Below are 45,011 nucleotides of genomic sequence, written 5' to 3' on the forward strand. Positions count from 1 at the left end.
TTGGTCAAGTTGTTCGTAACGATGGCCCTGAGTCTCACTTTAGTAAGCGTGGTACACCAACCATGGGTGGTGTGATGATCCTTGCTGCGATCATTATTACAGTCTTGCTTTGGGCTGACTTATCAAACCCTTACGTTTGGGCAGTGCTTGTAGTGCTTGGTGGATATGGCGCGGTTGGCTTTGTTGATGATTATCGTAAAGTTGTTCGCAAGAACACTGATGGTTTGATTGCTCGCTGGAAGTACTTCTGGCAATCGGCGATTGCTTTAGTTGTCGCATTTGCTCTGTATGCTCACGGACACGACACCGCAGCAACTCAATTGGTTGTCCCTTTCTTTAAAGATGTGATGCCACAATTAGGTTTATTGTACATCGTACTAACATACTTTGTTATTGTGGGTACCAGTAACGCGGTGAACCTAACCGACGGCCTAGATGGCTTAGCTATTATGCCAACGGTGATGGTTGCGGCGGGTTTTGCGGTGATTGCTTGGGCGACTGGTAACGTTAACTTCGCAGCATATCTACACATTCCATACATTCCATACACCTCTGAACTGGTTGTGGTATGTACTGCTATCGTCGGTGCTGGACTTGGTTTCCTATGGTTCAACACTTACCCAGCACAAGTATTCATGGGCGATGTTGGTTCGCTAGCGCTTGGTGGTGCACTAGGTGTGATCGCTGTGTTAGTTCGTCAAGAGTTGGTACTGGTTATCATGGGCGGTGTGTTTGTAATGGAGACCTTGTCAGTTATTCTGCAAGTGGGCTCTTACAAATTGCGCGGTCAACGTATTTTCCGCATGGCACCCATTCACCACCACTATGAACTGAAAGGTTGGCCAGAACCGCGTGTCATCGTGCGTTTTTGGATCATCTCAATGGTATTAGTACTGGTTGGCCTAGCGACACTGAAAGTTCGTTAATCCTATGCGAGCCTCTGTAATAGAGGCTCTTTAAAACTATTAAGAGCATCTTGTTTAAATGGAACGTTGGCAAAATATTCAAAATGTAGTGGTTGTGGGGCTCGGTATTACCGGGCTCTCTGTCGTTAAACATCTCGTAAAATATCAACCTCATACGCATGTGAAGGTAATCGATACGCGAGAACTACCGCCAGGCAGAGAGTCTTTGCCTGAATCGGTAGAACTGCATTCTGGAAGCTGGAATTGCCAATGGTTGGCTGAGGCTGATTTAGTGGTTGCTAACCCGGGTATCGCACTCGCGACCCCTGAAATTCAAGATGTTATCCAAGCGGGTACTCCAGTTGTTGGCGATATTGAACTGTTTGGCTGGGCGGTAGACAAACCCGTCGTAGCGATTACAGGCTCAAATGGCAAGAGTACGGTGACTGACCTTACTGGTGTGCTTGCTAAAGCGGCTGGCCTTAACGTTGGTGTCGGAGGCAATATCGGTATTCCTGCCTTAGATCTTTTAGAGCTTGATGCCGATCTATATGTCCTTGAGCTTTCAAGCTTTCAGCTAGAGACAACGTCCAGTTTAAACCTTGCAGCGGCAGCCTTTTTGAACTTGTCAGAAGATCATATGGATCGCTATCAAGGCATGGCTGATTACCGTGAAGCTAAACTAAGAATCTTTAATAATGCTCAGTGTGCGATCGTAAACCGCGACGACAAAGAGACGTATCCAGATCAAAGCATGTCATCAGTAACATTCGGACTCGACAACCAAGAGTTTGGTGTATCAACGATTGATGGTAGTGAGTGGCTGGTCGATAACGCTAAACCTGTCCTTGCTACTCAAGATTTAACATTGGTTGGACGTCATAATGTGGCGAATGCTTTAGTCTCGTTAGCACTGCTTAAGCAAGTTGGTATCGATTACAGCAAAAGCCTTGAAGCTTTGAAAGCCTACAATGGTTTGACTCATCGTTGCCAAGTGGTGGCAGACAAACGCGAAATCAAATGGGTTAACGACTCAAAAGCGACCAACGTAGCCAGTACATTAGCGGCTCTGTCAGGTTTAGAGTATCAAGGTACCTTGTATCTCTTGGTTGGTGGTGTTGGTAAAGGTGCTGACTTTAGCGAGCTTAAACCCGTGTTGGCGCAATTAGACCGTGTTCAGTTGTGTTGTTTCGGAGAAGATGCAGATCAGTTTATGCCGTTGCATCCATCAGCACAAAAGTTTGAGACCATGCAGCAGATAATCGAATCTATCTCACCACATCTGGTGGCTGGAGATATGGTGATGTTGTCTCCTGCGTGCGCAAGCTTCGATCAATTTAATAACTTCATGGCGAGAGGTGATGCGTTCACTGAACTTGCTCATGAGTACGCCTAACGTGTTGAAGGACTAACATTCAGTGCAAAGAGTGAAAGAGATTAACCAATCCATTTGGCAATGGCTAAACCGTGCCACACCAGAGGCGCTTTACGATCGTCAATTGGTATGGATTGCTCTTGGACTGATGCTGACGGGCTTGGTGATGGTAACGTCGGCTTCGTTCCCAATCAGTGCTCGTTTGACCGATCAGCCGTTTCACTTCATGTTCCGCCACGCCATTTTCCTTGTGTTAGCATTGGGCGTATCCAGTGTAATATTACAAATTCCGATGAAACGTTGGTTTCAATACAGTATGTATCTACTAGGCCTGTCCTTCTTCTTGCTGATCGTGGTATTAGCGGTCGGTAAGTCGGTTAACGGTGCATCGCGTTGGATCCCTCTCGGCCTGTTTAACTTACAACCTGCTGAAGTCGCCAAGCTATCACTGTTTATCTTTATGGCGGGCTACTTGGTTCGTAAACAAGATGAAGTGAGAAAAACCTTCTTCGGTGGTTTTGGTAAGCCGATCATGGTGTTTGGTGCCTTTGCGGTGTTGCTGCTTGGCCAGCCTGATTTAGGTACCGTTGTCGTAATGCTGGTTACCTTGTTTGGCATGCTATTTATCGCAGGTGCTAAGCTGTCACAGTTTATTGCACTAATGGTGGCAGGTATTGCTGCCGTTGTTGGCTTGATTGTTATTGAGCCTTATCGTGTTCGACGTGTTACGTCATTCTGGGAGCCTTGGAGTGACCCGTTTGGTAGTGGTTATCAGCTAACTCAATCATTGATGGCGTTCGGTCGTGGTGATTGGATGGGACAAGGGCTTGGTAATTCAATTCAAAAACTCGAGTACCTACCTGAAGCACACACCGATTTTGTTTTTGCTGTACTGGCAGAAGAGTTGGGTTTTGTTGGCGTAACCTTGGTGTTGATGTTGATCTTTAGTTTGGTTTTTAAAGCTATTTTTATTGGCAAAAAAGCCTTCGAAAACGACCAAGTGTTCAGCGGTTATCTGGCGTTTGGCATTGGTATTTGGTTTGCTTTTCAGACGCTTGTTAATGTAGGTGCCGCTTCAGGTATTGTTCCGACCAAGGGGCTAACCTTACCGCTGATCAGTTACGGTGGCTCAAGCCTTATCGTGATGTCAGTAGCGGTTTCTATGCTGCTGCGAATCGATCATGAATGCCGAGTGCAACAAAAAGAACAAGCCGACAATCAAAACGAATTAGTAGAATAAGAATCTAACGTTATGAAACAAAACAAAAAACTTTTAGTGATGGCTGGTGGTACTGGCGGTCACGTTTTCCCAGGGTTAGCGGTGGCGAAAAAGCTTCAGCAACAAGGTTGGGAAATTCGCTGGTTAGGAACCGCAGACAGAATGGAAGCAGATTTAGTGCCAAAGCATGGTATTGAGATCGACTTCATTAAGGTGAAAGGCCTGCGTGGTCAAGGCATTAGCAAGCTAATTAAAGCGCCGTTCCAGATTATTAATGCCATACTTCAAGCCAGACGACATATTAAAGCATGGCAACCTGATGTAGTGCTTGGCATGGGTGGTTACGTCAGTGGCCCGGGTGGTATCGCGGCTTGGTTATCTGGTATTCCAGTGGTTCTACATGAACAAAATGCAGTGGCAGGTTTAACCAATCAATGGCTGTCTAAGATTGCTAAAAAGGTTTTCCAAGCTTTTCCTGGTGCGTTTCCTACCGCAGAAGTGGTGGGTAACCCAGTACGCGAAGATGTTATTGCTTTAGCTGACCCCGAGCAACGCATGGCTGAGCGTGATGGTGACATCCGCATCTTGGTCATGGGCGGTAGTCAGGGCGCAAAAATCCTGAACGATACCTTGCCAGTAACGATGGCGCAGCTTGGTGAAGGCTTCACTGTGGTGCATCAAGCAGGTAAGAACAGTCAACAGCAAGTGATTGAGCAATACAAATCACATTCTGTAGATAATGTTCAAGTGACTGAATTTATTGATGATGTGGCGCAAGCTTATGAGTGGGCAGATCTATTAGTGTGTCGCTCAGGAGCTTTGACTGTATCCGAAGTGTCTGCAGCAGGTGTCGGTTCTATTTTCGTTCCGTTTATGCACAAAGACAGACAACAAGCGTTGAATGCCGATCATTTAGTAGAATGTGGCGCGGCGTTAATGATTGAACAGCCTCAACTAACGCCTGATAAGCTCGCGAACACTATCGCGCAGCTTGATAGAAATGAATTGAAAATGATGGCAACAAAAGCTCGTCAAGCCGCCAAGCTTGATGCTGATGTGACTGTCGCTGAAGCGATCAAAGCTTTAGCAAAATAATGAGATTGAATTGATGACGATTGAACATACCCAAGACTTAGCGCAAATCCGTGCAATGGTGCCAGAGATGCGCCGTGTTAAATCTATCCACTTCATTGGTATTGGTGGTGCCGGAATGAGCGGGATTGCTGAAGTCTTGCTTAATGAAGGCTACCAGATCACAGGTTCTGATATTGCTCAAAATCCAGTGACAGAACGCTTAGTTAGCAAGGGGGCGACTGTTTACGTTGGTCACCAAGCAAGTAACGTTGCCGATGCAAGTGTGGTGGTGGTTTCAACCGCTATCAACGAAGAAAACCCAGAAATTATTGCTGCTCGTGAAGCGCGCACACCGATCGTTCGTCGTGCTGAAATGCTGGCTGAGCTGATGCGTTTTCGTCACGGCATTGCTGTGGCAGGTACACACGGTAAAACAACCACGACTGCGCTAGTGACACAGATTTACTCTGAAGCAGGCCTAGATCCAACCTTCGTAAACGGTGGTTTGGTGAAAAGTGCAGGTACTAACGCACGTTTAGGTTCGAGCCGTATTCTTATCGCTGAAGCTGATGAAAGTGATGCGTCATTCTTACATCTGCAACCAATGGTTAGTATCGTCACTAACATTGAAGCGGATCATATGGACACTTACGGCGGCGATTTTGAAACGCTGAAGCAGACGTTTATTGATTTCTTACATAACCTGCCATTCTACGGTCAGGCTGTGATGTGTGTTGATGATCCTGTGGTTCGTGAGCTTATTCCTCAGGTTAGCCGCCAAGTGATTACTTACGGCTTCTCAGAAGATGCTGATATCCGTATTGAAAACTACGTACAAGAAGGTCAGCAAGGCAAATTCACTGTGGTACGTGAAGGTAAAGCTAACCTTGATATCACGCTAAACATTCCGGGTCGTCACAATGCATTGAATGCATCCGCTGCGATTGCTGTTGCAACAGAAGATGACATCAGCGATGAAGCGATTCTAAAAGCGATGGCGGGAACCGAAGGCACGGGTCGTCGTTTCGATCACCTAGGTGAGTATGAAACAGGCAAAGGCGTTGCAATGCTGGTTGATGATTACGGTCATCACCCAACCGAAGTTGACGTGACGATTCAAGCTGCACGAAGTGGCTGGACTGATAAACGTCTTGTTATGATCTTCCAACCGCACCGTTATAGCCGTACTCGTGATCTATATGATGATTTTGCGAACGTTCTTGAACAAGTTGATGTCCTAATTCTGTTAGATGTTTATTCTGCAGGTGAGAAACCTATTGCAGGGGCTGACGGGCGTTCATTAAGTCGAACTATTCGCGGGCGTGGTAAGATAGATCCCATCTTTGTTGCCGATATAAACGCACTGCCATCGGCTTTAGCCAATGTAATTCAAGGCGGTGACCTTGTTTTAACGCAGGGTGCGGGCGACGTTGGCCGTGTAGCGAAGCAGTTGGAATCATTGCAATTAGACATTAATAAGATGCAGAACGCGTAACAGAATACTGTCTACAGACTGTGGTCAATCGCTCACTTCTTGCGATTGACCTAAAATTGACCAAAAATCTTATTATCAACGTTTGATAGTTTAGTTTTGCTCAGTATAATTCATAGGTTAAAGTAAGTGCTTTTACCTCTATTACGAAGATAGGGAATAGAATTGCGAACCAACGACAGGGAATGCGGGCTTTGGTAGAAAGTACTTTTAGCGAAAACCGCCACCTATTCAGTTTGCCGTCGCTCAAGAAACACGCCTTAGGCGGGTCTTTTTTTGTCATGGTATTGCTATTCATTGGATTTCTTTTCTATACCACACTGACTTGGATGTGGGACGATCAGCGATTGCCTCTCTCCAAAATAGTACTGCAAGGCGACTTAACTTATGTAACAGCCGGTGATGTTCAACATGCCTTTAGCGAGCTAGAGCATATTGGAACATTCATGTCTCAAGATATTGGCGTGTTGCAACACAGTTTAGAAGCGTTGCCTTGGGTTTCTGTTGTCTCGATTCGTAAGCAGTGGCCAGACACAATAAAAGTATTTTTGACTGAGTATCATGCAGCAGCTATCTGGAATGGCAATATGCTGTTGAATGAAGATGGTCAGGTGTTTAATGGTGATATTGGCCTTTTGAAGGGTGATAGAGTTAAACTTTACGGTCCAGATGGCACTAGCCAACAAGTGATTGAAAAGTGGCGACAGATAACGCCTTTAATTAACAGCCTAGGGTTAACCGTTACCTCGCTCGTTCTCAATGAGCGTCGCGCCTGGCAAATCATTCTAGACAACGGTATTCGTTTAGAATTAGGTAAAGATTTTTTAGATGAGCGTGTTGAGCGCTTTATTTCGCTTTACAACGAATTAGGTAGTAAGGCGAATCAAGTGAGCTACATCGACCTCAGGTACGATACGGGAGCCGCTGTAGGCTGGTTTCCAGAGCAAGAGTTAGAAGAGAGTACAGATGACTAAGACCGCAGATGACAACATAATCGTTGGTCTTGATATAGGCACTGCGACCATATCAGCTCTAGTTGGTGAAATATTGCCTGATGGTCAAATCAATATCATTGGTTCTGGGCAAAGCCCATCCAGAGGTATGGATAAAGGTGGTGTAAACGACCTAGAGTCGGTAGTTAAGTCGGTTCAGCGAGCTATTGATCAAGCAGAGTTGATGGCGGAATGCCAAATCAGCAATGTATTTATCTCGCTATCGGGTAAACATATCGCAAGCCGAATTGAAAAAGGCATGGGCACTATCTCTGATGAAGAAGTGTCTCAAGACGATATGGATCGAGCGATCCATACCGCGAAATCAATTAAAATAGGTGATGAGCAGAGAATTCTGCACGTGATCCCACAAGAATTTACCATTGATTATCAAGAAGGGATTAAGAACCCACTTGGTTTATCTGGTGTTCGAATGGAAGTCAGTGTTCACCTAATTTCTTGCCATAGCGACATGGCGAGAAACATTATTAAAGCTGTTGAACGATGTGGGCTCACCGTAGAACAAATCGTGTTTTCAGGACTTGCCTCAAGTAATGCGGTAATTACTGACGACGAGAGAGAGCTTGGAGTCTGTGTTGTTGATATTGGTGCTGGTACGATGGATATTTCCATTTGGACTGGCGGCGCACTGCGACACACAGAAGTCTTTTCCTACGCAGGAAATGCAGTAACCAGTGATATTGCTTTCGCTTTCGGCACGCCCGTGAGCGATGCTGAAGAGATAAAAGTAAACCATGGTTGCGCTCTGAGTGAACTCGTAAGCAAGGATGATTCTGTTAACGTCCCTAGTGTAGGTGGTCGTCCATCGAGAAGTTTGCAAAGACAAACTTTATCGGAAGTGATTGAACCACGTTACACTGAACTTATGGGGCTCGTTAACCAAACTATTGATACGGTTCAATTACAGCTACGAGATGAAGGTATTAAACACCACCTTGCAGCTGGCATCGTTCTCACTGGTGGAGCGGCACAAATTGACGGATTGGTAGAGTGTGCGGAACGTGTTTTCCGCAATCAAGTTCGAGTTGGTAAGCCGTTAGAAGTTAGTGGCTTAACCGATTATGTTAAAGAGCCGTATCATTCTACGGCGGTTGGTTTACTTCATTACGCAAGAGATTGTCAGATCAGTGATGAAGGTGATTACAGTGAACCTAAGCGTTCAGCACCTTCTATGTCTGGTTTATTTGGTAAATTGCGTAATTGGATACAAAAAGAGTTTTAACCTGAGTTGCAGGAAAAAACGGAGATAACACATGTTTGAACCGATGATGGAAATGTCTGACGATGCAGTAATTAAAGTCGTTGGAGTTGGTGGCGGTGGCGGTAACGCTGTTGAGCACATGGTACGTGAATCAATCGAAGGCGTAGAATTCATCAGTGTTAACACTGATGCACAAGCCCTTCGTAAAACAAGCGTGAGCAGCGTGATCCAAATTGGTGGTGATATCACTAAAGGTTTGGGCGCTGGTGCAAACCCACAAGTAGGCCGTGATGCAGCTCTCGAAGATCGAGAAAGAATTAAAGAAGTTCTAACTGGCGCCGATATGGTATTTATCGCAGCTGGTATGGGCGGTGGTACGGGTACAGGTGCTGCTCCAGTTATTGCTGAAGTTGCGAAAGAGCTAGGTGTGCTAACGGTTGCTGTTGTAACTAAGCCATTTAGCTTCGAAGGCAAAAAGCGTTTAGCGTTTGCTGAGCAAGGCATCGAAGAGCTTTCTAAGCATGTGGATTCTTTGATTACGATTCCAAATGAAAAGCTACTTAAGGTACTTGGCCGCGGCGTCACTCTGCTAGAAGCTTTCGCAAGTGCAAATGATGTACTTAAAAATGCTGTACAAGGTATCGCTGAGCTAATTACTCGTCCAGGCATGATTAACGTCGATTTCGCGGATGTTCGCACCGTAATGTCAGAGATGGGTCATGCAATGATGGGTAGCGGTATCGCAAAAGGCGAAGACCGTGCTGAAGAAGCTGCTGAAACGGCAATTTCTAGCCCACTACTAGAAGACATCGACCTAGCTGGTGCTCGTGGCGTTCTTGTGAACATCACAGCGGGCCTAGATATGCGCTTGGATGAGTTCGAAACAGTAGGTAATACAGTTAAGGCATTCGCATCTGATAATGCAACAGTTGTGATTGGTACTTCTCTAGACCCTGATATGACGGATGAAATCCGTGTAACTGTTGTAGCAACAGGTATCGGCACAGAGAAAAAACCAGACATTACATTAGTTGCTGGTGGTAAAGCTAAGGTTGCACCAACTCCTCAACCACAGGTCGCGGCTCAAACTGCACCAAAAGTGGAAGATAAAGTGGCACAACCATTGCAAGAAAAAACTGAGGTAAAACCTCAAGTTAAGCCGCAGCCAACAACGTCACCTGTTTCTTCAGGTACAGGCGCTAGCCAAAGTGCAGCACCTAAAGCTGAGAAAGAGAGTGGATACTTAGATATTCCGGCATTCTTACGACGTCAGGCTGATTAGCAAATACCCAAAGTTTGACTATCGTCGAATTAATGGTAAAATTCGCGGTCGGTAAATACTGACCGTGATTTGTAGCACTGATAACGAGGCAAGCAGATGATCAGACAACGTACTCTGAAAGAAATTGTGAAAACAACTGGTGTGGGTCTCCACTCTGGTCGTAAAGTCACACTTACTCTTCGCCCGGCAGCTGCAAATACAGGTATTGTTTATCGTCGTACAGATGTAAATCCACCTGTAGATTTCCCAGCTGATCCAGCGTCAGTTCGTGACACTATGTTATGTACTGCTCTTGTTAATGACGAAGGCGTACGTATCTCTACAGTGGAACACCTTAACGCAGCTCTAGCGGGTATGGGTATCGACAACATTATTGTTGAAGTCGATGCTCCAGAGATCCCAATTATGGATGGCAGCGCAAGCCCATTCGTATACTTGCTACAGCAAGCGGGTGTAGAAACACTGAACGCAGCGAAACGTTTTATTCGAATCAAAAAGCCAATCCGTTTTGAAGATGGCGATAAGTGGGCAGAGTTTGTTCCATTTAACGGCTTCCGTATGGACTTCGAAATTGAGTTCAACCATCCAGCAATTGAATCTGATGAACAGCACCTGTTGTTTGATTTTTCTTCACAAGGCTTTGTGAAAGAAATTTCTCGTGCTCGTACCTTCGGCTTCATGCGTGATATTGAATACCTACAATCACAAAACTTGTGTTTGGGTGGTAGCTTTGATTGCGCAATAGTACTAGACGAATACCGAATTCTTAATGAAGAAGGTCTACGTTTCGAAAATGAGTTCGTAACGCACAAAGTGCTAGATGCGATTGGTGACCTTTACATGTGTGGACACGCTATTATCGGTGAGTTCCGTGCATACAAATCAGGTCACGGCCTAAATAATCAATTACTACGCGCAGTACTTGCTGATGCAGAAGCGTGGGAATGGGCAACGTTCGAAGAAGAAGTTGGCTCTCCTGTTGCGTTTGCTGAGCCAGGAATGGTTCTAGCGTAATTGTTGTTTACGACAATATAAGATTTTGAAAACCAGGTCATTGACCTGGTTTTTTTGTATCTATTTTCCAGATACAGTGTCGTCAGTATTTAAAATTTGCCTAGTATTTGGCTATAGTCTGGCTAATCCATCAACAATTAGAAAGAAAAGTACCAAGCACATCAAACAAATGGGGTTATAAATGGTCGTTGGTGTGAAAATTACTTACACTAGAGGGCATTAATTTTAACTGAAGCCTTGAAAACTCTACTCTCAAGTACAATATCAAAGATACTAGATTTATCTCAGTATCCTTGGTTAGTAACTAAAGACTAGTTTATAGCTAGTAGAGACTGACGGCATTTAAAATAGATCGCGGACGATCTGAGAACGAAGAGATTCCAAGCACATGATTACTAAGCTGCTGACAAAGGTAATTGGCAGTCGCAATGACAGAACACTGCGCCGCCTTAGAAAAATTGTAAAAGAAATTAATAACTTCGAACCAACGTTTGAAGCTCTTTCAGACGATGAACTAAAAGCAAAAACGGTTGAGTTTCGTGAGCGCTTAGATAAAGGCGAATCGTTAGATCAACTTCTACCTGAAGCATTCGCTACGGTACGTGAAGCGTCGAAGCGTGTTTACGGCATGCGTCATTTTGACGTGCAAATGATTGGTGGCATGGTGCTAAATGCTGGCCAAATTGCAGAGATGCGTACTGGTGAAGGTAAGACACTTACCGCAACCCTACCAGCTTATCTAAACGCGCTACCAAGCAAAGGTGTTCACGTAATAACGGTGAACGATTACCTAGCGAAGCGTGATGCGGAAACAAACCGCCCATTATTTGAATTCCTTGGCATGACGGTTGGCGTGAATGTGGCAAACATGGCTCCGCCAGAGAAAAAAGAAGCGTACCAAGCTGACATCCTATACGGAACAAACAACGAGTTTGGTTTTGATTACCTTCGTGACAACATGGCTTTCCGTGCTGAAGACCGAGTTCAACGTGAGCGCTTCTTTGCTGTAGTCGATGAGGTTGACTCAATCTTAATTGATGAAGCTCGTACTCCGTTAATTATCTCTGGCCCCGCTGAAGATAGTTCTGACCTTTATACGCGCATTAACACTCTAATTCCTTCTCTAGAGCGTCAAGATAAAGAAGATTCAGAAGAGTACCGTGGTGAAGGTCACTACACCATGGACGAAAAATCAAAACAGGTTCACCTGACTGAAAACGGTCAAGAATTTGTAGAAGAACTAATGGTCAAAAACGGCTTGATGGAAGAGGGTGACACGCTTTACTCGCCAACCAATATCAGCCTATTGCACCATGTGAATGCTGCGCTTCGTGCACACGTATTGTTTGAGAAAAACGTCGACTACATCGTTACTGACGAAGGCGAAGTGGTTATCGTTGATGAACATACTGGTCGTACTATGCCAGGTCGTCGTTGGTCTGAAGGTTTACACCAAGCTGTTGAAGCTAAAGAAGGTGTGAAGATTCAAAATGAAAACCAAACATTAGCATCGATCACATTCCAGAATTTCTTCCGTCTGTATGAAAAACTGTCAGGTATGACAGGTACTGCTGATACAGAAGCGTTCGAATTCCAGTCTATCTACGGCCTAGAAACGGTGGTTATCCCAACCAACAAGCCTATGGTTCGTAACGATATGCCAGATGTGGTTTATCGTACTGAAGAAGACAAGTTCAATGCGATCATTGAAGACATCAAAGACCGTGTAGCGGCTGGTCAGCCATCACTGGTTGGTACAGTTTCTATCGAGAAATCTGAACTGCTGTCTAACGCATTGAAAAAATCAAAAATTAAGCACAACGTTCTAAATGCTAAGTTTCATGAAATGGAAGCTGAGATCGTTGCACAAGCTGGTATGCCTGGTGCGGTAACTATCGCAACTAACATGGCCGGTCGTGGTACCGATATCGTGCTAGGTGGTAGCTGGCAGGCACAACTTGAGAAGATAGAGAACCCAACCAAAGAGCAGATCGAGAAGATCAAAGCTGATTGGAGAATCATTCACGATAAAGTACTTGAGTCAGGTGGTCTGCACATTATTGGTACTGAGCGTCATGAATCTCGCCGTATCGATAACCAGCTACGTGGTCGTTCTGGTCGTCAAGGTGATGCGGGTTCTTCTCGTTTCTACCTATCAATGGAAGATTCTCTACTACGTATATTTACGTCTGATCGTATGGCTGGTCTTATCCAAAGTGGTATGGACGAAGGCGAAGCGATTGAATCTAAGATGCTGTCTCGCTCAATTGAAAAAGCACAACGTAAAGTGGAAGGTCGTAACTTCGACATCCGTAAGCAGCTTCTTGAGTACGATGATGTAGCCAATGACCAACGTAAGGTTGTTTATGAGCTACGTGATGAACTGATGAGTTCAGATGACATCAGTGAAATGATCGAACACAACCGTGAAGATGTACTGGCGTCAGTTATTGATGAATACATCGCTCCTCAGTCTCTTGAAGATATGTGGGACATTGCGGGTCTGCAAGATCGTCTGAAGAATGACTTCGATCTAGACTTTGACATTCAAGGTTGGTTAGACGAAGACGACAAGCTTTATGAAGAAGCATTGCGTGAGCGCATTCTTGGTATGGCGGTTGATTCTTACAAACAGAAAGAAGAAGTGGTTGGTGCTCAAGTACTGCGTAACTTCGAGAAGTCTGTGATGCTACAAACGCTAGACGGCCTTTGGAAAGAGCACTTGGCTGCGATGGATCACCTTCGTCAAGGTATCCACTTACGTGGTTATGCTCAGAAGAACCCGAAACAAGAGTATAAGCGCGAGTCGTTTGAACTGTTTGAAGGCCTACTAGATGTACTGAAAACAGACGTTGTGACCATCCTTTCTAAAGTTCGTGTTCAGCAACAAGAAGAAGTTGAAAAGATGGAAGCTCAACGTCAAGCTCAAGCTGAACAAGCGGCGCGCCGTGCACAAGCACAACACGCAATGGCTGAAAACCAGCTAGCTGACGATGAAGCGGATGCGGCATCTCCACAAACGGTAGTACGTGATGAGCGTAAAGTGGGTCGTAACGAACCATGTCCATGTGGAAGTGGCAAAAAATATAAACAGTGTCACGGTAAAATAGACTAATGCTTTGCTGTAATGGCTGATAACTTCGTCGGCGATGCTCATTTACACTTGTAAACTCCGCGTCGCCTTCTCGTTCTCAACCAATACAGCTTTGCCTAAATATAGTTTTGATTAAAGAGTCGCTTAGGCGGCTCTTTTTGTATGTGAAAATAATAAGGTTTCGATAGCGTCATCCTCGAGAGTGAGATGCGAGCGAGTAGGGGATCTTTCGCACTAACAAAAGAGCAGATTCCCTATCTAATTCGTTCCTCATTGTAGGGAATGACGGTAGGGACATAGAAGGAACACCATCATATGAAAAGAATCCATATTGTAGCGGGCATTATCTTCAACCAAGATAAGTCACAAGTATTTATTACTAAGCGCCCAGATGATAAGCACAAAGGCGGTTTCTGGGAGTTTCCTGGCGGTAAAGTTGAAGTGGGTGAAACCATTGAACAAGCCATGACTCGTGAGTTGGATGAAGAGATCGGCATTAAAGTGACTGAGCAGTCTTTGTTTGAGCACCTTGAGTTTGATTACACGGACAAGTCGCTTAAGTTTGACTTCATCCTTGTGACCGACTTTGAACAGCAACCTTATGGCAAAGAAGGTCAGCAAGGTGAATGGGTAAGTCTTGAATCATTGAATCAATACACCTTCCCTGAAGCAAATGTGCCAATTTTAGAGCGAGTGGTAAAAGAGTTTTCGTAATTGCTAGCCTGAGTTTGAGATTGTTGTTAGTTTAAAGAGATTAATCGAATGAACGTTGCTGCAAGAGATAAGTGGCAACGGTAACCAAAACAATGGAGATATTCGCAGTGGTAAGAATTGCAATTGCAGGAGCAGCGGGCCGCATGGGTCGCAACTTGGTGAAAGCCGCTCATCATAATTCAGAAGCAAGTGTTGGTGCTGGCTCAGAGCGTCCAGAGTCATCTTTGGTCGGTGTTGATGTTGGCGAGTTATGTGGTGAAGGTCATTTTGATGTCGCGCTAGTGGATGACTTGTCTAAAGCCATCGAAGAGTTTGATGTGATTGTCGATTTTACTGCCCCTGTTAGCACATTAGCGAATATTGAACTTTGTAAACGTCACGGTAAAAAGCTAATCATCGGTACGACGGGTTTCTCTGAAGAAGAGAAACAGGTGATTGATGCGGCTTCAAAAGAGATGCCTATCGTAATGGCACCTAACTACAGTGTCGGTGTGAACCTTGTATTTAAGCTGTTAGAAAAGGCCGCTAAAGTGATGGGCGATTACTGTGATGTTGAGATCGTTGAGGCGCACCACCGCCATAAAGTCGATGCACCTTCTGGTACTGCGATTGGTATGGGCGAAGCGATTGCTGGTGCGATGGGCAACGAGCTGAACGATGTAGCTGTATGGTCACGCGAAGGTATTACTGGCGAGCGTACTAAAGATGAGATTGGTTTCGCGACGATTCGTGCCGGTGACATTATTGGTGAACACACCGCTATGTTTGCTGATATCGGTGAGCGAGTGGAAATTACCCATAAAGCCACTGATCGAATGACTTTCGCTAATGGCGCAATCAAGGCTGCAGTCTGGTTAAATGATAAACCAGCCGGCTTTTATACCATGACTGATGTCCTAGGTTTGAATGAGCTGTAAATAGATATTTATGCGCTGGCAATTGCCGGCGCTTTCTTTATTTGATACATTTCCCTTCGTAATATCCCTTTTACAAACCTCCCTATAGTTTCTTCTTATCGTCGATTTTATCTTATTTAACTGTCTTTTTTAATGCTTATAATGTGTTTTTTGTTTTAGGTCTTTAAATTACGATCTTTTCTCTTTGTATTTATCGATTGCGTTTTGTTGCTGATATTTTTATTACTCTATGGTTGGCTAAAATGAGGGGTGAAAATTAGAAAATCGTAATATTCGGCCGAAATGAGCATGAAAGTTGAACTTTTGAAGCTTTGATGGCGTAAATTGAATTAGTCCTTACAAATGTTTAATTTCTTTTGCGTTAAATGTTGACACGTATCACGCACATCACTAAAATACCGCCAATTTGTCTAATTTCCATAAACACGCAGTTTCTGGTGTTGCAGGAAGGTAGATTTGCAAATTAAATCAATTTTAATGCATTTTTATTTCTGGAGGTTGTCTTGAAGAAGTCAGCACTACTCGTCCTAGAAGATGGGACAGTATTTCACGGTGAAGCCATTGGCGCTGTAGGTTCTGCAGTTGGTGAAGTCGTTTTTAATACCTCGATGACGGGGTACCAAGAAATCCTCACTGATCCTTCCTATTCTCAACAAATCGTTACCCTTACTTACCCTCACATTGGCAATACCGGAACCAATTCCGAAGACGAAGAATCTTCTTCAATCCACGCTCAAGGCCTTGTGATTCGCGATCTCCCTCTAATCGCTTCTAGCTTCCGTAATGAACAATCCCTTTCTGATTACCTTAAGTCGCAAAACGTTGTTGGTATCGCTGATATCGATACTCGTAAGCTGACGCGTATTCTTCGTGAAAAAGGCGCACAGAACGGTTGCATCGTAGCGGGTAACAACCTAGACGAAGCTTTGGCTCTAGCTAAAGCAAAAGAATTCCCTGGCCTGAAAGGTATGGACCTTGCGAAAGAAGTTACAACAAAAGAAGCGTATCAATGGAAACAAGGTTCGTGGACGCTTACGGGTGGACTTCCTGAGGCGAAAGCAGACTCTGAATTGCCATACCACGTTGTTGCTTATGACTTCGGTGCAAAACGAAACATCCTACGAATGCTTGTTGACCGCGGCTGCCGCCTAACGGTTGTTCCAGCTGAAACTTCTGCTGAAGAAGTACTAGCTCTGAACCCAGACGGTGTTTTCCTTTCAAATGGCCCTGGTGACCCAGAACCATGTACTTACGCAATTGAAGCGACAAAAGTGTTCCTAGAAAAAGGCTTACCAATCTTCGGTATCTGTCTAGGTCACCAGATTCTTGCTCTTGCGTCAGGCGCTAAGACAGTGAAGATGAAGTTTGGTCACCACGGTGCAAACCACCCGGTTAAAGATTTAGATCGTGATGTTGTGATGATTACTTCGCAAAACCACGGCTTTGCTGCTGACGAAGAAACCCTTCCAGAGACACTACGTGCAACGCACAAATCACTATTTGATGGTTCTCTACAAGGTATTCACCGTACAGACAAACCAGCATTCAGCTTCCAAGGTCACCCTGAAGCAAGCCCAGGTCCAGAAGACGCAGCGCCGTTATTCGACCACTTTATTGAACTAATCAAACAGCACACAGCGTAATTCGGAGTAGTAGACAATGCCAAAACGTACTGACATTAAAAGTATTCTTATTCTAGGTGCTGGCCCGATCGTTATCGGCCAAGCATGTGAGTTCGATTACTCTGGTGCTCAAGCTTGTAAAGCGCTTCGCGAAGAAGGTTACCGAGTTATTCTTGTAAACTCGAACCCAGCGACAATCATGACAGACCCAGATATGGCCGATGCAACTTACATCGAGCCTATCCAATGGGAAGTTGTGCGTAACATCATCGCTAAAGAGAAGCCTGATGCAGTTCTACCTACTATGGGTGGCCAAACTGCATTGAACTGTGCTCTAGACCTAGAAAAGCACGGCGTTCTTGAAGAGTTCGGTGTTGAAATGATTGGTGCAACGGCTGACGCTATCGATAAAGCAGAAGACCGTTCACGCTTCGATAAAGCAATGAAAGCAATTGGCCTTGAGTGTCCAACTGCTGATACAGCGAAAACGATGGAAGAAGCTTACAAAGTTTTAGACATGGTTGGCTTCCCTTGTATCATTCGTCCATCGTTCACGATGGGTGGTACTGGTGGCGGTATCGCTTACAACAAAGAAGAATTTGAAGAAATCTGTCGTCGTGGTTTGGACTTATCTCCAACTAACGAACTTCTTATCGATGAATCACTTATCGGTTGGAAAGAGTACGAGATGGAAGTGGTTCGTGACAAAAACGACAACTGCATCATCGTATGTGCGATTGAAAACTTCGACCCAATGGGTATTCACACAGGTGACTCGATCACTGTGGCTCCAGCTCAAACGCTGACAGACAAAGAATACCAACTAATGCGTAACGCATCTCTAGCTGTACTGCGTGAGATTGGTGTTGAAACAGGTGGTTCAAACGTACAGTTTGGTATCAACCCGAAAGATGGCCGTATGGTTATCATCGAGATGAACCCACGTGTATCTCGCTCTTCTGCGCTAGCATCTAAAGCGACAGGTTTCCCAATCGCTAAGATTGCAGCGAAACTGGCTGTTGGCTTCACGTTAGACGAGCTAATGAATGACATCACTGGCGGCGCAACGCCAGCATCATTCGAACCAACAATCGACTACGTAGTAACTAAGATTCCTCGTTTTAACTTCGAGAAATTTGCAGGTGCTAACGACCGTCTAACGACTCAAATGAAGTCTGTTGGTGAAGTTATGGCTATCGGCCGTAACCAACAAGAATCTCTACAAAAAGCACTTCGCGGCCTGGAAGTTGGCGCGACTGGTTTTGACGAAATGGTAGACCTAGACGCACCAGATGCTCTAACGACTATCCGTCATGAACTGAAAGAAGCTGGCGCAGAGCGTATTTGGTACATCGCTGACGCATTCCGTGCTGGTATGTCGGTAGATGGTGTATTCAACCTAACGCAAATCGACCGTTGGTTCCTAGTTCAAATCGAAGACATCGTTAAGCTAGAGCAAGAACTGAAAGCGAAAGGCTTTGCTGGTCTGAACAAAGACGAGCTAAACAAGCTTAAGCGTAAAGGTTTTGCAGATGCGCGCCTATCTAAGATTCTAGGTGTAGCAGAAAGCGAAATCCGTCGTCTGCGTGACCAATACGATATCCACCCAGTTTACAAGCGTGTAGATACGTGTGCGGCTGAGTTCTCTTCTGATACAGCTTACATGTACTCATCTTACGATGACGAGTGTGAAGCGAACCCAACAGACAAAGACAAGATCATGATTCTAGGCGGCGGTCCAAACCGTATCGGCCAAGGTATTGAATTTGACTACTGTTGTGTACACGCATCACTAGCACTACGTGAAGATGGCTACGAAACTATCATGGTTAACTGTAACCCTGAGACTGTTTCTACAGACTACGATACATCTGACCGTCTATACTTCGAACCAGTAACACTGGAAGACGTACTAGCAATCGCTCGCGTTGAGAAGCCAAAAGGCGTTATCGTTCAGTACGGTGGTCAAACACCACTTAAACTGGCTCGTGCTCTTGAAGCTGCTGGCGTGCCAATCATCGGTACTAGCCCAGACGCAATCGACCGTGCAGAAGACCGTGAGCGTTTCCAAGTTGCTGTAGACCGTCTAGGCCTACTTCAGCCAGAGAACGCAACAGTAACAACAATGGAGCAAGCGGTTGAGAAATCTCGCGAAATCGGCTTCCCACTTGTTGTACGTCCTTCGTACGTACTTGGTGGTCGTGCGATGGAAATCGTATACGACGAGCAAGATTTACGTCGCTACTTCAATGAAGCAGTTAGCGTATCAAACGAATCTCCAGTACTACTTGATAGCTTCCTAGATGACGCTGTTGAAGTAGACGTAGATGCGATTTGTGACGGTGAGCGCGTTGTAATCGGCGGTATCATGGAGCATATCGAGCAAGCGGGTGTTCACTCTGGTGACTCAGCATGTTCTCTTCCTGCATACACGCTAAGCCAAGAAATCCAAGACGTAATGCGCGAGCAAGTTGAAAAGCTAGCGTTCGAGTTGGGTGTTCGTGGTCTGATGAATACGCAGTTTGCTGTTAAGAACAACGAAGTGTACCTAATCGAGGTTAACCCTCGTGCAGCACGTACGGTTCCATTCGTATCTAAAGCAACTGGCGCGCCAATCGCTAAGATTGCTGCTCGTGTAATGGCGGGTCAATCGCTAGAGTCTCAAGGCTTTACGAAAGAAATCATCCCACCTTACTACTCAGTGAAAGAAGTTGTACTTCCATTCAACAAGTTCCCTGGTGTTGACCCACTGTTAGGCCCAGAAATGCGCTCTACTGGTGAAGTTATGGGTGTTGGCGCGACGTTCGCAGAAGCATACTCTAAAGCTGAATTGGGTTGTGGCAACATCTACCCAGAAGGCGGCCGTGCACTTCTTTCTGTTCGCGAAGGCGACAAAGAGCGTGTTGTTGACCTAGCATCTAAGCTATCTAAGCTTGGTTACCAGCTAGACGCAACACACGGTACAGCGGTTATCCTTGGTGAAGCGGGTATCAACCCACGTCTTGTAAACAAGGTACACGAAGGTCGTCCTCACATTCTTGACCGTATCAAGAACAACGAGTACACGTACATTGTGAACACAGCTGCTGGTCGTCAAGCGATTGAAGATTCTAAAGTACTTCGTCGTGGCGCATTGGCTGAGAAAGTTAACTACACGACTACGCTAAACGCTGCATTCGCGACTTGTATGGCGCACACTGCAGACGCGAAGACGTCAGTAACTTCAGTTCAAGAACTGCACGCACAGGTTAAAGCTTCTCAAGCTTAATCGCCCAAAGTGTATCGCTGTTAAGCGGATATAAATGCTCAAAGCCCACTTTTCGAAGTGGGCTTTTTTATGTCTGTTATCTGGTGTCGGTTAATTGATGCAAATCTGGTAATGGCTAAATGATGAAAATCAGGAATAGGTTAGAATCTTGTGTTTCGTTGTTGTTCGTTTGCTCAGGGTGGTAACTTGTCGCTACACGAGAATTTAAGGCGTTGGGTATATGGAAATCACTCTAGAAATATTGGCTATCTTGTTTGTTGTCGCAACGGCAGCAGGCTTTATTGATGCAATGGCTGGCGGCGGTGGGTTGTTGACTCTACCTGCATTGCTCGCGGCTGGAGTGCCACCCACGCAAGCACTGGCGACCAACAAACTCCAAAGCTCATTTGGCAGCTTCTCAGCGAGTTGGTATTTCGTGCGTAATGGTATCGTTAGTATCAAGGAGATGCGCCTCGCTATCTTTTGCACTTTTATCGGTTCGGCTATTGGTGCAGAGTTAGTTCAATACATCGATGCGAGTCTTCTGACCAGCGTGATACCACTGCTGCTTATCGCTATCTCGCTCTATTTCCTGTTAGCACCACAAACTAGAGCTTCTGAAGGAAAACAAAAGATCTCTGAGGCGATGTTTGCGTTATGTGTTGGTGGCGGTGTTGGTTTCTATGATGGTTTCTTTGGACCAGGTACAGGCTCAATCTTTACGGTTTGTTTTGTTGCGATTGGTCATTTCTCATTAGTCGATGCTACGGCACGTACCAAAGTACTGAACTTCACCTCGAACATCGCTGCACTGATCTTCTTTATTTTGGCTGGTTTGCCAATTTGGGAGTTAGGATTAGTGATGGCGGTTGGTGGCTTTATGGGCGCTCAGCTTGGCGCTAAAGTGGTGGTGACAAAAGGGCAGAAATGGATTCGCCCCCTTGTGATCGTAATGTCGATGCTGATGGCTTCTAAACTGCTTTGGGAACAGCATCAACAATGGATTCTATCAGTATTTTAACTCTTGGAGACTGGTAGCTATTTGGTCTCACACAGACATGAATCGGTCGAATTAAGCCTGCTAATTCAGGGAAGCTATACAAGTATTGAGGCTCAGTATTGAGTGTTTTTACGATAGAGAGCGGGATTAACGCTGGCCCAGTCCCGCCCAATGCAAGTTGCGCCGCTGCGGTGTAGGCATCCATCTCCATCAAGGGTTTGATGCCGAATTTTTCTAACACAGATAATTGATAAGAGTTAGCAGGGTTGGTCATATCGTTGGTAATGACCAATGGAGGAAGAGCCGTGAGTGGCTGCTTACTCACAATGTAAAACGGCTCATCAAACAGGTGGAAAGTCATCAATCCATGATGCGGTGGCAATAAGCCAGCGCACAACCCTAGAGTTGCCTTGCCTGATTGCACTCGCTCTATGATTCTTGGCGTGTGGTTGGTGGTAATGGTGATGTATTTATCTTGCTGGATAAATTGCCCCATCATCTCACCTAAGTAGCCCGCTATCAGAGACTTAGAGCTGTCTAGGGTAATTAGAGTGGTATCTTCCAACTCTTGTTGTTCATAAATAAGACCACGAAGTTCATTGAACGTAGGGCCAATACTCTCGATCAATGCAACCGCATCCGGCGTCAGTTTTATCTGTCGGCCACTCGGCTCGATGAGCTTTTTACCTAGCTTCTTTTCTAAATTTGCAATCCGTTTGCTGACCGCAGATTGGCTGATATAAAGCAAACTGCCAGTACGGCTCATCGTCTTTGCTTTACTCAATACCAATAGAGTTTCGATTCCTTCGAGTAGCATTTAGTAATATTCATGAAAGTTGGGAATGATTGAATCAAGTTACCTGAAACGACATTCATTCTCTAGATTTGAAACTAAAGGTTTGAACTCAGTTAGGTATTTTTAATTGGGAACGCTAAGTGTCACGAGAGCATTAGAATGGGTTGCAGAGTGAGCAGGATTAAAAAAGACTCCTTTGCGGAGCCTCTTAGTCATCGTCCTATCTATTTGATAGCAAAAGTCGGCAGTGATAAGTGCCAACGAATGGCGCCAAGCCTAATCAATAGTGTCGTGAACACGCCGGCCAAAAAGGCGGTTTCTGAGTCGTGTCCCATGCTGAGCGCCATGGTATGGAAAGTACCACCAATGATACAAGCGGTCGCGTAGACTTCACTTCTTAGAATCATTGGCACTTCGCGCGCAAGCACGTCACGGATAATACCGCCACCACAGCCTGTGATAACACCCATGATAACCGCAACCAATGCAGAATCTTGGTAAATCAGCGCTTTTTCAACCCCAATGCCTACGAATACCGCTAGGCCGATCGCATCACATACTGGCAGTATCCACCATGCCAGACGCTTGGGACGTCTTACGATGATCATGGTTAGCAAGCAGGTAATGATGATTACCCAAAGGTAGGTGGTGTCAGTGATCCAAAACACGGGAGTTGCACCCAATGCCATGTCACGAATTGTACCGCCGCCAATTGCAGTTACACTGCCTAGAACGGCTACACCAAAGGGGTCCATCTTAAGACGGCCTGCGACAAAAACGCCTGAAATAGCAAAGATGGCGGTGCCAAATAAATCGATAATATAAAGCAGCATGGAGTCCATGATACTGGTGCTCTTATAGTTAAAATTGTAGGGACAGGTCGGTGGCGAATTGTACGAAAAAACGCAGCAAATAGTTAGTGATTTTGCCTAGCTCTATCGAAGAAATCGCATACTTGTTGGATCGCTTTCAAAGTTCTCGTTGTCGGGCGATTAATCCAGTCAGAATTAAGTGACCAAATCTGATGTTGAGCGACTGCTGGGATTTCATCTTCCCAAGTTTGCCACATGGTTCCATTCTCAATTGCGTGCTGAGAAGTGAAGATCACTTGCGGCTTCCTTAACACAACTTGTTCAATGCCAACTTGCGGGTAAGGGGAAGCACTGTCTTCGAAAATATTGTGACCACCACAAAACTCAAACACCTCACTTGGCCAGTGCCCTTGAGCAACAGTGATGATCGGCTTCTCACTGAGTTGGTAAAAGTAGTTTACTGGCTCGGCATCTTTGTATTTTAGTTTCAACGCGTTGAGCTGCTCTCTGTATTGTTGAGCGTTATTTTCGCCAATACTTGGATCGCTTGCGAATTGGCTAAGTTGCTCAATATTGGTCGCGATGTTATCTAGGCTCTTGGTTTTTGAGTAGTAAATATTAAAACCAAATTGCTCCAGTTTCGCGAGTTCTCTGGGCGGATTTCCCGCTGGCCATGCGAGAATGAGATCAGGTTGCAGGGCGATGATCTTCTCAACCTTGATACCTTGATAGTTTGCCACTTTTTCAAGCTTATCGGCTTGTGGTGGGTAATCACTTCGTTCACTTACGGCAACAAGGCTGTTGCCTAAACCTGCGCTGTACGCGAGCTCAGTGGCATGAGGAGCAAGGCTGACCACGCGTTGAGCTGGCTGTACTTGTTTTTGAGTCCGTGGTGCTTCTTCTGCAAATGATAAAGGCAGCCATAAGCTGGAAGACAAAATAGTAAGGCTTGTAACAAGTGCTGATGGTTTCACTCTAAATCCCTTGGTGAACAAATAGTAAGATTAGGCTTTGTAAAAATATCCAGATAGCGATGCGACCAAACAGCAGTTTTTGAAGTTGAGACAAGTGCAGGGCTGAAGGGGCGATTCTGCCACCTAATTTTGCTCGAATAGCTTTGGTGTTGTCGTAAATCGCAGGGCCGCCCAGTGACAGCTCAAGCTTGTTGCCGACAGCAGTAATCAACCATGCAGGGCCGGGCAATGGCCAAGAGCGACTCTGAGCGAGCATCATCTTGAATGTGTGAGACGCTTTATCACCACATACAATCATTAAGGCAAACAATCGCATTGGTATAAATTCTAGGATAGCGACGATCTTGATTGCCGTTGATCCAAATGGAGAGAACTGCTTACGGCTTGGTGACCACGCTCGCGCTAATTCGACAATCAGGCGATACATTAAAGCGGCGATTCCACCACCAATGGCGTACCAGAATAAAACACAAACCACATTACGAGCGTAACCCATGATGATAGTTTCAGCAGCGGCTTTGCCAAGCCCAAGTGATGACAGTGATTCAGTTTGACGATTAACAATCGGCGCCAATAACTGGCGAGCCGTGGCTTTATCTTCTCGGCCAAGAGCTTTGATCAACTGATTAGCCAGCTTTTCATTGTTACGCCAATCAATAGCGAGTAACAACAGCGCTAATTCAAACAGTTGTGATTGCCAAACCAGTGGCTGCAGTGCCAATAGAATAACCAGAGCCGGCAAGATCATTAACCCCCAAGCTAAAGTGCCTGAGATTAAGCTTTGGGAATAATTTTGATTGTTATTAACCTTGGTTGCTAAAAGTTCAGCAAACTTATGCCATAAGGTCGTGGGATGTGCGGCATGGGGGATAGGTAAAATTAAATGAAAAAGCAGTGCTCCCCACATTACAAGGAGCACGCCATTTGCAAATACCTGATCAAACAGTGTTTGCATGTCTAGTCGCTTATTTTAGTAGGGCAACCATCTTGATAACCATCTCAGAAGAGCTTTGCGCTGCAAGTGGCAGGAACTCTTCGAAGCTCATTGGTGATTCTTTGTCTGCAACGTCAGAGATTGCACGTACAACCACGAATGGTACTTGGAATTGGTGACAAGCTTGAGCGATAGCCGATGCTTCCATCTCTACAGCAACGACAGATGGGAAGTGCTTGCGGATAAACGCTTGGCGTTCTGCTGTGCAAACAAATGCGTCGCCAGTGCAGATAAGACCGCGAACAGCGTGCTTATCTTCCATTTGTGCTAGAGCTTGTTCAGCAACAGCCATCAGTTTGTCGTCAGCTTTGAACGCTGCTGGTTGACCTGCCATTTGGCCAATTTCGTAACCGAAAGCTGTAACGTCTGCATCGTGGTGACGAACTTCAGTCGAGATAACCACATCGCCAAGGTTCAGTGTTGAATCAAAACCGCCAGCAGAGCCTGTGTTTAGAACGACATCTGGTTGGTATTCGCTTAATAGGATTGAAGTACCAACAGCTGCTGCTACTTTACCAATGCCAGATTGAAGCAAAACAACGTCAACACCATTTAGCTGACCAGAGAAAAAGGTACAACCGCCTTTATTAACTTCAGTAATGTCTGAAATTGCTGCTTTTAGGATCGCAACTTCTTGCTCCATTGCGCCAATGATGCCGATTTTCATGTGTAGTCTCTTAATAAATAATATTTAAACAGTAGAGCGAAATTGTAGCATGGATACGAAGTGTCGAGCGACTGCCCAGAGGCACTTCTGATCGGAATAGCAGCGATTTATCTGCGTATTCTTTTATCTATTTGATTAGGCCTTCGCTTTTCAAGCTAGCACGAAGTTGTTCAGCTCGTTTTCGGTTTACGCCAAAATCAGAATGGCCAGTACGAGACTCTGAACGCACGATCAGTTTGCCATCGGTGATTTTAAGTTCTAAGTCATCGACAAAACGCATGATGCGAGAGGTACATTCAACACGCAAATAATCTTCTGTTTTACTCGCGGTTTTCGACCCCGGTAAGGTTAGTGCAACCTGCTCAATCGCATCTAGGTTTGCTGAATTTGATAACTCAAACGCGGCCAATGCGTGCTGCTCACGATCATCTTGAGTTGATACGCAGTTTGGTTTGTCTCCACAAGGTGATGAAGTTCTGTCTTTCATGTCCGTGATTCCTTGGCTGCATGCGGTTAACGTTAAAAGTGATAGCGAGAGGAGAGCGGCTTTTTTCATAGTGTTTCCTATGGCTTGTTTTTAATTCTAATTGTAGTTATCGGTATTGGCTTATTTGCAATTGTTTTACGTATTTTCGTTGTGCTTGTGATAAACGAATCTAATTCAAAAAAGGATCCATCATTGGATCCTTTTTTATAGTAACGAACTGAGTAATAAAGGAAACCCAGTTACACTTCTAGATAATCCAAGATCCCTTCCGCTGCTTTGCGGCCTTCATCGATAGCGGTCACCACCAAGTCAGATCCTCGAACTGCATCGCCACCCGCAAAGATCTTGCTGTTGGTGGTTTGGTATTGAAACTCTTGTTTGCCGGGAGCTTTGATTCGCCCCCATTGATCGAGTTCCACACCGAAAGGTTCTAACCATTCCATCGCATGAGGTTGGAAACCAAATGCCATGATCACAGCATCGGCTTCAAGAACATGTTCACTGCCTTCGACAGGTTCTGGACGACGACGACCAGCTTCATCTGGCTCACCCAAAGCAGTTTTCACGACTTTGACACCAACCACATGACCAGCGTTGTTAAGCTCTAAGCCAATAGGTTGTAGGTTGAACTTGAACTTCACACCCTCTTCACGCGCATTTTTTACCTCACGGCGAGAGCCCGGCATATTGGCTTCATCTCGGCGATAAGCACACACAACATTAGCGGCATGCTGACGAATCGAGGTTCTTACACAGTCCATCGCCGTATCACCACCACCAAGCACGACCACTTTTTTGCCCTTCATGTCGATGAATGGCGTTGGGTTTTCTAAATCCATTACCTTGTAGGTGTTAGAGATTAGGAAAGGCAGCGCATCATAAACGCCCGGTGCATCTTCGTTGTCTAACCCTGCACGCATGTTTTTGTAGGTACCGACACCTAAGAAGACAGCATCATAGTCATCGACCAGTTGTTGTAGTTGAACGTCTTTACCGACTTCGGTATTCATTTGGAACTCAACGCCCATTTCGCTAAAGATGCGGCGACGATTTTCCATGATTCCTTTCTCAAGTTTGAACGATGGAATACCAAACGTCAGTAGGCCACCGATCTCTGGGTAGCGGTCAAATACCACGGCCTTCACACCGTTTCGAACTAAGATATCTGCTGCTGCAAGACCAGCTGGGCCTGCGCCGATGATAGCGACCTTTTTGTCGGTCCATTCAACGTGAGACATGTCTGGCTTCCAGCCCATCTCAAACGCTTTGTCGTTAATGTATTTTTCAATATTGCCTATTGTTACTGCGCCGAAATCGTCATTGAGAGTACAAGAGCCCTCGCACAGACGGTCTTGAGGGCAAACTCGGCCACACACCTCAGGCAAGCTGTTGGTTTGGTGGGACAGTTCAGCCGCTTCGATAATGCGCCCTTCATTGGCAAGCTTGAGCCACTGAGGGATGTAGTTATGAACTGGACATTTCCATTCACAGTAAGGGTTACCACAGTCTAAACAGCGGTCTGCTTGCGCTTTGGCTTGTTGCTTAGTGAAAGGTTCGTAGATCTCTACGAACTCAATCTTACGTATCTTGATTGGCTTCTTCGCTGGGTCTACGCGATTCACATCAATAAATTGGTATACATTCTGGCTCATTATTGGCTCCTTCCAATTATTGCGCTTGAACACGAAGTTCAGCTGAGCTGCGGCTTTGGTGGCCGAGCAAGGTGTTCAGATCCGCCGTCTTTGGCTTCACTAGGTAGAACTTCGGAATCCATTCATCAAAGTTCGCCAGAATAGCTTCAGCGTGTACTGAGCCAGTCTCTTCTAAGTGCTCCGCAATCAGGCCGCGTAGATGTTCTTGGTGGATAAATAGATCAGATAGAGAAAGCGCTTCGACCGATTCGTTGTTCACACGACCTTGGAAATCTTCATCCTTATCCATCACATAAGCAAAACCACCAGTCATACCTGCGCCGAAGTTCACTCCGGTTGCGCCAAGAATGGCCACAATACCGCCAGTCATGTATTCACAAGCGTTGTCACCCGCACCTTCAATCACGGCAACGGTACCTGAGTTACGCACGCCAAATCGCTCGCCAGCAGTACCCGCAGCGAATAGCTTGCCTCCGGTCGCACCATATAAGCAGGTATTGCCGATGATGGCCGCTTCGTTACAAGTAAATGCGGTGCCTTGGTGAGGTTTGATAACGACTTTGCCGCCAGCCATGCCTTTGCCGACATAGTCATTGGCATCGCCTGTCAGATACAGCTCAACACCACCAGCGTTCCAAACCGCAAATGATTGGCCTGCTGTACCATCGAGGTGCAACTTGATTGGTGAGCCCGCCATCCCTTGGTTGCCGTAACGCTTAGCAATTTCGCCAGAGATACGAGCGCCAATCGAGCGATCGGTATTGATCACGTTGTAGTAAAGGCTGGTGGACTGTCGTTTCTCAATCGCATCGATTGCATCATCAAGGATCTGTTGGTTGAGTTGAGCCTTATCAAAGGGTGCGTTTGGCTCTGTCCAAAACAGTGGATGACCTTCCGGAGATACCGGAGCTTCCAATATCGAAGAGAGATCGAGCTTGATCTGTTTCGCCGTGAGGCCTTGAACGGCTTCTAGTAAGTCCGTACGTCCAATCAGGTCTGTAAGTTTTTCTACACCAAGCTCCGCAAGGTATTGGCGAACTTCATCGGCTAGGCCAGTAAAGTAGTTCACCACCATGTCTGGCAGGCCTTTGAAGTATTCACGGCGTAGTGTTTCATCTTGAGTCGCAACACCCGTTGCACAGTTGTTTAGGTGACAAATTCGTAAGAACTTACAACCCATCGCGACCATTGGCGCAGTCCCGAAACCAAAGCTTTCAGCACCGAGAATCGCGCCTTTAATCACATCAAGGCCTGTTTTCAGACCACCATCGACTTGTAGACGGATCTTATGACGAAGCCCGTTAGCAACCAATGCTTGCTGGGTTTCCGCGAGCCCTAGCTCCCAAGGACAGCCAGCGTATTTCACCGAAGTCAGTGGGCTTGCCGCGGTACCGCCGTCGTAACCTGAAATGGTGATCAGATCCGCATAGGCTTTTGCCACACCTGTTGCAATCGTGCCGACACCCGGTTCGGATACTAACTTCACTGAAACTAAGGCTTTAGGATTCACTTGTTTAAGGTCGAAAATCAGCTGTGCCAAATCTTCGATGGAATAGATATCGTGATGTGGAGGAGGGGAAATCAGCGTGACCCCTTGAACTGAGTATCTCAGTTTGGCGATTTCTGCCGTGACTTTATGACCTGGCAGCTGACCACCTTCACCGGGTTTCGCACCTTGCGCGACCTTGATTTGCAGAACATCTGCATTGGTTAAGTAATGCGGCGTTACGCCAAATCGACCAGACGCAATCTGTTTGATGCGCGAGTTGCGGTCAGTCCCAAAGCGTCGTGGGTCTTCACCACCTTCACCAGAGTTGGAGTAGCCTCCTAATCGGTTCATCGCCATAGCCAGTGCTTCATGTGCTTCTGGGCTCAGAGCACCAATCGACATCGCAGCCGAGTCAAAGCGCTTAAATAGATCGCTACTTGGCTCTACTTGCTCAAGTGTTAGTGGTTTATCGGCTTTTTTCAGGCTCATTAAGTCACGTAACATTGCTGCAGGGCGAGCATTTACCTGTTTAGCAAAAGATAGGTAATCCGACGTTTCGCCAGTTTTAACTGCGGTTTGCAGTGTGCCAACTACATCTGGGTTGTAGGCGTGATATTCACCGCCATGGACGTATTTCAGTAAACCGCCGTGTTCGATCGGTTTGCGCTTAGTCCACGCTTTACGAGATAAGTTATAGATATCTTGTTGGAAATCGCTAAAGCTTGCGCCTTGGATTCGTGTGGTAACTCCGCGGAAACAGAGCTTAACAACATCGGAATGTAGGCCAACGGCTTCGAAAAGTTGCGAACAACGATATGAAGCAATCGTAGAGATACCCATCTTCGACATGATCTTATACAGACCTTTGTTGATACCGTTTTGGTAGTTCTGCATCGCGGTACGATAGTCTTTATCTAAAGAACCATCATCCAACATTTTACCTAACGCTTCATAAGCAAGGTATGGATAAACCGCGGTCGCACCGAAGCCAAGTAGAACTGCGAACTGATGCGGGTCACGAGCAGTGGCTGTCTCAACCACGATGTTGGCATCACAACGCAGGTTAGTATCAGCAAGCCTTGTTTGAACCGCGCCAACCACCATGGCTGCAGGGATCGGTAGTTTGCCTTGTTCTAAACCTTTGTCCGATAGCACAACTAAAACCGCACCCTCACGGACTTCTTGTTCCGCACTATCACATACCGCTTTGATCGCTTGTTCGAGATCTTGATGATTCGGGTCGTAGTGCATGCTGAGAATGACATGACGGTAATGTTTCTGACTTAACTGCAGAAGCTGTTGCATGTCTGAGTAAAGCAGTACTGGCGAATCAAACGTCACACGATAGGCGTGACCGTCTGTTTCACAGAACACGTTCATCTCTTTACCGATACTGGTCGCCAAAGACATCACGTGTTTTTCACGCAATGGATCAATCGGAGGGTTGGTGACCTGTGCAAACTTCTGACGGAAGTAATCAGTAACCAGACGCTCTTTTGAAGAGAGAACAGCCATCGGCGTATCATCGCCCATTGAGCCTACTGCTTCTTGCCCCATATCACCAAGTACACGCAGTACTTGGTCGGACTCCTCGTTGCTCATCGCAAACTGTTTTTGGTAGGTCTTGAGCGTGTCATCGTCAAAGCTACGCTTACCGACTTGGTCATCTTGCAACGCAGAAAATGGCGTTAATTTGTGAACATTCTTTTCCATCCACTCTTTATATGGGTGGCGGCTTTTGAGGTCATTATCGATTTCATTAGATTGCCACAGTTTGCCGCGGCGAGTATCGATCACCAGTAACTCACCTGGACCAACACGACCTTTTTCTGCAACTTCATCCGGTGCGTAGTTCCAGATACCGACCTCAGATGCCAGTGTGATTAGATTGTCTTTGGTAATCACATAACGCGCTGGTCGCAGGCCATTTCTATCAAGGTTACATGCGGCGTAACGACCATCAGAAAGTACGATGCCAGCAGGGCCATCCCACGGTTCCATGTGCTTGGAGTTGAAGTCGTAAAAGGCACGCAGATCTGGGTCCATGTCTGGGTGATTTTGCCAAGCGGGCGGCACAAGCATGCGCATCGCTCGGAACACATCCATACCACCGGCAAGGAACAGGTCGAGCATGTTATCTAGGCTTGATGAATCTGAGCCTGTCTCATTCACAAAGGGTGCAGCCGTTTGTAAGTCGGGCAGCAACGGTGAAGAGAATTTATAGGCACGAGCCTTGGCCCATTGGCGGTTACCTTCGATGGTATTGATCTCACCATTGTGCGCCAAATAGCGGAATGGTTGAGCCAGTGGCCAGCGTGGTTGTGTGTTAGTTGAAAAACGCTGGTGGAACAGACATATTGCCGATTCCATACGTAAGTCTGCAAGATCGAGGTAAAATCGCGGAAGATCGGCGGGCATACACAGACCTTTGTAGACCATTACTTGTGTTGAAAGGCTACAAATATAGAAATCTTTGTCTTCGGTGATCTGCTTTTCAATTCTGCGACGAGCAATGTATAGGCGGCGTTCGATATCACGCTCACGCCAGCCTGCAGGTGCTGAGATAAACACCTGTTGAATGTTGGGAACCGAGTCTTTCGCGATGGGACCCAAAACGTCGGTGTTAGTCGGCACGACACGCCAACCTGCAACGGTGAGTGTCTCTTGAGCGAGCTCTTTATTGACGATGTCTTGCGCGGATTGCGCCTTGATTGGGTCTTGGCTGAAGAAAATCATGCCGACAGCATATTGCTTGCCGAGCTTGAAGTTATTCTCTTCTGCGATGATTCTGAGGTAAGAGTCTGGCTTCTGTAGTAATAAGCCACAGCCATCTCCGGTTTTACCATCCGCAGCGATACCACCACGGTGTGTCATGCGATCTAGGGCTGAAATAGCAGTTCTTACCAACTTATGACTAGGTTGGCCTTCCATTTGCGCTATTAAACCAAATCCACAGTTGTCTTTTTCAAGACTAGGATCATATAGAGCCATTGCAATTCTCCCTTTTGCTTCTCTGTCATCCAGACAGTAAATGACTAACTATTCATGTACTTGTTGTTTTTTATAAACTGATAGTTTGCTTTAGCCAGTTAAAACGTTATTGGTTGTGTTAACAAAACCGATTGATTTTATTTTCATCAGCTTTACAACGTATAGCTAATTGTGTTTAAGGTCAAGTTCATGGTTAATTATCATGCATAAACGCGATTAGCCACTTAATAATCTAAAATAATCGATGGATATCAATGAGATATACAAGGTGGATGTTAACGAGATTTAACATATACAACAGGGGGACTTTGAAAGCGCCAGAAAGCAGATAGAAAAAAGGCTAGCATCGAGTGCTAGCCAAATATAAAAGTTAGGAAGGGTGTTGCTTTTCCTCTAGGCTAACGTCATTGACGTTAGCCCGAGAAATATTATGCGGAAAGCATGAGTGAATCAGCTTTCGCTTCTAAGTTTGAGTTACCCATTAAGAAGTCATCAATAGCAATTGCACATTCACGACCTTCATTAATACAACGTACCACTAGAGACTGACCTGTACGCATATCACCAGCAGCGAAAACGCCTTTCTGGTTAGTTGCGTAACCTTCAGAAGCGACGTTACCGCGCTCGTCCAGTTTAATGTCTAGTTGAGCTAGCACACCGGTTGGCTCTGGGTGTAAGAAACCCATTGCTAGGAATGCCATATCACAAGGGATAACACGTTCTGTGTTCGCCACTTCATCAAAGCTTGGACGCTCACCTGGTTTCGCATCTTGCCAAACGATGTCAGCAATACGTAGACCCGTCACTTGACCTTGCTCGTTACCGATGAACTCTTTGGTTAAGATGTTCCAGTGACGTTCACAACCTTCTTCATGTGAAGTGGTGGTTTTCATGATCATTGGGTATTGAGGCCAAGGCATGTTTGCAGGGCGCTTCTCTGGTGGGATAGGCATGATCTCAACCTGAGTAATGCTTGCTGCCTTATGACGGTTTGATGTGCCCACGCAGTCAGAACCCGTATCACCACCACCGATAACTACAATGTGCTTATCTTTAGCGTGAATCTCTTCTGTTTTCAGGTCTAGGTCGTTGGCACGACGGTTGTTTTGGCCAAGGAATTCCATCGCAAAATGAACACCTTTCAGCTCACGACCAGGAATTGGTAGATCACGAGGAACCGTAGAACCACCTGTTAGCAGGACTACATCAAACTCTTGACGTAGTTGCTGAGCGTTAACATCAACACCGATGTGCTGGTTCACTTTAAACTCAACGCCAGCTTCTGCCATTAGATTGATCTTACGATCAATCACGTCCATACCCAGTTTGAAATCTGGGATACCGAAACGCAGCAGGCCGCCAACTTTCTCGTCACGTTCAAATACAGTCACTGAGTGACCTGCACTGTTCAGTTGCTCAGCTGCGGCTAGGCCAGCAGGACCTGAACCGATAACCGCTACTGTTTTTCCTGTGCGAGAACGAGGTGTTTTAGGTTTTGCGTAGCCTTCACGGTACGCAGTTTCTACAATTGTTTTCTCGATATTACAGATAGTGATTGGGTCTTGGTTGATACCTAGAACACAGGCACTTTCACAAGGAGCAGGACAAACACGACCTGTAAACTCAGGGAAGTTGTTGGTAGAGCTTAGAATATTCCAAGCCTCTTCCCAGCTATCACGGTAAACCGCGTCATTGAATTCTGGGATGATGTTACCAATCGGACAGCCGTTGTGACAGAAAGGTACGCCACAGTCCATACAACGAGAGGCTTGAGTATTGATCTTGTCGCCAAACTCTTCGTTAAGTACGAACTCTTTGTTGTCTTCGATACGAACTGACGGGTCGAGCTTCTTTGGAAGCTCACGACCGTGTTCTAAAAATCCAGTAGGCTTACCCATTATACTGCCTCCACTTCTTCCGTTTGTGCTTGTTGTGCTTCAGCTTTACGTTTCTCAAGAACTGCTTTGTAGTCGCGAGGCATGACTTTAATCAGTGATGCAACACTTGCTTCAAAGTTGTCTAGGAAAGACTGAGCAACTTCACTTCCTGTGAATTCAACGTGCTTGGTTAGCATATCTAGTAGAAGATCTTTATCTTCTTGTTCAATTGGATCTAGGTCTACAAGTTCAGAGTTAAGCTTGGTTTCGAAGTCGCCTGCTTTATCCCAAACATAAGCGACACCGCCACTCATACCCGCCGCGAAGTTACGACCCGTTGAGCCAAGGACAATGGCAACACCGCCAGTCATGTATTCACAACCGTGGTCCCCAACGCCTTCTACAACAACCTTCGCACCTGAGTTACGAACACAGAAACGTTCGCCAGCCATACCGCGAATGAAAGATTCACCTGAGGTTGCACCGTAGAAACAGACGTTACCTACCACAATGTTATCTTCAGCAACGATAGTAGATTTCGCATCTGGGTACAGTACCAAAGTACCGCCAGACAGACCTTTACCCCAGTAATCGTTCGCGTCGCCTTCTACTTCGAACTTAACGCCTTTCGCAAGGAACGCCCCGAAAGATTGTCCAGCACTACCGTGGAACTTTACGTTCATTGGTTGTGGTAAACCTTGGTCTTTGTAAACCTTCGAGATTTCGTTCGACAGCATGGTACCTGCAGAGCGGTCCGTGTTGATGATTGGGAAGCTCGCATTCACGGCTTCGCCTTTCTCCAGAGCTGGAATTGCAGCTTGAATCAACTTGCGGTCTAGAACGTCTTCTAGGTTATGATTTTGTTGTTTCTGGTTGTATATTCCATCTTCTTCACGCGCCTGCTCAATGTGCAGTACAGGTGTTAGATCTAGATTCTTGTACTTCCAGTGACCGATGTCATCACGAACTTTAAGTTTGTGCGATTGACCCACCATCTCATCGATAGAGCGGAAGCCAAGTTCAGCCATTACTTCACGTAGACCTTCAGCCATGTATTGGAAGAAAGTCACTACGTCTTCTACACGGCCGTCGAAACGCTCACGCAGAGTCTTGTTTTGTGTTGCGATACCAACAGGACATGTATTCTTGTGACACTTACGCATCATGATACAGCCTTCAACAACCAATGCTGCTGTTGCTACGCCCCATTCTTCAGCACCAAGTAATGTTGCTACTGCAAGGTCACGTGGTGTTTTCATCTGACCATCAGACTGAACAACGATACGGTTACGTAGGCCGTTTTTCAGTAGTGTTTGGTGCGTTTCTGCTAGACCCAGTTCCCAAGGCAGACCAGTGTGACGGATCGAAGACATCGGAGATGCACCCGTACCACCATCAAAACCTGCGATTAGTACCACGTCAGCTTTCGCTTTCGCTACACCAGATGCAATCGTACCTACGCCCGCTTCCGATACTAGCTTCACGTTTACACGGCCATTACGGTTCGCGTTTTTCAGATCGTAGATCAGCTGAGCCAAATCTTCGATTGAGTAGATATCGTGGTGTGGCGGTGGCGAGATAAGACCTACGCCCGGAGTCGAGTGACGCGTTGCGCCGATCCAGTCATCAACCTTATCACCAGGTAGTTGACCACCTTCGCCCGGTTTCGCACCTTGAGCCATCTTGATTTGTAGCTCATCAGCGTTAGATAGGTAGTAAGACGTTACACCAAAGCGACCAGAAGCCACCTGTTTGATTGCTGAACGTTCCCAGTCGCCGTTTTCTTTACGTTCGAAACGTGCTGGATCTTCACCACCTTCACCTGAGTTGGATTTCGCGCCAATGCGGTTCATTGCAACAGCCAGTGTTGAGTGAGCCTCATGCGAGATTGAACCAAAGCTCATTGCGCCAGTAGCGAAACGTTTAAGGATGTTCTCAATTGGTTCTACTTCTGCTAGAGGAATAGAGCCTGCAGGGTTCTTGATGAAATCAAGTTGGCTACGTAGTGTTGCTGCGTTGTCGCCTTGGTCATCGACTGCTTTTGCGTACTTCTTGAACTGACCGTAATCTTTGTTACGCGTCGACTCTTGAAGTAGAGAAATCGTTTCTGGGTTGAATAAGTGTTTCTCACCACGTTGTTTCCACTGGTAAACACCACCAACATCAAGAATTTGAGCTGGGATTTCACGAGCTGGGTAACCAACACGGTGACGAACCAGTACTTCTCGCGCGATATCGTCGATCGTTAGACCTTGGATACGAGAAACAGTACCTGTGAAGTATTTTTCAACCACTGATTTGCTAACACCAAGTGCTTCAAAGATTTGTGCACCGTGGTAAGACTGCAGCGTAGAGATCCCCATCTTAGAGAAGATCTTAAGTAGACCGCCGTTAACACCTTTACGGTAGTTATCGAATAACTCACGTGGGTGAACGTTTGGATCTAGCTTCTTAGTACGTTGCAGTTCAACAATCGTTTCGATAACCAGGTATGGGTTAACTGCGTTTGCACCGTAACCGATTAAAGTTGCGAAGTGGTGTGTTTCACGCGCGTCACCTGTTTCAACCACGATGTCACACTTAGCACGTAAACCTTTACGGATTAGGTGGTGGTGAACAGCGCCAACTGCCAGCATTGCTGGAATAGCGGCGTGGGTAGAGTTAACCGCACGGTCTGTTAGTAGGATGATAGAGTAGCCATCAATCACAGCGTCTTCTGCGTATTGGCATATACGCTTAAGTGCGCGCTCTAACTTGCCGTTGTCTCCGTTTGCTTGGAATACGATATCCAGCGTCTTCGCTTGAAGGTGCTCGTTATCGATTGCACGTAGCTTCTCTAGCTCAGAGTTAGACAGAACTGGAGATTCAAGTTCTACTTTTTGACAGTGTTCAGGTGTTTCAGCAAGTAGGTTCTGATCCTTACCTAGGTAAGTGTTCAGAGACATAACCATACGCTCACGAATTGGATCGATTGGCGGATTAGTTACTTGTGCAAATAATTGTTTGAAGTAGTTTGAAAGGTGCTGCGATTGATGAGAAAGAATCGCTAGCGGCCAGTCAGCCCCCATTGCAGAAAGTGGCTCGTAGCCTGTTTTCGCAAGAGGTAGAATGATTTCGTTTACTTCTTCAGAGCTCACACCAAACGATTGTTGTTTGTGAAGCAACTTTTCTGGAGAAGGTTGGTTAAATTCGTTGTTCGCATCCGGTAGCTTTTTCAAGCTCAGAAGGTTCTCTTCAACCCACTTTTCGTAGGGTTGTGCTTTAGCAATACCGTCTTTCACTTCTTCGTCAGAAATGATGCGGCCTTGTTCAAGGTCAGCTACGAAGATACGACCTGGTTGTAAACGACCACGGTATTCAACATTTTCGGGAGCGATCTCAACAACACCAGATTCAGACGCCATCACTAGGAAGTCGTCTTTTGTCACTGTGTAGCGAGAAGGACGCAGACCGTTACGGTCAAGTGTTGCACCAACTTGAACACCATCAGTGAAGCAGACAGAAGCTGGGCCATCCCATGGTTCCATTACGTTCGCGTGGTACTGGTAGAACGCACGACGAGTTGGATCCATGTTTTTGTTTTCTTGCCATGCTTCAGGGATCATCATCATTAATGCGTGTGGCAGAGTACGACCTGAAAGAACAAGTAGCTCTAGCGCCATATCGAAGTTTGATGAATCCGAGCTACCTTCCTGACAGATAGGAAGCAGCATGTCGATTTCAGCTTGTGTAAACAGATCCGATTCAAGGATCGCTTCACGCGCTTTCATCCAGTTTAGGTTGCCGCGAACCGTATTGATTTCGCCATTATGCGCGATGTAACGGAAAGGCTGAGCCAGACGCCAACGAGGGAATGTATTGGTAGAGAAGCGAGAGTGTACAAGTGCTAGAGCTGTCACCATGGTTGGGTTTTGCAGGTCTAGGAAGTACTGAGGAACTTGTTCAGTTGTTAGCTGACCTTTGTACACCAATGTCTTGTAAGACATAGAGTTGATGTAGAAGTCATCACCGATATTTGAAACGCTTTCTAGGCATACACGAACCGTGTAGTTACGTAGAACATACAGTTTACGCTCAAGCTCTTCTGGAGTAATACCAGGGCCGCCAGAGATAAATACGTGTTCAAATTGAGGTTCAGTGCTTAGTGGGTCAGCACCAATCATTGAGTTGTCAGTTGGAAGTTCACGGTAGCCGATAACTTCTAACTCTAGGCGTTGTGCATTGCGTTCTAGAATGTCACGACACTGTGCACGTTTGTGTTCATCTTTAGGGAAAAGTACAACACCAACACCATATTTTTCAAAAGATGGCAGCTTAATTCCAAGCTTTACGGCTTCTTCTAGTAAGAATTCGTGCGGCTTCTGTAGCAGGATACCTGCACCATCACCAGAACACGGATCGCAGCCTTGGCCGCCACGGTGTTCCATACGTGCAAGCATATCGAGTGCTTGAGTTACTACATCATGAGATTTGCGATTCTTTAGATGCGCAACAAAACCGATACCACAAGCGTCATGCTCCAATTCAGGAGTATACAGACCCTGTGAGTTCTGCTCTTGATCTACCATAGATACATCCTTCCAGTTAAATCTAGGCGCAACTTCTTTGTATAAAGTCAGCCTTGTCCTTTTATATTTATGGGTCTAAACCTGCCTATGCTGGCGGTTTGAATCCTTTCCGTATCTCGCAGGAAAAGTATTGCGAGAAAAACAATCCTTAGTGATATCCGTTTATTTTTGACCACAAACTAGTGGTTTATATAGGTGGGGTATGGACATCACCGACTTATTGGCAAGTTTTCGATGTAAGTAAACACTCAGAAATAGCCAATATGTGTAAGTATCCTACAATTTTGTCTAGGCGAATTGCAATGAAAGTTAACCGATGTAGACCATTTTTTTCGTTTTGTTTTGAATTTAATGCCTAACAAATGTGCAACATTAGGCAAATAGAGCTTATTTTTTGCATGTTTATTGATATTTGATAGGTTGCTCGCAAAAATCCTTGCGTAAACTAATTGGTCGAATTTTGCAGGGATGTAATTTTTTTTCAAAAAAAGACTGATATTCATTCTTATTTACTTGAGTGCTTTGAAAATATGCAATTACACGAGTTAGTTAATACTATCGGCCAAGATCTCCAACGTCGTTATGGTGAGAAGGTTCACAAGCTGACACTTCACGGTGGGTTTAGTTGCCCAAACCGAGACGGGACAATTGGCCGTGGCGGTTGCACCTTCTGTAATGTAGCTTCTTTTGCCGATGAACAAACTCAAGTTCAAAGTATTGCTGATCAATTAACAGATCGTGCGGGTGAAATCGCTCGTGCCAAGAAGTATCTTGCTTATTTTCAGGCGTACACCAGTACTTACGCTGAGGTGCAGGTACTCAAGAATATGTATGAAGAGGCTCTAAAAGCACCCGGAGCAGAGATTGTTGGCCTTTGTGTTGGCACGAGACCAGACTGCGTGCCTGATGCGGTACTCGATCTACTCGCGGAGTACGTTAAGCAAGGTTACGAAATTTGGCTAGAGCTCGGCCTGCAAACAGCCAATGATAAAACCCTCAAGCGAATTAACCGCGGACACGGTTTTACGGTGTATGAAACGATCACCCAGCGCGCACGTGCTTTAGGTATCAAGGTATGTACTCACCTTATTGTCGGCCTGCCTAAAGAAACCAAAGCTGATAACCTTGAAACTCTAGATAAGGTATTAGCGGTTGGCACCGATGGTATTAAGCTTCACGGACTTCATATAGTAGAGGGCAGTACCATGGCTAAAGCCTGGAAGGCTGGCAAGCTAGAAGCACCAAGCCTTGAGGAGTACATTGATATCGCGAGTGATATCATTCAACGCACACCTGCAGACGTGGTTTATCATCGTGTATCTTCTGCGGCGAGACGCCCGACACTACTCTCCCCTTTATGGTGTGAGAATCGCTGGTTGGCGATGACTGAGATTGGTCGTTCGCTTGATAAAACCGGCGCACAAGGCATTAAAACAGGCTTTGCATTCGAGTACACGCAACCTGTTTTAAACGCGACCAATTGATCAGAATGGGTGACTGTAGGTAACAGCAGATAAAACCAACAAATAGTGGTAACATTTCCCTCACAGAATTTATAAGTATAGATTGAGAGCAGATGGAACTGGTAATGACTTGGTTATGGGATAGGGCGTATGGCTACGGTATATATATCGTTGTTCTATTGCTGATAGGTCTCATCTGCTGGCATATTTATTTACGTTACCAGTCATATATTGAACAGCTTCTTCTTGCTACGCCTTCACCTCTTTATTTTGTTGACATCCGAAGTGGCGAGATCTTGTACGCCAATCGCCAAGCCATGCAGTTGCTTGGTATCCGCCAAATCGGTACTCACTTTCGTTTTCCAACAGTGGAAGCTGAGAATAGTTTTCGTCATTACCTCACTGATCACATCAACTCTCGAACGTTTGAATATCTCTCGTCCTGGGTTCTTTCTGAATTTGAGTCTTTTAAGATCAACTTGGTGGGTCGTAAGATCCACTTTAGAAGTAGAAAGGCTTGGATGATACATGCTTCCCCTTATAAAAGTACCAACGAAGAGCTTTCCCAAGAGGTTCGTGATCTCAATGTTGCTCGTACCGCTTTGGATTCTTTATCTGAGTTGGTCTATGTCATCGATCAAAAGGGTGAATTGGTCGCGAGTAATCGTGCGTTTAAAAAGTTTTGGCATGGTCGTCCTGAAGAAGGCACTTTAAGTGTGTCTAGTGGTGCCTTAAAAGGCCGCGTCAGTGAGCGCTCATGGACCACAGACCAAGATGGTAAGGGGTGTCTCCTTGAAACTTATCAAAGTGTCTTACTCTCGCAAAGTGGGGAAACCATAGGTACGCTCTCGATAAGTCACGATGTGACGGATTGGCATGACATGCAACAGCAACTGCGTGGGGAAATGGAAAAACGTAAAGATACCGAAGTTGCACTTGCACAGCGTGACACCATTTTACAAAACATCCTGGAAGCGAGTCCTGACTCGATTGGTATCTTCAACGAAAATATGGTCTACCAGGCGTGTAATAAGCCATTTGTGGCAGCGTTGGGTATTTCTGAAGTCAGTGACTTAGTGGGTAAACGTCTACAAGACGTAGTACCAAATAGCATTTATATGCGCGTCTCAGAGACTGATCACCAAGTGCTTCATCAAGGTAACTCGTTGCGTTACATCGACAAATTGGTTTCAAGTGATGGAGAGTTTACTTGGTATGATGTAGTGAAGTCGCCTTTTAGAGACCCTGCATCGAGTACCAATGGTGTACTGATCATGGCACGTGATATCACAGAACGTTACCTCGCTGAGCAGAAACTTGAAGAAGCCAATTTAGAGCTTGAGCGCCTCAGTTTTATGGATAGTTTAACTCAGGTGTCCAATCGACGTCGCTTTGATGAGCAGCTGTCTACTTTGTGGCATCATCACGTGCGAGAGAAGTTGCCGTTGACGATCATGCTGTGTGACATCGATTTCTTTAAAGGCTATAACGATTTCTATGGACACCAACAAGGTGACGATGCTTTGATTCAGGTTTCACAAGCCTTTAAGCAGGTGTTGAATCGCTCTTCGGATTGCGTGGCTCGATACGGTGGTGAAGAGTTTGGCTTTATTCTCCCAAACACAACCACAGAAGGTGCGCTTATGGTCGCCCGTCGAATTCATGATGAAGTGCAAAAACTAGGACTCGCTCATGAGAAGTCGACAGTGTCTGACTCCATCACGGTGAGTATTGGTATTGTCTCTTATATACCAACACCTGATGACGAAATGGAGTCTGCTGTTGCCTTGGCTGACAGTGCGTTGTATCAAGCGAAATCTGAAGGTCGAAATCGTTCGATAGTGCATCCATACTCTATTCACTAACTTTATAAAATTGATTGTTTGAGCAGCCGCGCCTGTTTTGGCTTGTTCGGTATTTATATTAATTGGATTAACCTTCGATATTACCGCTAATCTCTTGCTGCGTGTGATGTGGCTAGCTTACCTACTATCTTCAAACAGGGTAGAATGTTGCTAGTCTTATCGCATGGAGCGCTAAATGAAACCCATGAAAAATCTCGCCCAGTATTACGTGGATCTGCTCGTAAAGCTGGGGATTGTCCGCTTTTCTATCTTACTCGCCCTAGCGCTTGTTGCCCTCGCTGTTGTTGTGCAAGTGGGTATCACTCTCGCACTCAAAGGTAATGTTGATGATATCGACATTGTCCGTTCAGTTTTCTTTGGTTTAGTGATCACGCCTTGGGCGGTTTATTTCTTGTCAGTGGTGGTTGATCAGCTGGAAGAGTCGCGTCAAAGATTGGCGAAGTTGGTCTCTAAGCTTGGTGACATGCGTGAGCGAGACCAAGAGCTCAACAATAAACTGCAACTCAATATCGAGAAGCTCAATCAAGAAATCGAAGAGCGCGAAAAAGCAGAAGAAGCACGCGCCGAAGCGATGCACGATCTCGAGAATGAAGTCTTCCAACGTGAACGTACTCAGCTTGAATTAGCAGAACGTACGGCGCTGTTGCGCTCGTTTATCGATGCTTCTCCTGACCTTATTTATTACCGTAATGAAGAGGGTGTTTTCTCTGGTTGTAACCGTGCGGTTGAAGAGCTCACCGGCAAGACAGAAAAAGAGCTAGTCGGTTTGACGCCTTGGGATGTCTACAGCAAAGAGGTTGCTCAGCAAGTGGTGGAAACCGATAAGAAGGTGTTTGCCGATAACCAAGCGCTCACTTATGACCAATGGCTTGAATACCCAGATGGGCGTAAGAGCTACTTCGAACTGCGTAAAGTACCTTTCTACAGCAAAGATGGCCGGCACTTAGGCTTAGTGGGTTTTGGTCGTGATATTACCGAGCGTAAAGAGCATCAAGAGTCGCTAGAGAAAGCCAGTCGCGATAAGACCACCTTTATCTCAACCATTAGTCATGAGCTAAGAACACCGCTTAATGGCATCATTGGTTTGAGCCGCATGTTGCTTGATAGCCAATTGACCACCGAACAGCGTAAACAGATGCAAACCATCAAGGTGAGCGCAGTGACACTGGGTAATATCTTCAACGATATTATCGATATGGATAAGTTCGATCGTCGTAAGCTTGAGTTATTCCCAACCCCAATCAACTTTGAAGATTTCGTTGTTGAGATCGAAAGTATCTCTGCACTGATGGCTGAACAAAAAGGGTTGAGGTTCGATCTAGAACGCTTGTCCGATCTCCCTGCTGCCGTTGAAGTGGATGGTACTCGCCTGAGACAGGTGTTGTGGAATCTCGTAAGTAACGCGATGAAGTTCACCAAAGATGGTGGTGTCGTGATGACGGTCAGCGCTGAAATTGATGGCGACTTTGCCAACATCACGATGGAAGTGGAAGACACCGGTATTGGTATCCCTGAAAGTGAAATCGAGAAGATCTTCGAGATGTATTATCAGGTGAAATCCGGAACGGATAATCTGCATGCGGTGGGTACAGGCATTGGCCTTGCGGTATCGCAGCAGCTGATCAATATGATGGACGGCCACATCGAAGTGACCAGTGAAGAGGGCTTTGGTAGTACCTTTACGGTATCGATTCGAGTTCCTGTTAATCACGATACTCAAGCTCTGATTAAAACGCCAAGAAAGCAGTCGAATCTTAAGATCTTCATGGTCGAAGATATTGAACTTAACATCACTGTGGCTCGCTCTCTACTTGAAAGCTTAGGTCACGAAGTGACAGTGGTGATGACGGGTAAAGAGGCGCAAATTGCCTTCAACCCTGAAGACTATGACTTGGTATTGTTAGACATCCAACTGCCAGACATGACCGGCTTCGACATCGCTCAGTACTACCGTGAGAAGTATAGCCAGTTACCGCCTTTGGTTGCGTTAACTGCTAACGTGCTAAACAACAAACAAGAGTATTTCCAGAAAGGCATGGATGAAGCGATCAGTAAACCACTGTCGGTTCGTGCAATCCAGGATGTCATCAGCGAGTTGATTGAGGATGCCCCAGAGGTTATTGAGAAAGCCGAGGGCATTGATACAGTAAAGGATGTTGAAAAAGTAGCAGGTGCTGAAAAAGTAACAGCGAGTAAGCCGGCTCTTTCAACGATTGATACCACTTTGCTTGATATTGATATGTTAGAGTCTTATGTTGAGATTGTCGGGTCGAAACCTGTTTTGGATAGCATCGTGATGTTTGAAGATATGATGCCGGAATATATGGAAATATTGAATTCCAATATGGTTGCGAAAGATCAAGACAGTATCGTTTCTGAGGCTCACAAAATTAAAGGTGCAGCAGGTTCCATTGGCCTGAAACGCATACAGCAAGTTGCTCAGAAAGCTCAATCTCCAGATATGCCTGCGTGGTGGGAAAACATTTCAGATTGGGTTGATGAAATAAATAACGAATACCAAAATGATATTGAAGTCTTAAAGAGTTGGTTAAATCAAAGGTAGAAGAATAATGAAAAAATTAGCATTCGCCGCATGTGTAGTGGCATTAGCGGGTTGTTCTGCACCACAAGTAGAATGGCAGCAAGATAATCAAGTAGAAGTATCTGCAGCGACAGTCACAATGAAAAGCAACCTGTGGCACAACAAAATGCCTATGATTGGGGAGACTCAAGATAAGACACTGCATGGTGCTATCTACCTAGAATCAGACTCACAATTACCAGCAACACTTGCAATTGAGAGTGTGACGGTAAAACAGGGTGCAGATACCTTGTTAGTGACGGCTGACGACCTTGATTTAAGAACTCACAGTGAAACTCAGTGGGAAGTCGCCTTTGTATGGCAACTAGAGATCGACACTGATAAGCCTGTTGATGTTGCGATTGAACTAAAAGATGGCGAAACCGTGAAGTGGCTAGTCGAGAAAGACGTCAAAGTTGATATGGTTTACTAATACCAATCGTAGTAAATAACTGATCACCCTAGCTTGTTAAAAACCTCGATAACTTCGTTAGAATTTTTGATTGTAGAATAACTACTTATCGAAAAATTCTGCCTTGTTCTCAAGCTTTTTTCCTACGCTATGTTTGATCACTTACTTACTGTGATTGGTATAAAACCTTAGCGACCAATGAATACTGAACAAT

The 45,011-nt window shown here is 45.6% G+C and carries 29 protein-coding genes (1 of these 29 only partly in view); 19 read left to right on the forward strand and 10 right to left on the reverse strand.

The genetic code is table 11. From position 1 onward, the window contains the following. The 15 genes from mraY to AB4407_RS15255 form a co-directional block, all read left to right on the forward strand. Positions 1-926 carry the 3' portion of a phospho-N-acetylmuramoyl-pentapeptide-transferase gene (gene mraY, locus AB4407_RS15185; protein WP_123310378.1) on the forward strand. The gene continues 157 nt to the left of window position 1, outside the view, so 926 of the gene's 1,083 nt are visible here — the last part of the coding sequence; the start codon falls outside the window, past its left edge; it ends in the stop codon at positions 924-926. Between the two features lie 58 nt (positions 927-984). After that, entirely contained in the window at positions 985-2,301 is a 1,317-nt protein-coding gene (gene murD / locus AB4407_RS15190) for a UDP-N-acetylmuramoyl-L-alanine--D-glutamate ligase (protein WP_372121136.1), read from the forward strand. 22 nt (positions 2,302-2,323) lie between these two features. After that, complete coding sequence (ftsW, locus tag AB4407_RS15195; RefSeq protein ID WP_372121137.1) at positions 2,324-3,520, forward strand: cell division protein FtsW; 1,197 nt, start codon at positions 2,324-2,326, stop codon at positions 3,518-3,520. A 12-nt stretch (positions 3,521-3,532) separates the two neighbouring features. Next, the gene (gene murG / locus AB4407_RS15200; RefSeq protein ID WP_372121138.1) at positions 3,533-4,594 is read left to right on the forward strand and encodes an undecaprenyldiphospho-muramoylpentapeptide beta-N-acetylglucosaminyltransferase; all 1,062 of its coding nucleotides are present in this window, start codon (positions 3,533-3,535) and stop codon (positions 4,592-4,594) included. A 13-nt stretch (positions 4,595-4,607) separates the two neighbouring features. After that, on the forward strand, positions 4,608-6,068 hold the full coding sequence (gene murC / locus AB4407_RS15205) for a UDP-N-acetylmuramate--L-alanine ligase (RefSeq protein WP_012603213.1): 1,461 nt from the start codon (positions 4,608-4,610) through the stop codon (positions 6,066-6,068). A gap of 191 nt (positions 6,069-6,259) precedes the next feature. Then, positions 6,260-7,039 carry a cell division protein FtsQ/DivIB gene (locus AB4407_RS15210; protein ID WP_065680328.1) on the forward strand — a complete coding sequence of 260 codons (780 nt, stop codon included), beginning with the start codon at positions 6,260-6,262 and terminating at the stop codon, positions 7,037-7,039. Next, complete coding sequence (gene ftsA / locus AB4407_RS15215; RefSeq protein ID WP_372121139.1) at positions 7,032-8,300, forward strand: cell division protein FtsA; 1,269 nt, start codon at positions 7,032-7,034, stop codon at positions 8,298-8,300. Before AB4407_RS15210 ends, ftsA begins: the two co-directional genes overlap by 8 nt. A 31-nt stretch (positions 8,301-8,331) precedes the next feature. Continuing rightward, positions 8,332-9,561: a cell division protein FtsZ gene (ftsZ, locus tag AB4407_RS15220; protein ID WP_012603216.1), complete on the forward strand. Its 1,230-nt coding sequence runs from the start codon at positions 8,332-8,334 to the stop codon at positions 9,559-9,561. A gap of 96 nt (positions 9,562-9,657) precedes the next feature. After that, on the forward strand, positions 9,658-10,575 hold the full coding sequence (lpxC, locus tag AB4407_RS15225) for a UDP-3-O-acyl-N-acetylglucosamine deacetylase (protein ID WP_009848388.1): 918 nt from the start codon (positions 9,658-9,660) through the stop codon (positions 10,573-10,575). Between the two features lie 388 nt (positions 10,576-10,963). Further along, positions 10,964-13,690 (forward strand): preprotein translocase subunit SecA, encoded by a 2,727-nt coding sequence (secA, locus tag AB4407_RS15230; protein ID WP_372121140.1) that lies wholly within the window; start codon positions 10,964-10,966, stop codon positions 13,688-13,690. A 294-nt stretch (positions 13,691-13,984) separates the two neighbouring features. Next, positions 13,985-14,383 carry an 8-oxo-dGTP diphosphatase MutT gene (gene mutT, locus AB4407_RS15235; RefSeq protein WP_372121141.1) on the forward strand — a complete coding sequence of 133 codons (399 nt, stop codon included), beginning with the start codon at positions 13,985-13,987 and terminating at the stop codon, positions 14,381-14,383. Positions 14,384-14,475: 92 nt separating this feature from the next. Continuing rightward, positions 14,476-15,300 (forward strand): 4-hydroxy-tetrahydrodipicolinate reductase, encoded by an 825-nt coding sequence (gene dapB / locus AB4407_RS15240; protein WP_372121142.1) that lies wholly within the window; start codon positions 14,476-14,478, stop codon positions 15,298-15,300. Between the two features lie 503 nt (positions 15,301-15,803). Further along, positions 15,804-16,943: a glutamine-hydrolyzing carbamoyl-phosphate synthase small subunit gene (carA, locus tag AB4407_RS15245; protein ID WP_372121143.1), complete on the forward strand. Its 1,140-nt coding sequence runs from the start codon at positions 15,804-15,806 to the stop codon at positions 16,941-16,943. Between the two features lie 16 nt (positions 16,944-16,959). Beyond that, positions 16,960-20,190 (forward strand): carbamoyl-phosphate synthase large subunit, encoded by a 3,231-nt coding sequence (carB, locus tag AB4407_RS15250; protein WP_061019048.1) that lies wholly within the window; start codon positions 16,960-16,962, stop codon positions 20,188-20,190. 220 nt (positions 20,191-20,410) lie between these two features. Beyond that, positions 20,411-21,190, forward strand: a complete 780-nt coding sequence (locus tag AB4407_RS15255) for a TSUP family transporter (RefSeq protein ID WP_102319698.1) — start codon at positions 20,411-20,413, stop codon at positions 21,188-21,190. Here AB4407_RS15255 and AB4407_RS15260 read toward each other — a convergent pair. The 10 genes from AB4407_RS15260 to gltB (AB4407_RS15305) all read right to left on the reverse strand — a co-directional run bounded on the left by AB4407_RS15260 (position 21,141) and on the right by gltB (AB4407_RS15305) (position 38,476). Then, positions 21,141-21,986 (reverse strand): LysR family transcriptional regulator, encoded by an 846-nt coding sequence (locus tag AB4407_RS15260; protein ID WP_372121144.1) that lies wholly within the window; start codon positions 21,984-21,986, stop codon positions 21,141-21,143. The two genes, AB4407_RS15255 and AB4407_RS15260, sit on opposite strands and share 50 nt — an antisense overlap. Before the next feature lie 203 nt (positions 21,987-22,189). Then, positions 22,190-22,807, reverse strand: a complete 618-nt coding sequence (locus AB4407_RS15265; protein WP_372121145.1) for a TRIC cation channel family protein — start codon at positions 22,805-22,807, stop codon at positions 22,190-22,192. Between the two features lie 74 nt (positions 22,808-22,881). Then, positions 22,882-23,751 (reverse strand): vitamin B12 ABC transporter substrate-binding protein BtuF, encoded by an 870-nt coding sequence (gene btuF / locus AB4407_RS15270; protein WP_372121146.1) that lies wholly within the window; start codon positions 23,749-23,751, stop codon positions 22,882-22,884. A gap of 1 nt (position 23,752) precedes the next feature. Next, entirely contained in the window at positions 23,753-24,706 is a 954-nt protein-coding gene (locus tag AB4407_RS15275) for a cobalamin biosynthesis family protein (protein ID WP_372121147.1), read from the reverse strand. Between the two features lie 10 nt (positions 24,707-24,716). After that, a complete protein-coding gene (gene mtnN / locus AB4407_RS15280; RefSeq protein WP_017100512.1) occupies positions 24,717-25,412 on the reverse strand; it encodes a 5'-methylthioadenosine/S-adenosylhomocysteine nucleosidase in 696 nt (231 codons plus the stop codon). Between the two features lie 127 nt (positions 25,413-25,539). Beyond that, on the reverse strand, positions 25,540-25,968 hold the full coding sequence (locus tag AB4407_RS15285) for a DUF1499 domain-containing protein (RefSeq protein WP_123285392.1): 429 nt from the start codon (positions 25,966-25,968) through the stop codon (positions 25,540-25,542). A 170-nt stretch (positions 25,969-26,138) separates the two neighbouring features. Then, a complete protein-coding gene (locus AB4407_RS15290) occupies positions 26,139-27,551 on the reverse strand; it encodes an FAD-dependent oxidoreductase (protein ID WP_372121148.1) in 1,413 nt (470 codons plus the stop codon). 16 nt (positions 27,552-27,567) lie between these two features. Continuing rightward, positions 27,568-32,031: a glutamate synthase large subunit gene (gene gltB, locus AB4407_RS15295; RefSeq protein WP_372121149.1), complete on the reverse strand. Its 4,464-nt coding sequence runs from the start codon at positions 32,029-32,031 to the stop codon at positions 27,568-27,570. 428 nt (positions 32,032-32,459) lie between these two features. Beyond that, positions 32,460-33,929, reverse strand: a complete 1,470-nt coding sequence (locus tag AB4407_RS15300; protein ID WP_372121150.1) for a glutamate synthase subunit beta — start codon at positions 33,927-33,929, stop codon at positions 32,460-32,462. Next, a complete protein-coding gene (gene gltB / locus AB4407_RS15305) occupies positions 33,929-38,476 on the reverse strand; it encodes a glutamate synthase large subunit (protein WP_372121151.1) in 4,548 nt (1,515 codons plus the stop codon). Before gltB (AB4407_RS15305) ends, AB4407_RS15300 begins: the two co-directional genes overlap by 1 nt. 530 nt (positions 38,477-39,006) lie before the next feature. Here gltB (AB4407_RS15305) and AB4407_RS15310 point away from each other — a divergent pair. The 4 genes from AB4407_RS15310 to AB4407_RS15325 all read left to right on the forward strand — a co-directional run bounded on the left by AB4407_RS15310 (position 39,007) and on the right by AB4407_RS15325 (position 44,818). Then, positions 39,007-39,960 (forward strand): TIGR01212 family radical SAM protein, encoded by a 954-nt coding sequence (locus AB4407_RS15310; protein WP_372121152.1) that lies wholly within the window; start codon positions 39,007-39,009, stop codon positions 39,958-39,960. Positions 39,961-40,052: 92 nt separating this feature from the next. After that, positions 40,053-41,804, forward strand: a complete 1,752-nt coding sequence (locus tag AB4407_RS15315) for a diguanylate cyclase domain-containing protein (protein ID WP_372121153.1) — start codon at positions 40,053-40,055, stop codon at positions 41,802-41,804. A gap of 175 nt (positions 41,805-41,979) precedes the next feature. Continuing rightward, positions 41,980-44,367 carry an aerobic respiration two-component sensor histidine kinase ArcB gene (gene arcB / locus AB4407_RS15320; RefSeq protein WP_372121154.1) on the forward strand — a complete coding sequence of 796 codons (2,388 nt, stop codon included), beginning with the start codon at positions 41,980-41,982 and terminating at the stop codon, positions 44,365-44,367. Positions 44,368-44,374: 7 nt separating this feature from the next. Continuing rightward, positions 44,375-44,818 (forward strand): hypothetical protein, encoded by a 444-nt coding sequence (locus tag AB4407_RS15325; RefSeq protein ID WP_372121155.1) that lies wholly within the window; start codon positions 44,375-44,377, stop codon positions 44,816-44,818. The last annotated feature ends 193 nt before the right edge of the window (positions 44,819-45,011 follow it).

It is taken from the genome of Vibrio sp. 10N.261.46.E11, assembly GCF_041472735.1.
Lineage (GTDB): Bacteria > Pseudomonadota > Gammaproteobacteria > Enterobacterales > Vibrionaceae > Vibrio.

What these genes read in the sequence shown, in the direction of transcription:
- murD (WP_372121136.1), top strand. Translation starts at nt 985, where the DNA reads ATGGAACGTTGGCAAAATATTCAAAATGTAGTGGTTGTGGGGCTCGGT.
- murG (WP_372121138.1), top strand. Translation starts at nt 3,533, where the DNA reads ATGAAACAAAACAAAAAACTTTTAGTGATGGCTGGTGGTACTGGCGGT.
- murC (WP_012603213.1), top strand. Translation starts at nt 4,608, where the DNA reads ATGACGATTGAACATACCCAAGACTTAGCGCAAATCCGTGCAATGGTG.
- ftsA (WP_372121139.1), top strand. Translation starts at nt 7,032, where the DNA reads ATGACTAAGACCGCAGATGACAACATAATCGTTGGTCTTGATATAGGC.
- ftsZ (WP_012603216.1), top strand. Translation starts at nt 8,332, where the DNA reads ATGTTTGAACCGATGATGGAAATGTCTGACGATGCAGTAATTAAAGTC.
- lpxC (WP_009848388.1), top strand. Translation starts at nt 9,658, where the DNA reads ATGATCAGACAACGTACTCTGAAAGAAATTGTGAAAACAACTGGTGTG.
- secA (WP_372121140.1), top strand. Translation starts at nt 10,964, where the DNA reads ATGATTACTAAGCTGCTGACAAAGGTAATTGGCAGTCGCAATGACAGA.
- mutT (WP_372121141.1), top strand. Translation starts at nt 13,985, where the DNA reads ATGAAAAGAATCCATATTGTAGCGGGCATTATCTTCAACCAAGATAAG.
- dapB (WP_372121142.1), top strand. Translation starts at nt 14,476, where the DNA reads ATGGAGATATTCGCAGTGGTAAGAATTGCAATTGCAGGAGCAGCGGGC.
- carB (WP_061019048.1), top strand. Translation starts at nt 16,960, where the DNA reads ATGCCAAAACGTACTGACATTAAAAGTATTCTTATTCTAGGTGCTGGC.
- AB4407_RS15255 (WP_102319698.1), top strand. Translation starts at nt 20,411, where the DNA reads ATGGAAATCACTCTAGAAATATTGGCTATCTTGTTTGTTGTCGCAACG.
- AB4407_RS15260 (WP_372121144.1), bottom strand. Translation starts at nt 21,986, where the DNA reads ATGCTACTCGAAGGAATCGAAACTCTATTGGTATTGAGTAAAGCAAAG.
- AB4407_RS15265 (WP_372121145.1), bottom strand. Translation starts at nt 22,807, where the DNA reads ATGGACTCCATGCTGCTTTATATTATCGATTTATTTGGCACCGCCATC.
- AB4407_RS15275 (WP_372121147.1), bottom strand. Translation starts at nt 24,706, where the DNA reads ATGCAAACACTGTTTGATCAGGTATTTGCAAATGGCGTGCTCCTTGTA.
- mtnN (WP_017100512.1), bottom strand. Translation starts at nt 25,412, where the DNA reads ATGAAAATCGGCATCATTGGCGCAATGGAGCAAGAAGTTGCGATCCTA.
- AB4407_RS15285 (WP_123285392.1), bottom strand. Translation starts at nt 25,968, where the DNA reads ATGAAAAAAGCCGCTCTCCTCTCGCTATCACTTTTAACGTTAACCGCA.
- AB4407_RS15290 (WP_372121148.1), bottom strand. Translation starts at nt 27,551, where the DNA reads ATGAGCCAGAATGTATACCAATTTATTGATGTGAATCGCGTAGACCCA.
- gltB (WP_372121149.1), bottom strand. Translation starts at nt 32,031, where the DNA reads ATGGCTCTATATGATCCTAGTCTTGAAAAAGACAACTGTGGATTTGGT.
- AB4407_RS15300 (WP_372121150.1), bottom strand. Translation starts at nt 33,929, where the DNA reads ATGGGTAAGCCTACTGGATTTTTAGAACACGGTCGTGAGCTTCCAAAG.
- gltB (WP_372121151.1), bottom strand. Translation starts at nt 38,476, where the DNA reads ATGGTAGATCAAGAGCAGAACTCACAGGGTCTGTATACTCCTGAATTG.
- AB4407_RS15310 (WP_372121152.1), top strand. Translation starts at nt 39,007, where the DNA reads ATGCAATTACACGAGTTAGTTAATACTATCGGCCAAGATCTCCAACGT.
- AB4407_RS15315 (WP_372121153.1), top strand. Translation starts at nt 40,053, where the DNA reads ATGGAACTGGTAATGACTTGGTTATGGGATAGGGCGTATGGCTACGGT.
- arcB (WP_372121154.1), top strand. Translation starts at nt 41,980, where the DNA reads ATGAAACCCATGAAAAATCTCGCCCAGTATTACGTGGATCTGCTCGTA.
- AB4407_RS15325 (WP_372121155.1), top strand. Translation starts at nt 44,375, where the DNA reads ATGAAAAAATTAGCATTCGCCGCATGTGTAGTGGCATTAGCGGGTTGT.